The following is a 57,671-nucleotide window of genomic DNA, read 5'->3' as shown; positions in this document are numbered from 1 at the left end:
AGCAGGACTTGCTGCCAGGTCACCGGCACGATGCCGGCCTGCACCATGCGGTCCATGGCGTACTTGTGGGCTTCGGCCGAGGTGCCGCCCGACGCGTCGGCCACCATGTAGATCTCGTAGCCGCCTTCCAGCGCCGCACACAGGGCGAAGGTGGTATTGCAGACCTCGGTCCACAGGCCCGAGACGATGACCTTCTTGCGCCCGTTGGCGGCCAGCGAGTCGCGCACGTTCTGGTCGTCCCAGGAGTTCATCGAGGTGCGTTCCAGGATCTTGTGATCGGGGAACACGGCCAGCAGTTCGGGATAGGTGTGACCGGAGAAACCCTCGGTCTCGACGGTGGTGATGGTCGCCGGGATGTTGAACACCTTCGCGGCCTTGGCCAGGCCGACGACGTTGTTCTTCAGGACCTGGCGGTCGATCGACTGCACGCCGAAGGCCATCTGCGGCTGCTGGTCGATGAAGATGATCTGGCTGTTCTGCGGCGTCAGGACTTCAAGGTACTTGCTCATGGGATTCTCCTTCATGGACGGAGTTGATTGAAACGCGGCGAAATGCAGCGCTGCGCGGTGCAGCATGCGGCCGGGTTCGGGACTCTCCGCGCCCGGGCCGGGTATCGGGGGATGTCGCCGTGATCCCCCGTACGTGTCGAACAGGCGGACCGGTCAGGCGGCGGAGTCCACCAGGACCAGTTCGGCATCCTCGATGGCGGTGACGCGGATGCTTTCCTCGCCGCGGATCGCCGCGCCGTCGCGGGCATCCAGGGCCACGCCATTGACCTCGACCGTGCCCTTGGCGGGCACCAGGTAGCCATAGCGGCCGGCGTCGGAGAAGCGGTATTCCACCGTATCGCCGGCCCTGACCGTGGCGCCCAGCACCCGTGCGTCGGTGCGGATCGGCAGCGCGTCCTCGTCGCCCTCGATGCCGCTGGCCAGCGTCACGAACCTGCCGGAGCGGTCGTCCTTCGGAAACGGCTTGGAGCCCCAGGACGGCGGTCCGCCGTGCCGGTCCGGGAAGATCCAGATCTGGAAGATGCGCGTGATCCCCGGTTCCAGGTTGTACTCGGCGTGGCGGATGCCCGTGCCGGCACTCATCACCTGCACGTCGCCCGCCACCGTGCGGCCCTTGTTGCCGAGGCTGTCCTGGTGGGTGATGGCGCCCTCCCGCACGTAGGTGATGATCTCCATGTTCGAGTGCGGATGCGGCGGAAAGCCCGTGCCCGGCTCGATCGTGTCGTCGTTCCAGACGCGCAGCGCACCCCAGTGCATGCGCTGCGGATCTTCATATTCGGCAAAGGAAAAATGGTGCTTGGCATCGAGCCAGCCGTGGTTGGCTCCGCCGAGGCGGTTGAAGGGGCGACGTTCGATCATGACTCCCTCCTGCGGGTAGCTGACTATGATGGCGTCAGTCTAGGTTTCGCCTTTGCCGATGAAAATACGGCGAACGGAATTCCATCCTTTCCGTTTTTTGCGTGGCATCCGACATATTCCTGTCATCGCCGGAGCGGAGGCCCATTCCCGCTGCATGGCGGGGCGAGCCCTCGACCGGTACGGGAAGCACCGGCGGATGCCGCAGCCTTCGTCCCGGAAACTTCCCGGGCTTCCAGCCTTCCGGGAGCCTGGCCCGGACGTTGAATCCAGCATGGTCAACATTGCCGGAAGCCGCTTCCATCACGGCGGGCTTGCAGGAAAGGCGATGCAGTGCATTGCATCCATTCCGTTCCGGCTCTTTCCCTCGCCGCGCTGTTGTGGCAGAAATACGGCACATTCATCATCGATCGGAACCGAGTGTTTCCAGAATTGCCATGAAAAAGCTACCAGACCTGGAAGCCTGGGCGATCTTCGCCAAGGTCGCGGAGACGGGCTCCTTCGCCCGGGCCGCCGCGGAGTTCTCCCTGTCGCAGGCTACGGTGTCCAAGGCCGTCACGCGCCTGGAAGCACGCATGAAGACCATGCTGTTCCACCGCACGTCCCGCCGCATGTCGCTGACCGAGAGCGGCTATGCCGCGCTGGAACGTGCTGCGCGCATCCTCGAAGATGGCGAGGCGGTGGAGGCCGAGGTCGCGGAGCAGTCCACCAGCCTGCGGGGGGTGATCCGGGTTTCTGCCCCGATGTCGTTCGGCATAGCGCGCCTGGCGCCGATACTGCCGGACTTCATGAAGGCCCATCCCGACGTGGAACTGGACGTGCAGTTCAACGACAAGCAGGTGGACCTGGTGGCCGACCGTTTCGACCTTGCGCTGCGCATAGCGAACCTCGTGGATTCCAGCCTGCTCGCCCGCCGCTTCTGCAAGGTGCGCATCCTGCTGGTCGGGTCGCCGGCCTATTTCGAGCGCCACGGGCGACCGCGGCATCCGCGCGACCTGATCAACCACAAGGCGCTGCAGTACACCTATGCGCGCGGCGGCACGAGCTGGCGTTTCCGGCACAAGCGGCATGGCGAATTCACCCAGGTGATGCCGGTTCACCTGCATGCCAACAATGCCGAGGCGCTGACGCCGGCCCTGCTGGCGGGGCTGGGCCTGGCGCTCCAGCCGGAGTTCCTGGCCTGGCAGGATCTGCAGTCGGGAGTGCTCGAAACCGTGATGGACGACTGGGAGGTGGAACCGATCGCGCTGCACGTCGTGACCCCGCCGGGCCGCAACCGGCCCGCGCGCGTCCAGGCTTTCATCGAATACCTGGCCGAGCGCTTCGCCAGCGAGCCGTGGGCACGCACCACCGACGGCTGATGGCGACGGCGGGCGGCTGCGCCGGCCGGCCAGCGGCGGTGGCTCCATGACGCAGGACTGCCTGCCGAGGCGGCGGACAAAGGAAATGTTGCATTGCAATATCGGATTGCCTAAGCTGGATTCATCCACCGCGTTCTCTCCTCCTCCCAATGCGTGTGGATTTTTTGCCCGGCCTCGCAAGAGGCCGGGCATTTTTTTGATACCTGCCCGGCGGCGCCGATGAATGCCCGGCGTCACGAATCCGTCATGGATCATGGATAGGGTCTGAGTACCGGCGCGCCTTGCCGTCCATCGCGCAGGCGCGCATGCAGGTCGAATGACGAAATCCCATCCGGAGGCCCGGCGATGACCACCAGCGGTTCATCCCACCAGAAGATAGAGACGGATCGCAAAGCACGGGAGCCGGATGTCCGGCCCGCGACGGCGGGCGGGGCGGACAAGGCCGGCTGGGATACCGCGGAGTGCCTGGACCTGATCGCCGCGCTGGACGCGCTGCGCGCGCGCATGCTCGACAACGAGGCGAGGCTTTCCGGACAGATCGGCCGGGTCGCGCCGGCTTACCAGGCCAGCGCACGAAACCTCGCCCACTACCTCGCGCTGCGCGAAGTCGACCTGCGCGCCGTGCAGGAGAGGCTCGCCCGGATGGGCACGTCCTCGCTCGGCCGGGCCGAATCGCACGTCCTCGCCAATCTCGACAAGGTGCTGGGCATCCTGCACCGGCTCATGGGAGAGGATTGGGAAGACCGATCGGCCGAGGAACCCGTGGGCATCGTCAGCAGCAGGCGCTTGCTCGACGAGCATACCGATGCGCTGCTCGGCGCGCCCGCCGGAGGCCGCGGCGTGCGCATCATGGTCACGCTGCCTTCCGAGGCGGCTGTCGACTACGGCCTCGTCCATCATCTCGTCGCCTCGGGCATGGATGTGGCGCGCATCAACTGCGCCCACGACGGCGCGGCGGAATGGGAGGCAATGGCCACCCACGTGCGCCGCGCGGCGAAGGCGGCCGGGCGCGGCGTGCGCATACTCATGGATCTCGGCGGGCCGAAGCTGCGGACGGGGCCGATCGCGCCCGGTCCGGCGCTCCTCAAGCTCAAGCCCAGGCGCGACCTCTACGGCCGGGTGCTCGCGCCGGCCCGCGTCGGGCTGCGTCCGGCGGGGTCGCTCGCCGCCGTGGCCGGCGCAATCGAGCATCTCGGCGTGCCGGCCGCATGGCTGGCGCGCATCAAGATCGGCGACACACTGGAACTGGTCGATGCCCGCGATGCCAAGCGCACGCTCCACGTCGTTGCGCAGGACGATGCGGGAATCCTGGCCGAATGCGAGCGGACGGCGTACGTCGTTCCGGAGACGACCATCGAGCATCGCCGCCGCGGCCGCAAGCCGCGCGAGGCGCTGCTGGTCGATTTCCCGCCGGGCGAGCCCGGAAGCATCTTCCTGCAGCGCGGCGACCGGCTGAAGGTGACGCGTTCCGGCATCGGCCGGCCGGTGATGCGGGATACGGCGGCACGCGGCCACATGCTGCTGCCGACGATCGCCTGTACCTTGCCGGAGGTCTTCGATCAGGTCTGCGTCGGCGAGCGGGTGCTGTTCGACGACGGCCGCATCGGCGGCAGGATCGGCGCCGTCGGGACGGACGGGCTGGAAGTCGAGATCACCCAGATCCGCGTGACCGGCGACCGGCTGCTGGCGGACAAGGGCATCAACCTGCCGGACAGCCGGCTGGACCTGCCCGCCCTGACGGAGAAGGACGTCGAGGACCTGCAGGCCGTGGCCCGGTGCGCGGATCTGGTCGGGCTCTCCTTCGTGCAGCGGGGCCAGGACATCGAAACGCTGCGCGAGCAGCTTGCGCGGCTCGGCGCGGCACACGTGGGCGTGGTCCTGAAGATCGAGACGCGCCGCGCCTTCGAGAACCTCCCCGAGCTGCTGTTCTCCGCCATGGCCTGCGACGCCGCCGGCGTCATGATCGCCCGCGGCGATCTCGCGGTGGAATGCGGCTACGAGCGGCTGGCCGAAGTCCAGGAGGAAATCCTGTGGGCGGCGGAGGCGGCCCACATGCCCGTCATCTGGGCCACCCAGGTACTGGAGACCCTGGCCAAGACGGGGCAGCCTTCGCGCGCGGAGATCACCGATGCCGCCATGGGCGAGCGGGCGGAATGCGTCATGCTCAACAAGGGGCCGCACATCCTCGAAGCCATCCGCATGCTCGACGACATCCTGAAGCGCATGCAGGCCCACCAGTCCAAGAAGCGCTCCCTGCTGCGGGCGCTGGGCGCGTGGTCGTCGCAGGCAGAATCCGCCAGGCAATAGGGATCGGGATCAGGTCGAGGCGTTGTCGACCTGATCCACGCAATCGCGCCACACCTCGTTCGCCACGAACAGATCGAAGAGATCGCCGTCGATCGCATCGCGGCTGCGCATGGTCTCCATGATGGCGAGCGCCTCGTCGACGCTGTGCGCGTTCTTGTAGGGCCGGTCGCTCGCCGTGAGCGCCTCGAAGATGTCGGCGATCGCCATGATGCGCGCGCTCACGCTCATCGCATCCCTCTTCAGGCCGCGCGGATAGCCGCGGCCGTCCATCGTCTCGTGGTGCCCGCCGGCGATCTCCGGCACGCTGGCGAGGTCGGGAGGCAGGGGCAGGCGGCCGAGCATGACGATGGTCTCGACGATGTGCTCGTTGATCTTGAAGCGTTCCTCGCTGGTGAGCGTGCCGCGCGCGACGCTTAGGTTGTACAGCTCGCCGCGGTTGTAGAGCGCATCGGGGGCCTGCATGACGAAGCCCCAGGGGTTGCCCGGCAGAAAGCGCGCGCTGTTCCGCCGCGGTATGACATGCTCGGGACGATCCGCCAGCAGCGTTTCCTCGGCCGGCGGCGCGGCGCGGGGCGAGCCGTCGCGGCGCTCCATCTCGGCATTCGACAGCCCCAGGGTGTCGTCCAGCGTCCTCGTCCAGCGGTGCTGCGCGATCCGGCCGAGCCGTTCGAGGTCGCCGGCCGCCATCGTTTCGCCGCCGCGGTTGCAGCGCGCGACGAAGGCGAATTCCTCGTCCAGCGTCCGCCACGCCAGGTCGCGCTCCGCCCGGAGCGCGACCTCGTCGCCGCCGCCCGCCACGCCCTTCCAGTACCCGATTTCGGCATCGCGCTTGAGCACCTCGAAACGCGTGCGGATCTCGTGGATGCGGTCGTACTGGGTTTCGAGCTTGGTGGCCTTGTCGATGACGTATTCCGGCGTGGTGAGCTTGCCGCAGTCGTGCATCCACGCGGCGATCTGCAGCGCCTCCCAGCCGGACGGGTCGAGCCGGTAACCGGCCAGGGGGCCGGTGCCGGCTTCGTGCGCCGCGCGCGCGAGGCTCAGCGCGATGCGGGGGACGCGGCGGCAATGTCCGCCGGTGTAGGGAGACTTCGCATCGATGGCTTCGGCGACGAGCCGCATCACGCCGTGCAGCAGGTCCTTGCGGCCGGCAAGCAGGCGCTGGTTTTCGAGCGCGATGGCGGCCGACCCTGCCAGCGCGCTCAGGAAGCCCACGACTTCGCTGCGCTGCAATCGGCAGTCGGGCGCGAACCGGTCGGCGAGCAGCAGGGTGCCGAGGATCTCGCCTTCGTGGTTCCGGAGCGGGATCAGCAGCACATGCCAGATCGTCCCCCCGGGCGCCGCGAGTTTCACGCTGAACGGCCCGTCGCCCTGTGCTCCCAGGTCGGAGAGGCCCTCCGCCTCGAAGTCGTCGGGGGGGCGTTCGTCCGTCCCGGTGCCGTCGGCCCCTTCCAGTTCATCCAAGCCTGCGATGAGGATGGAAGCACTGCACCAGGGGGCGCCGGTGACCTCCCGCGCGCCGGCGCGGACCTGACGCAGCAGGCCGTGCAGATCGCGCGCGGCGCCGAGGTCGCGGCCCAGTTCGAGAAAGCGCGCGATGGCCGAGCGCATCATGGCGATCGCGCCGGCGAGCTGATCGACCTCGAGGATGACGGAATGGGTTTGCGCCTCTTGCCGGAACTGCAGGGAGGAGACGGAATGCGCCACGCCGGACAGCCGGTGCAGCGGCTTGGTCAACAGGCGCGAAAGCGCCCAGGCCAGGGGAAAGCTGACGAGCACCGCCGCCACGGTGAAGAGCACGGCGCGCTGCCGCTGGCGATAGGCTTCGGCAAAGATCTCGTCGTCGGGCGCGGCCACCGCCAGCGTCCAGTCCTCGTCGCCGAAGCCGGGCATGGGCGCCAGTGACACATGCCACCCTCCGGTGGCCGGATCGAACATGCGCAGAGTCGGAGGGGCGCCGGCCGCAGGGGCGTCCAGCGCACGCGTGATCAGATCGTCGCCGAACGGCCCCGCCGCCGTGGCGCCGCCGGCCGCCGCGGCCGAGGCGAGCAGCGTCCGGTCGCCCGCGACGAGGCGCATCCGTGTCGACGGCGTCACCGAGTGGCGGCTCAGCAGCGAGGAAATCGCCGCGAAATTCACGTTGATGCCGAACACCGTCGAGCCGTTGCGCCGCGCGAAGGTGACGCCCCGTGCGTGCGAATGCTGGAAGTCGTACGGCGGGGTGACCACCAGCTTGTCGCTTGCCGCCGCGCGCCGGTACCAGTCGGACAGGCGCGGCTCGAAACCGGCGGACACCGCCGGCCCCGTACCGAGGAAGCGGAGCGCGTCGTCGAAATAGTAGGTGAGCAGCGGTCTGGCGTGCGGCTCGGCATCGTCGGAACCGGCGTCGAGTACCGTCCATGCCGCTTCGTTCCCTTCTCCGGCGGGCGGGTCGGCGCGCCGCAGCAGGAAGAAGGCGCCGTCGCCGTAGCCGACCATCACCGAGTCGATCAGCGGGTCTGCCGACAGCAGCCCCGCCAGTTCGGGCAGGAAGCGGAAGCGCTCGTCGCGCCCGGCCGCGTCGGCGAGCGAGGAGGCGGAAAGCAGGACGAACGACCGCCGCACCGCGCGTTCGCTTTCGGTGAGGGCCGTGCGCGCATCGTCGGCCAGTTTCTGGAAGAGCCGTTCGTTGGCCACCTCGAGCAGCAGGCGGGTTGCGTGATAGTGATACAGCGAGATCGTCGCGCCGACGCCCAGGATCAGCAGCGAAAACAGGACGGCGACCGGTATGTGGAGCGGCAGGCGCAGGGGGCGGGCAGAAGGGGGATTCGCCATTGTGGATGACGCCTCGTTTCCCGATGCTCAGGCCGGCGCGGCCGCAGGCGGGGCTTGGCGTGGCCCGGGCCGATGCGGGCCGCCCGCGATCCTCGGGGTCGTTCAGTGGTGATGCACGTCGCCGCCGGGCAGTTGCGCCTGCACCCGGAGGACGAAGGGGTCCCGCTCGCGATCGCCGATGTCGGCGAAATCGATCACTTCGTAGTCGGACTGGTCCGGCCGCGCCAGGGGCGAGGACGCCAGTGGATATACCGCCTTCAGGACCGAGCGCTCGCGGTAGTCGGCGCGGCTGCGTTCGAGCACCACCGGCAGGTTGAGGTCGAGCCGCCAGGTCACGTCCAGCCGTTCGCCGTTCGCCGTGCCGCCGTAGCGGCGGTAGGGATAGCCGTCCTGCCAGCCGGCGTCCTGGAGTTCCAGGCCCTGGAGCACCTGCGGATCGATCAGGAGGGCGTGCTGCTCCCAGGACAGCGTCGCGTTGATGAGCTTGAGGTCGTCGATGCGGTACTCGACGCTTCGCCGGTCGGCATGGAAAACCTTGAAGAAGAACTGGACCTTGCCGTCGCGCTGCCAGCGCTCGCCGGTGCGCGCCGCCACGTTCTCGATGTCGATGCGGTCGGGTTCGCGGAAGAAATGCCACTCCATCTCGCCGGCCGGAGGATGGTCGTGGCCGTGCGCATGGCCGGCCGCCTGGACGGTGCGGGTGGTGACGTAGGCCGCGGCCACTTCGGGCAAGGGGGCGGCGAGGTCCAGTGCGGGTACCGCGCGGTCGCCGTGATCCGCGAACCCGGTCGGCGGCGCCGGGCGCGCGCTGCGTTCATGCGCCTCGGCGGCGATGGGCAGCAGTGCCTGGGTGGCGAGCAGGAGGAGAAGAGGGGATTTCAGTCTCATGAGAGGCATCGTCACAAGAAATCGGGTTGAAGAAGGAAGGGGAGGCGCCGGCCCGGCGTCTCCCCGGGTCCGCCATTGGCCGCGACGCCGGCGGCGGACCCTCCCGCTTCGTGCTCAGCGGCGGCCGGGGCCCCGGCCGCGGTTGCGGTCCAGGCCGAGCGCATCCGCCATCACGTGGTAGATCACGTTCTGCTCCTGCGGGCCGCGGAAGAGGTAGGCGTTCGGGCCGCTGGCGTAGATCGCGACGTCCTCGCCCGCATGGGTTTCCGAGCCCATCGGCACGGTGGCTTCCTGCATGTAGCTGGGCGAGGTGGTGTCCACCGCCGAGAGGTCCGGACGCAATGCGCTGCCGTCGTACTGGACCGCCACCGCGCTTTCGTCCGCCGGGTTGAACTCGCGGCGCTGGAGGCCGCCCGTCCAGCCTGGACCGTTCGCATAGGACAGCGTGGTGTAGGTCAGGCCCAGCGCATCGGTGGAGGGAACGCCGTCGATCGAGGTCTTGCCGAGGATGGGATTGCCGCGCGACGGGTAGCCGGCGATCGTGAACACGTGGCTGTGGTCGGCGGTGACCACGATCAGGGTGTCCCTGTCGTCGGTCAGCTTCTTCGCCACGGCCACCGCTTCCGACAGTGCCACAGTGTCGGTCAGCGCGCGATACGCGTTGCCGGCATGGTGGGCATGGTCGATGCGGCCGGCTTCGACCATCAGGTAGAAGCCCTTGTCGTTCTGGCGCAGGATCCGGATCGCCTTCTCGGTCATGTCGGCGAGCGAAGGTTCTCCGGCGACGTCGTCCTTGCGATCGGCCTCGTAGCGCATGTGCGAGCGCTCGAAGAGACCCAGCAGATGCCGCGTCTGCCGCGGGTTCACCGCGTCGAACCCGGCCTTGTCCCAGACGTAGGCGGACTGCCGGTACTTGGTGGTCCATTCAGTGGTCAGGTCGCGCCCATCCTTGCGGCGGCCCTTCTGGGTGGGGTATTCGGGGTCGGACGCGGTGTTCGGCATGAAGTAGCTGCGGCCGCCGCCGAGCGCGACTTCGATCCCGTCGCCGTAGGGGAATTCGATGAGCTGGCGGGCGATGTCGGGCACGGTCGCGCCGGCCGGCAGGTTGCTGTCGGCTTCCCAGTCGCGGTTGCCGATGTGCGCGTAGTTCACCGCCGGGGTGGCGTGGGTGAGGCGGGCGGTGGTGACGATGCCGGTCGCCATGCCGCGCTCTTCGGCCTGCTCGAGGATGGTCTTCACGCTCTTCGCGCGGGTGACCGCCGCGCTGGGCTCGTTGCGGTCGATGGTCTGGGCGACCGAGATGGCGCCGTCGTTGGTCTTGATGCCGGTGACCATGGCGGTGGCGGTCGGTGCCGAATCCGATGTCTGCTGGTTGGCGCTGGCGGTGACCGACGTCCCCATGTGGTCGAGCCGCTCGAAGCTCAGCCGGTTGAACTCGCCGTCGGCGTTGCGCATCTGGCCTTCCAGGATGCGGGCGGCGGTGACGGTGGAGATGCCCATGCCGTCACCGACGAAGAGGATCACGTTCCTGGCGCGCGAACGGTTGGGGACGATGCGCTTGGAGGTCTCCACCGCGGCGCGGCCGGCGGCGAACCATTCGTCGGCGCTGGCGGGGACCGCGTCGGCGTTGCCGCCGGGTCCGGCGGCGCATGGCTGGGACGCCAGTAGTGCGAATGCGACGCTGACGGGCAGGGCCTTGAGTCGGAAGCTCATGTCGTTCTCCATGATCGGACCGGTTGCGCGGCGGGTGAACCTGCGATGAGGATGTCAGCGGAGCGTGACCGGAAGATGATGCTTTCTTTGCTTCCGGTCATGAACATGGGGTACGCGTGATGCTGCGTTGCGGGATCCTGCCGGGGCCGGGCACATGCAGCCCGCCCGCCACATCGCCAGGGCATTCGCATGATCGCCCGAATCCGGTCTGGCGGCGGGGGATGCGCTCCGCGTCCTGCGCAACTCGACCTCGCTGTCGCTCGGGACTCGGACAGTGCTCGTCCGCTCCACGCATCCCCCGCCGCCAGACCTGCCGCGACGCCAGACCAACGGCCGCAAGACTTCTTCATGCGAGTGCCCTGGTCACATTACCGACATCGATCTGTCGCCGAAGGGGTGTAGCGTCGGCTGCGGAGCATGGATACTTGCGCCGGACCCGCCGGCTTCCGGGGCGGTCCGTTTCCCCGGTGCGTGCCGGCGCGACGTTCGTGCCCGAACACCTTGTCCCGGTCGTTTCGAGGCCGTGCAGGCCGGAAACGACCCTTCGATCGGTACATGACATCATGACGGCACCTGGCGTCCCTTTCATCCCGTCCGTCCCCAGGAATCTCCGGGGGCGGCGCAACCACTCCCTGCCGGACGGGCAGCGCATCTACCGGCAGATGAACGAACTGCGGGATGGGCTGGCATCGGCCATCGATCCGCTCGGCATGGGCGCACCGATCGTGCATGCGCAACTGGCCTGGTTCCTGCATCCGCAGGAACTGGGCGAACGGGTGGCCCGCCTGACCACGGATCTGTGGGAACTGCAGTGGCATTCCTGGTACCGGCTGCTGGGGGTCAACGACGAAGATCCCGTCAAGCCCAATGCGGACGATCCGCGCTGGGCCGAGCCGGTGTGGTCCGAGTCGCCCACCTGGGATCTCATCAAGTCCTGGTATCTCGCCTTCACCCACCATTTCCAGGACATGCTCTACGACACGCCCGCCCTGTCGCACAAGGAGCGCCGGCGCGCGGCCTTCTGGTGGCGGAAGTGGCTCAATGCCGTGGCGCCCACCAATTTCTTCTGGACCAACCCGATCGCCATTCGCAAGGCGGTCGAGACGGGGGGCGAAAGCCTGGTGCGGGGGATGAACAATTTTCTCGAGGACATGCAGGCGGGCAGCGTCCGCATGGCCGATCCCGAGGATTTCAAGGTCGGCGAGAATCTCGCGACGACGCCCGGCGCGGTGGTCTTCCGGAATCGCCTGCTCGAGGTGATCCACTATGCGCCGACCCAGCCGCAGGTGCATGCCGAACCGGTGGTGATCGTCACGCCGTGGATCAACAAGTTCTACGTGCTCGACCTCACGCCGAAGAAGAGCATGATCCGCTACCTGCTCGACCACGGCTTCGACGTGTTCATCACGAGCTGGAAGAACCCGGACGCGTCGATGGCCGACGCGAGTTTCGACGACTATCTCGCCAGGGGCGTGCACGAGGCGATCGAAACCGCCCGCCGCTTCTGCGGCGTGTCCAGGGTCCATGCCGCGGGTTATTGCATCGGCGGTACCGCGCTGGCGATGTACGCGGCGTGGGCCAACCGGCACTTCCCCGCCGACGAGGTGCCCATCGCCGACCTGACGCTGTTTACCACCCTGGTCGACTTCCACAAGCCGGGCGACATCGAGGTCTTCATCGACGCGCGCAGCGTGGAATACCTGTGCAGGCAGATGCAGCGCAACGGCTACCTGGACGGCCAGGAGATGGCCTCGGCCTTCCGGCTGCTGCGTTCCAACAGCCTGATCTGGCACTACGTGGTGCATGGCTGGCTGTATGGCGAATCGCCGCAGCCCTTCGACGTGCTGTACTGGAACATGGACAGCACGCGCATGCCCCAGGCGATGCATGCGTGGTACCTGCGCGAGCTGTACCTCGACAACCGCCTGATCCAGCCCGACGCGCTGGTCGTGGCCGGCGAACCGCTCGACCTGGCCAAGATCCGGCAGCCCCTGTATGCGGTGTCCGCGCAGGACGACCACATTGCGCCGTGGGCGCAGACCTTTCGCATCAACAATCATGCCGTCGGGGAAAAGCGCTTCGTGCTGTCGAGTTCCGGCCACATCCTCGGCATCGTCAATCCGCCGGTGAGGCCCGCCAAACGCAAGTACTGGGCGGACACCGCGCACCGGTCGGACCGCGCCGAAACCTGGCGCGCGCGCGCGCAGGAACATGCCGGCAGTTGGTGGGACGACTGGATCGAGTGGCTCAGACCCAAGGCGGGCCCTCTCGTCGCCGCCCGCCCGGCGGCGACGGAAGCGTTTCCCGCGCTGGCGGACGCTCCGGGCACCTACGTGTTCGAATCCTGACCGCCCGGTGGCGGCGGCGTCGCCGGCGTGCCGCGCCGGCCTCTGGCGGCCGCCTCGCGGCGTTCAGGCGACCTGTCGGCGCAGGCGCTCCAGGCGATCGAGCAGGGCCTGGGGAACGGTCGTGACCACGCGCGCCCGGCCCGCGTAGATCACGCCCTCGTTGCCGTCCAGCGTGAGGTAGTCGCCCTCGCGGAAGGTCCGGTCGTGCAGCCTGATCGAGTGGCTCGGCGCATCGATCTGCAGGGCCTCGCAACCGACCAGGCAGACCTTGCCCAGATGGCGGGCGACCACCGCCGCGTGCGAGGTGCGCGCGCCGCGCTGGGTCAGCAGGCCCTCCGCCAGGTCCAGGGCGGTGATGTCCCGGGTTTCCGCGTCCTGGCGCACGAGGATGCAGGGCGTTCCCGCAGCGTGGCGCGCGTTCGCCGCCGCTTCGTCGAGGACGATCTCGCCACACGCCACGCCGCTGGCCGCGGTCGGCGCGCGCCCGAGCAGCACCAGTCCGGCGTCGTCGTCGGCGGCGATGCCGTGCTGCGCCAGCGCCTGCGCGTCGAGATCGCGGGTGCGCTCGACGGCCTCTTCCGCGGTGATCAGCCCTTCGTCGTGCAAGTCGAGCGCGATCCGCGCCGTGGCCAGCGGGGTCCGCTTGCCGTCGCGTGTCTGGAGCAGGAAGAGCTGGCCGTCCTGCACGGTGAATTCGAAGTCCTGCATGTCGCCGAAGGCGCGTTCGAGCGTCCCGATCGCATGCAGCAGGGACTGCCAGACCTGCGGGGCGACGGCCGCGAGCTGATCGTGCCCGAGCACGCTGCGCCGCCCGCTGACCACATCCTCGCCCTGCGCGTTGAACAGGAAGTCGACCCAAGGGTGCGGCTCGCCGCTGCTCGGGTCGCGGCTGAAGCCCACGCCCGCCCCCGACAGGCCGCCGCCGTTGCCGAACACCATGCGCTGCACGGTCACCGCCGTGCCCATGCGATCGGACAGCCCGTGCAGGCTGCGGTACTTGCGGGCCTTGTCGGCGTGCCACGAGGCGAAGACGGCCTTGATCGCCTGTTCGAGCTGGACGCCTGCGTCCTGAGGAAAGGCTTCGCCGGCCTCGCGGCGATAGGTCTCGAGATGGCGCGCGGCAAGCGTGCGCAGGGCGGCGAAATCCAGCGAGCGCTCGTCCTGGCCGCCACGCACCTCGTCCAGGTCCGCCTCGAAATGCCGCGCATCGATTCCCGCGACGACTTCGCCGTAGCCGCCGATCAGGCGCCGGTAGGCGTCCCAGGCCAGGCGCGGGTGGCCGCTCACGCGGATGAAGCCGGGGAGGGTCGAATCGGTCAGGCCGATGTTGAGCAGCGTCTCCATCATCCCCGGCATCGATACCGGCGCTCCCGAGCGCACCGATACCAGCAGAGGATGCCTGGGGTCGCCCAGGCGCAGGGCGGTCAGGCGCTCCAGCCGGGCCAGCGCCGGCTGCCAGTGGGCGGTGGCGAGTTCCGCGGCCCGTTCGCACCAGCCGGTGCCCAGGACGAAGGCCGGCGGTACCGGCAGGTCGAGGCTCGCCATGCGGGCGAGGTTCCATGCCTTGACGCCGAGGATGTCCGCGCCGACCCCTTCGGGAAGGGGGCTGCCGGGGTGGATCAGACAGGTCGTGCAGCGTTCCTCGAGGCCGGGTTCCGGCGCATGCCGGGATGCGAGGCCGCTCATGAACCCACCCCCACGCGGCTGAAGGCGAGCCGGCGCAGGCCATAGCCGGTGGCAAGCAGCCAGTCGGTCGCCGCCTCCAGCGCCTGGGCGAAATCGGTGCTCAGATTGAGCGTCGCAGCGTCGGAGACGTTGGCGGCCAGTGCGCGCCGGACGTCCCGCAGCAGCACGTCGCATTCCCGCTCGGCGTTGAGCACGCGCCAGAGCGCGGCGACGAATTCCTCGTGATCCTCCGCGCTGCTGTCCTCGCCGAAATCGCGCGCGATCGCCAGCGCCTTGACATGGTCCTGCACGGCGCCGAGCACCGAATCCGCGAGCAACTGCATCGACTGGCGCACGTCGCCACGCCAGCCCTGGTGGTGGTCGGCGGCGATGAGCGACAGCAGGAAGGCCGCTTCCTCCAGCGCATCGGCGACGTCGTCGGCGGTCTCCAGCAGCCTTGCGAACGCGCTCCAGCGCGGGCGGGCCTCGGCGCGGGCCCGTGCGTCCATGACGAGCTGGTCGGCCTTGCGCTCCCAGTCCTTCGCGCGCTCGGAGAAGCTGCGGGCCGCCTTCTCGTCGCGTTCGTGTCCGTGCGCCAGCGCGTCGCGCAAGCCTTCGGCGATGGCGTGGCAGTAGGCGGCATGCTCGGAGAGAAGATCGAATTCGTCATGCCGCCGCATGTAGCGGGCCAGCAGCAACCGGGTTTCGTCGGCGATCAGCGCGAGCGGCTGGCGCTGGCTCAGCGAATTCGCCGCCAGCGCCATGACGTCGAGCAGGAAGGCCCGCGCCCGGTCCGCGCCCATGACTTCGCCCAGTTGATCGCCGAGGCGGAAGTAGTCGGGGCCCAGCGCCTGCATCGCGCCGAACACCAGCTTCTCGCCGCCTGCCGCCAGCCACGACATGTGCCCGACGCAGCGCTTCGCCGCCTCGCCGAGGATCGCCGCCGCATCGGCCTTGGCGACGAAGCGTTCGAGCCGCTTGCGGGCGCGGTTCCAGTCGATCAGGAAGACGATGCGGGCACCGATGCCCTCCAGCGCGGTGCAGAGCGCGTCTTCGTCGCCGCAATCGAAGTCGGCGATCCCGACATAGTAGGTGTCGCCCTGGTTGAGCCCCGCGGTCGTGCGCGCCTGGGGCGTGCTCCAGGATGCCCCCACTTCGGCCAGTTGCTGCTGGAAGAAGGCGAAGCGCTGGCGATGCAGGTCGGAATAGGTGAGGCTGATGCGCAGATCCTCGACCTGCAGCACCAGCACGTGCGCATCGTTGGTGCCGATGTCGTTCTGCAGCAGCAGGCGGTTGCCGTCGCGCGTGGCGGCGGTGTCGAGGCCGGGGTGATCGAGCTTGAGGCCGCGCGTGCGATTGAGCCCCCGCATGAACGCCGCCACCCGCGGGCGGTCGGCGTCGTCCAGTTGCCAGACGTGCGCGCCGTCGATGTTCTCGCTCGACAATTGCGCGGCAAGGCGGTTCAGCGCCTTGTGCAGGTCCATGATGAAGACGTGCAGGCTGTCTTCCTTGCCCCGCCTGCCGCTCGTCAGGGCTTCGAGCTGTCCGGCCGCCAGCGAGTCCGGCGGGAGCTGTTCCAGCCACGCATCCCAGTGCTGCAGCCGGGCGCCGACCTCGGCTTCGCTTTCGAGCGGCCGGGCCATGGTGTGGATGTCCTCGCGGAGCAGGGCCTTGAGCCGGGAAAACTCGGGCAGGTGCAAGGTCTTGCCTTCCCGGTATGCGTTGCCCGGCAGATCCGCCAGCCACGGCAGCGAGACGTTCGCCGCGGAGAACTCGCGCGACAGGTCGAGCGCCGGCGCGTCGATCTTTCCGGCGCGATCGTCGGCCCCCTGGAGGACGCTCAGATAGAGCTTGAGCCGGTCGTTCGCGGAAAGCGCCGCCCGCACGCGTGCGGGCTTGAGCAATTCTGCCTGCCCCAGGCTCGCCAAGGCGTCGATCTTTTCCATCCCCATCTCCCAGTTGATGGAACGGATTGTTGTTGCCGAATGTGACACCGATCCATGTTGTCCGGCCCGCATCCGTCCGCGCCGCGAGGCCGGCGGGGCCGGCAAGGTTGCGTGATCCGGGCGGGCAAGGCCGCAGGCGGTGCCGACCGCTTCGGGACGGGCTTCCCGCGAAGGGGCTGTGCCGGCCGCCGTGCGGGCAGGCCGGGGAGGGCGGGTGGCGGTTCAGTCTTTCGCGCCGCGAGAGGCAGCGATCGGCGGCTGCGTCAGAACTTCACCCTGTCGAGCAGACCCCGCTCGATGGCGACCGTCGTCGGAAGATTGAACCTCGCAGGCAGGCGGCACCGCTTGAACCAGCGGTAATTCGAATGTTCCCGATTGAGCCTCGGGGCGACTTCGCGCTCGACCTTCAGGAGGTAATAGTGCATGTCGCAATCGCCGCTGCCCCTGCGCCTGATGCCCGATACGCAGCCGAGCTTGATCAGTTGCTTCTGCTTGACCCGGAACCCGGCTTCTTCGGCCAGTTCGCGCACCAAGGCGCTGCACGGTTCTTCGCCGCGATCGATCCGCCCGCCGAAGAAGTTCCAGGCGCCACTGTTATTGACCGTCGAGGATCGCTTGCCCAGCAGAAACTTTCCCGTGTCGATGCAATGGATGATTGCCCATGCACCATTCCTGGAAAGAGAGGACTTCGAACGATCCTTTGCCATATATGGAGATCCGATCGGTACGGTCATCAAATGACCCGGGCCTCGGCAGGGAGGCCCGGCAGCATGAAACGCTTTATACCGTATTAACATTTCCGTTTCATGACGACCGCGTCCCGCCCCGGAGATCCGGGGCAGGCACGGCGGGAAACGTCGGGTTCGATCCTAGCTGGCGTGCTGTTGATACAGTTTTTCGATGTTGCTGCGCCACTCCTCGAGCACGTCATCCTCGAAGTGGAGCTGCAGGGCCGCCCTCTCCAGCATCGCCAGGTGGGACACACCCGGGTTCTTCTGGAAGCGCGCATCGAATTTCGCTGCGAGCGCCTGGGTTTCCTCGTTGTCGAGCGCCATTGCCCTATCGAGATACTGTTGATCCGGCTGTGTCGTTTCCATTTTCATTCCCTACTCAAGGCTCGTTTGATCCTGAAGATGATCCGCGTGCAGGGAGGCCGGTCCGTGGAGGGTGCAACCCCGACGGACCGGGCCATCCGGGCGATGTTTCGCCGTTCCTGCCAGCAAGATGAGACGGACCCTTGTCCGCCCCTGCGGCGATCCGGGCATGGGCCGTCCGGTTTCATCGTGTCGTGCAGGGGCGCGGAAACAAGTCTACTCATCCGGCCTGCCGTTATCAAAGGGGCCGGAAACGAGATGTCTCCTTTACTTGACGGAAGTGGCGATGGACTCTGATTGTCATTTCAAATTCATCAAATCGTAACGAAAGTGATGTATGTGAAAAGGCGTCGTGCGGGACACGAAGCGGCGGGCGGCTCCAAGCGCACAGGCTGCTTCGTGCTCCTGCAAACCGGCAGGATGACCATCCGCCGGCGTGACGTTCCTGAATGAGATATCGCGGCAACAGAGGCTTGCTAGCATCGCGCCCCTGGCGCGGCCGGCGGTCCGGCTGGATCGATCGCGTGCCGGGTGAATGGCGGCCCGAGCGGATGATTGGCCCCTTGGGCCGCTTCGAATCGCTTTCGGGCAAGGCCGCGATGTCTTACGCTGGCGTCCATGCGCATATTCCGGGGCCGTTGCCCGGTGCTGCGTGATTGCCCGACCGGCCGGCGTTCAAGGGCCGCCGATAAGGGAAGGATATCCCTGTAGCCGTCTCCCCTTCGTTTCCGTTTCCGGAGTCCATATGAACCAGCAGGAAATCAGCGAGTTGCACCGCCGCCTCGAACGCGAGTTGCTCGACAGCTACGACGAGGAACTCGAATTGGAACTGGACGACCTTCGACTCGACGAGGTCAATGCAGAAGAGCCCAGGGTGCCGACGGAGGCCGAAAGGGTCGTGCGCCAGCGCTATTTCAAGGAGCTGCTGCGCCTCCAGGGAGAACTGGTCAAGCTGCAGGACTGGGTCGCCACGACGGGCCACCGCGTCATCATCGTGTTCGAGGGGCGGGACGCCGCCGGCAAGGGGGGCGTCATCAAGCGGATCACCCAGCGGCTGAATCCCCGCGTCTGCCGGGTCGTCGCGCTTCCAGCGCCGAACGACCGCGAGCGCACGCAGTGGTATTTCCAGCGCTACGTGCCGCATCTGCCGGCCGCCGGCGAGATGGTCCTGTTCGATCGCAGTTGGTACAACCGGGCGGGCGTCGAGCGCGTCATGGGCTTTTGCAGCGACGACGAGTACGAGGAGTTCTTCCGCTCCGTGCCCGAGTTCGAGCGCATGCTGGTCCGGTCCGGCATCCAGTTGATCAAGTACTGGTTCTCCATCACCGACGAAGAGCAGCACTTCCGCTTCCTGTCGCGCATCCACGACCCGCTCAAGCAATGGAAGCTCAGCCCGATGGACCTCGAGTCGCGCGCCCGCTGGGAAGCCTATACCGAGGCCAAGGAGACCATGCTGGAGCGCACCCACATCGAGGAGGCGCCCTGGTGGATCGTCCACGCCGACGACAAGAAGGCGGCGCGGCTCAATTGCATCCACCATCTGCTGCGGCAGATTCCCTACGAGGAAATCCAGCGTCCCATCGTCGAACTGCCCGAGCGGGTGAGACATCCGGACTACCAGCGCCACCAGGTGCCGCCGGAGATGTTCGTGCCCGAGTACTGGCGCTGAAGGCGGACGTGCGCGCCACGGATGTCCGCTTGCGCCCGGCGCCGGCCGGCGCGGCACGGACGGCCGGCGATCTCCGCTTCCGGCGGCGCCCGCGGCATGGAGCCGGTCCCGTCATGAAGGAAATCCTGCATGCCATCCCGTCCTGAACCCGCCGAGGCATGCGGGCCCCTCGCGCCCGGGAAGGATCAGGAACGGGCGGCGCCCCTGGAAAGGGTCACCAAGCTGCTGCAGAAGCAGAAGCTCGTGGAAAGCATGGTCCACAGCCGCAGCGCGCCGCGCCAGGACCTGGTGGAAACGGTCGTGCATCGGCAGCACACGGCCGAGTTCCAGCACTTGCTCCGGCAGCTCGCCACGGCCGAGATCGCGGCGATTCTCGAAGCCCTGCCGATCGACGATGCACGGCTGTTGTGGCTGCAGATCGCGGCGGAACGCCAGAACGACATGCTCTGGGAACTCCCCGAGGAGCTGCGGGAGCAACTGGTGGGCCACGAGGAGCCCGGCTTCTCGGAACGGCAGATGAATGCCTTCGAGCTGGTCGAGGGACGACTGCAGCAGGTGACGATCCGCAGCCGCAAGGACCTGACCGGCGTGCGGCCGGTGTGGATCGATCTCGTCGACACGACGGCCGCCGAGCGCAATTACATCGGCACGTTCTATGGCGTCGAACTGCCCGATCCCGGCAAGGTCACCGACCTCGAAGTCAGTTCGCGCTTTCACATCGAAGAGAACGAGGACATCCATCTGCAGTCGAATTTCCTGCTCGACCGGGCGGGAAATTCGCGCAGCGTCCCCGTCGCCTTCGTGCTGCACGGCGGCATCCTGTTTTCGCTCCGCAACGAGGAACTCCCGGTCTTCCGTCTGCAGCGCCGCAGGGCGCGCACCCAGCCGGGCTACGTCTCCGACTGCAAGGACCTGATGCTGGATCTCTACGGCGCCGACGTCGAGCACGCCGCCGACTCGCTGGGAGGCATCTATTCCACGCTGGGGAAGGTCGGGCGCAAGGTCTTGAGCGAGAAGATGAGCGACGAGGAGGCGGCGGCCATCCTCGCGGAAATCGCCGAGGAGGAGGACATCAACGGCCGCATTCGCAGCAACATCCTCGACACGCAGCGTGCGATCTCCTTCCTGATGCGCTGCCGCATCCTGTCCCCGTCGCAGTCCGACGATGCGAAGCAGATCCTGCGCGACATCGAGTCGTTGAACAGCCATACCGCCTTCCTGTTCGACAAGATCAACTTCCTGATGGACGCGACGATCGGTTTCATCAACATCAACCAGAACCGCCGGGTCAATCAGCTCACCGTGCTTGGCGTCGTGTTCATGCCCATCAACGTGCTTGCCGGGATCGGCGGCATGTCCGAATTCTCGCTAATGACCCAGGGAATCCCCTTGCCCGTGGCCTACGGCGGCTTCATCGTCGGCGCGGGCCTCGTCGGCTGGAGCACCTATGTCGCGGTGAAGCACTTCGAGAACCGGAAGCTGAAGAACCCGGGACGGTCCGGCGGGCGCTGAGGCCGCGCGATGGATGCATCCGCGCCCTGCCGCAAAGGCGCAGCCGCCGGTCGTCACGAATCCGTATCACTATTGCTCTAGTTTCGTGGCATGACCTCGTATCCGAACCGCGACCGCCTGGTGATCTTCGACGCAGATGGCACGACCATCGATGCGTTCCATGCAGTCGAGCAGAGCTTCCTGCGGCATGGCATGGCGATCGGCGATCTCGAGCGCTTCCAGAAGCGGCGGAAGATGTTCAAGTACCTGGGCGGGTTGCGCGAATTTCCCAACAACCTCCGGCGCCAGTTCGGCAAGCAGAGGCGCAAGCTGCTGCTGGCGACGCTCACCGAGTTCTATCGCGAGGAAGCCAGGCTCTATCCGGGTATCGCCGGGCTCCTGCAGGCGCTGCTCGCCGCGCCGCACGTCCGCGTCGGGCTGGTGACGCGGAACGTGACGATGGAGCCGGAAGAGACGCTGAACCGCCTGTTCGGCCGGCACGGCATCGACATGGCCGCCTTCGACCATTTCGCCTGCATTCCGCTCGGCGAGGACAAGACGTTCCAGTTCCGCCGCGCGCGCGAGCGCCTGGGAATCAATCCGGCGCGCTGCTACGCCTGCGGCGACGAGTATGGCGACTATGCGGCGGCCATCCGGGCCGCCATGTATCCGTTCATCGTCGCCTACGGAGCGGAGGACCGGCTGCGCCTGAGAGAGTCCTTCGGCGTGCCCGACGAGTTCATCCACTCTTCCCCCGGCGAATTCGCCGGGCGCCTGCTGCATGCGCTCGATCTGGCGGTCGACGGCGCTCCCGATGAAGTCCGGCCGCCGTCCGGCGTCAGTACGCCTTGCGATCGCGCAGTACCACCAGTGCCGTCTTGATGATGATCCACAGGTCGAGGCTGAGCGACCAGTTGCGCAGGTACTCCAGGTCGTAGTCGATCCGCCTTTCCATCTTGTCGACCGTTTCGGTCTCGCCGCGGTAGCCATTGACCTGCGCCCATCCGGTGATGCCGGGCTTCACCTTGTGGCGCACCATGTAGCCCTTGATCAGCTTGCGGTAGGTCTCGTTGTGCGCGACCGCGTGCGGACGCGGACCGACGATGCTCATGCGGCCCTGCAGCACGTTCACGAACTGCGGCAGTTCGTCGAGCGAGGTCTTGCGCAGGAAGGCGCCGAAGGGCGTCACCCGCTTGTCGTTCTTCGTCGCCTGCATGACCACGTCGCCATTGTCGGTCGTCGTCATCGAGCGGAACTTGTAGACGAGGATCTCCTTGCCATCGAGGCCGTAGCGGCGCTGCTTGAAGATCACCGGCCCGGGCGACGACAGCTTCACGCCCACGGCCAGGAGCAGCATCACCGGCGACAGCGCGAGCAGGATCACGATGGACAGCAATACGTCCGACACCCGCTTCAGCACCCCGCGGAAGCCGGTGAAGGGCGTGTCGCACACCGCCACCACCGGCATTCCGCCGACGTGGTCCACACGCCCCTGGATGAGGTCGGTGACGAAGATGTCCGGCACGAAGTAGATCGACGCGGTGGTGTCCTTCAGATCGTCGAGCAGGCCGAGGATGCGCGGCTGGGTTGCCATCGGCAGCGCCAGGTAGATCGCATCCACATGGTGGCGCTTCACGTAGTCGGCCAGTTGGCCGATCCGCCCCAGCATCGGCAGCTTGCCGGTCGACGGCAGGCGTTCGCGGCTGCGGTCGTCGAAGTAGCCCTCCACCCGCGTTCCCAGATAGGGGTTGTTGCCGAACTGGTGCGCCAACTGGAGCCCGATGTCGTTGACGCCGGCAATCACGATGCGGCGCTGGTTCTCGCCCATGGCGATGACGCAGGGCAGGGCGTAGCGCGCCGCCATCTGGCCCGCGATCACCGCCACCGGCGTGGCCAGCGCCCAGTCGATCAGCAGGGACTGCGGAAAGTACTGGATGTACCCACTGGCGTAACCAAAGCCGCCCAGAATGGCCACGAACAGCAACCAGTTCGTAACCAGCTTGCGCGCCGCGCGCCGAGGACTCTCATGAAAGCCGATATCGCCCGGGAAGGTCAGCGAGAAGCTCAGGATCGCCAGGATCACGTACGGCGGGCCGATCCGCTCGTTGTGCAGTGCCATGCACGCAAACAGCGCGCCGACGACGATCGCCGGGTCCAGGAACGCCTCGCAAAAACCGGTGAGGGTGAAGCTTGAACGCAAGAAACTTCTTGGTTTGTCCACCGCGGAAAACATTGATTCTTCCATTTTTGGTTGCGCTGCAATCTTTGTTCAAATATTGCAGTCCCTGCCAGCCCAGAGTCTTCGCATGATCACAGGTCCGGATTGCATCTCCGTGACCGGCGCCAAGGGTCGGGCCGCCGCTTCGGCGGCCGCGCGCCGCCCTTCGCGCCGCATCTCTTCCGCAGCCCCGTCCAGAGAACCCGCCGTTTACATGTACGCGAACGCATCCAGAAAACCGCGCATCCTCCGTCTCGTGCCGCTCCTCGCCGTGCTCGCTTCCGCCTTCGGCACCGCCCGTGCGGACGAGGCCGACGCACTCAACTTCGAGCTGTCGCAGACCTTCTACTACGACAGCAACCTCTACCGCCTGCCCGACGGCTTTGCCGCTCCGAAGGGCGAGCGCCACGACACCGTCAGCATCACCACCGCCGGCATCGTCTTCGACCGCGCCTACAGCCGGCAGCGCCTGCGCGCCAGCCTGGCGATGAGCAGCAACCGCTACGCCGTCCACGACGATCTCGACTACGACAGCCCCGCCGCGCAGCTCTCGTGGAACTGGCAGCTCGGCAACCGCTGGAGCGGGCTGTTCAGCTACCAGTACAGCGAGACGCTGGGCGGCTTCGAGGATTACGGCACTACCAACCGCAGCCTCAGCAGGTACAGCCGCGGTTCCGCCAGCGCCGACTACTGGCTGCATCCGGACTGGGCCGTCGGCGCCGGCGCCAGCAAGACGGCCAACAATTACGACGAAGGTCTCAGCGTGCGCGACGAAAGCGAGACGAACGCCTACGACCTCAACGTCACCTACCGCCCCAGCACCGGCAACCGCGTGGTCCTCACTCTGCGCAACACCGACGGCCTCTACCCCAACCGGCCCGACATCGCCGGCGCGCTGCGCCGCTACACCCAGCGCGAGGCGCGCGTCAATGCCGACTGGCGGCTCACCGGCGCGCTCAGGGTGTCCGGCTACATCGGCGAGACCCGCCGCAGCTACGAGCGCGAGGACAACCGCGGCTTCGAGGGCCTCACCGGCCGCCTCGCCTTCGACTGGCTGCCCACCGGCAAGACCTCCGTCAATCTCGGCTGGCGCCGCGAGATCGGCGCGGATGAAGACGTCTTCGCCAACTACGCTGTCACCGAGGTGCTCAGCCTCGCGCCAACCTGGCGGGCCACGAGCAAGCTCGTCGTCGGCGCCAACTGGGAAAGGCGCCAGCGCGACTACGGCGGCGACCCGCGCGTCCTGCCCGACAGCGTCCGGCGGCCCGACCGCAGCGAGACCACCTACCGCTACGGCGTGAATCTCTCCTACCAGGCCGCGCGCAACGTCGCCCTGTCGCTGTCGTATGCGCGCCAGGAGCGCGACGTGGAGCTGGCCACGCGCCGGTACAGCGCGGATACGGTCTTCCTCAGCGGCAGCCTGAGCTTCTGAGCGTGCCGGGGGCTTTATTGCAGTGCCGCACGCAGTCGTCAATTCTTAACGTTGGACTGCTACTTTCAGCGCCCGTACGTTGCACAGACAAGGTCCGATCCATGCTCCGATTCTCCCGCCCCGCCCCCCTCATCGCCCTGGCCGTCGCAGCAGTGCTTGCCGGCTGCGGAGGGGATTCCGACAAGAAGCCCGCCTCCCAGGTCGCGGCCAAGGTCAACAAGGGGGAGATCTCGGTGCATCAGATCAACGGCATGCTCGCCTCCGCCGGCAACATCCCGGCGGCGCAGGTCAAGCAGGCCGGCGCCGCCGCGCTCGAGCGCCTCATCGACCAGGAACTGCTGGTGCAGAAGGCGAACGACCGCAAGCTCGACCGCGATCCCAAGGTCATGCAGTCCATCGAGGCCGCGCGCCGCGAGATCCTCGCCCGCGCCTACCTCGAGCAGGTCACCGGGCAGAGCCTGCGCCCGACCGACAACGAGATTTCCACCTTCTACGCGGAAAACCCGGCGCTGTTCTCGCAGCGCCGCATCTACAACCTGCAGGAAATGAGCATCCGCATCCCGGCCGAGCGCTTCGACGAACTGCAGAACAAGCTGCGCGAAACCGGCAATGCGCAGCAGCTCGTCGCCTGGCTCAACGAGCAGAAGCTGCCCTTCAACGTGAATAACGCGGTGCGCCCCGCCGAGCAGTTGCCGATGGAAGGTCTCAAGGGCTTCGCGCAGATGAAGGATGGCCAGGCCATGCTGACCCGCACCGCCACCGGCGCCTCGCTCGTCGTGCTGGCCGCCTCGCGCTCGCAGCCGCTGGACGAGGCGGCGGCCCGTCCCTTCATCGAGCAGTACCTCAGCAACCAGAAGAAGGCCGAACTGGCCCGCACGGAGCTGAAGCACCTGCGCGGGACGGCCGAGATCGAATACGTCGGCGAATTCGCCCAGACTGCGCCGAAGGTGGCCGAAGCGGCCGCCGGCCAGAAGGCCGCGGACGGCGCGCCGGCTGCCGCGACTCCACCGGAGGCTTCCGCACCGGCCGCGAACCCGCCGGCGGTCTCCGCACCGGCCGGCGAGGCAGCCGATCCGCTGCGTTCCGTGCTCGAAAAGGGCGCCGCGGGGCTCAAGTAAGCGCGACGCGACGGGCCCGCCGGCGCCGCGGAAGTGAGCCGTGACGTGGAACCTGCCGCAAGTGGCGAACCGTCGCGCAGCAGAGGCGCGCCGGCCGCCGCGGTTACATTTCCGGCCGTCGTCCTCGCCGGGATTCCGATTGCAAGACTCTGCAACGACAGAAGGTAAGGTTGTTCATGATCCAACGATTGTTCCGTCGCGCGGCGCGCCTGCCTGCCGCCTTCCTCGCTGCACTCATCGCCGTGCTCGGTTTCGCTGGCGCGGCGCATGCCGCCGATGAGCGCGAATACGTGCTCGGCGAGGGCGACATCGTCCGCATCACCGTCTTCCAGAACCCGGACCTCACCACCGAAACGCGCGTGTCCGAAAGCGGCACGCTCACCTTCCCGCTGATCGGCTCGGTGTCCGTCGGCGGCCAGACGACGGGCGCGGCGGAAAAGACCATCGCCACCCGCCTGCGCGAAGGCGGCTTCGTGCTGCAGCCCCAGGTCAACGTCGTGCCGCTGCAGATCCGCGGCAACCAGGTCGCGGTGCTGGGGCAGGTGAACCGCCCCGGCCGCTTCCCGCTGGAAACGGCCAACCTGCGCCTCACCGACATGCTCGCCATCGCCGGCGGCATCTCCCCGGCGGGCGCCGACACCGTGATTCACATCGGCAACCGAGACGGCAAGCAGATGCGGCGCGAGATCGACATCCCCACCATGTTCGCTGGGGGCGACCTCTCCGAGGACCTGCGCGTGGCAGGCGGCGACCTCATCTACGTGCAGCGCGCCCCGATGTTCTACATCTACGGCGAAGTGCAGCGCCCCGGCTTCTTCCGCCTCGAACGCAACATGAGCGTCATGCAGGGCCTGGCGGTCGGCGGCGGCACCACGATGCGCGGTACCGTGAAGGGCCTGCGCATCCATCGTCGCGATGCCGACGGCAGACCCGAGGTCATCGAGCCGGGCCTGGACGACCTGCTGCAGACCGATGACGTCATCTACGTCAAGGAAAGCCTCTTCTGATCCCGGGAACCGCTCAATGACCTTCCAACAATTCCTGTTGATCCTGCGCGCCCGCTTCTGGGTGATCGCCGGCGTGCTGGCGGGCGTCGTGTTCGCCGCGCTCGTGGTCAGCCTGCTGCTGCCGAAGAAATACACGGCCGAGACCTCGCTCGTCATCGACGGCAAGTCGGACCCGATCTTGGGCGCGATGCTGCCGGCGCAGATGGCGCCCGGCTACCTGGCCACCCAGGTCGACATCATCACATCGGACCGCGTCGCCCAGCGCGTTGTCGCGCTGACGAAGATGGACCAGGTGCCCACCGTCCAGGAACAGTGGCGCGAGGCGACCGACGGCGTGGGCAGCGTCCAGGTCTGGCTGGCCGATTCGCTGAAGAAGAGCTTGGACGTCAAGCCGTCGCGCGAGAGCAGCGTCATCAACCTCAGCTACAGCGGCTCCGACCCGCAATTCGTGGCGGCCATGGCCAACGCCTTCGCCCGTGCCTACATCGATACCACGCTGGAGCTCAAGGTCGAGCCGGCGCGCCAGTACGCGCAATGGTTCAACGACCGCACCGGGGGCCTGCGCACCGAACTCGCGGCCGCGCAGAAGCGCCTGTCCGATTACGAGCAGGAACACCGCATCATCGCCAGCGACGGCCGGCTCGACGTCGAGACGGCCCGTCTCGCGGAACTCAACAGCCAGCTCGTCGCCGTACAGGGGCAGCGCGCCGACAGCCGTTCGCGCCAGAGCCAGGCGGGCTCGGCCGAGTCGCTGCCCGAGGTGATGGGCAATCCGCTGATCTCCGGCCTCAAGGCCGACATCGCGCGGCTGGACGCGCAGCGCGGCCAGATGCTCGGCCGCTACGGCACCAACCACCCCGAGATCGCCCGCGTCGATGCCGAACTGTCGTCGCTGCGCCAGCGCGTCGCCAGCGAGACCCAGCGCGTGGTCAGTTCGCTCGGCACCACGACCCGCATCAGCGCGGCGCGCGAAGCCGAGATCGCGGCCTCCGTGGAGGAGCAGAAGGCCCGCGTGCTCGAACTGAAGGCGCACCGCGACCAGATCGCCGTGCTGCAGCGCGATGTCGAAAATGCCCAGCGCGCCTACGACCTCGTCACCCAGCGACTCGCCCAGACCAACCTGGAAAGCCAGACGCAGCAGACCAACGTCGCTGTGCTCACACCCGCTACGCCGCCGCTGGTCCACTCCAGTCCGAAGATGCGCCTGAACCTGCTGCTGGCAGTCTTCGTCGGCACGCTGCTGGGCGTGGGTATCGCTCTGGCGCTTGAGTTGTTCGACCAGCGCGTCCGCGGCGAAGACGACCTCGCCGGGCTGGCCGGCGTGCCGGTGCTCGGTGCCGTCCCCACCCTCGCTTCCGCACGGGGCCCGGGCCTGTTCCGCCGCCGCGCCGCTGCCTGAGGCCAGATCATGAATGCACCCGCTACCTCCGAACTGATCGCCAACGAACGCTCGATCGGCGCCATCCTGGTCGATGCCGGCCGGCTCTCCACCGAGGACGCCGAGCGCATCTTTCGCGTGCAGCGCGAAGAGGGGCTGCGCTTCGGCGACGCCGCAATCAAGCTCGGCCTGGTTACCGAGGCCGACATCCAGCGCGCGCTGTCGCGGCAGTTCGACTATCCCTACCTGCAACGGGGCGACGGCAAGGTCACGGAGGCGGTCATCGCCGCCTACGAGCCGTTCTCGCCGCAGGTGGAATCCCTGCGCGCCTTGCGCAGCCAGCTCATGCTGCGCTGGTTCGACACCGAACCCGAGCGCCGCACGCTGGCGATCACCAGCCCGGCGCGCGGGGAGGGCCGCTCCTGGCTCACCGCGAACATGGGCGTGGTCTTTTCGCAACTGGGCGAACGCACGCTGATCATCGACGCCGACCTGCGCAACCCCCGCCAGCACGAACTGTTCGGGGTCGACAACCGCGCGGGCCTGTCGGCCGCGCTGGCGGGCCGCGGCACGCCCGACCTCGTCGAGCGTATTCCCGCGCTGCGCGACCTGTCGGTGCTGCCGGCGGGTGCCGTGCCGCCCAACCCGCAGGAACTGCTCGCCCGGCCGATCTTCGCCCGGCTGCTGCAGGAGTTCGCGCGCGAGTTCGACGTCATCCTCATCGACACGCCGGCCGGCGGGCTGTATGCCGACAGCCAGACGCTGGCGGTGCGCGCCAGCGCCGCGCTGGTGGTGGCGCAGCGCAATCTCAGCCGCATGCGGCAGGTGCGCCGCCATGCCGACATGCTGCGCCACGCCAGTGTCGCGGTCGTCGGCACGGTGCTGAACGACCACTAGCCGCCACGGCCACAGACCATTCGCACCCGGAGCACCAGGCCTATGTCCGCATCCCACGCCGCCGTCACGACCCAGCCGCCGGGCGCCCGGACCGGTGGCAGAGAGTACCTGCCGTGGCTGATCATCGCCGCCGGGCTGATCTTCATGTACGTCGGCAGCTTCGTCGACCTGTTCCGCACCATCTGGTCGTCGGACGACCAGGCCCATGGGCCGATCGTGCTCGGCCTGTCGATCTGGCTGCTCTGGCGCAAGTGGCCGCAGATCTCGGCCCTGCCCGCGGAGGGGGCCCGTCCCGCGCTGGCCTGGCCGGTGCTGGTGATCGGCCTACTCGCCTACATCATCGGCCGGTCGCAGGGCATCCTGCTGTTCGAGGTCGGCTCGCTTGTGTGGATGGTGGCCGGCATCCTGTTGCTGCTGCGCGGCATCGCGGCGGTGAAGCTCGCCGCCTTCGCGCTGTTCTTCATGCTGTTCATGATTCCGCTGCCCGGCGTCATCGTCGACACGCTCACCGCGCCGATGAAGATGGCGGTGAGCTACGTCGCCGAACAGGTGCTGTATGCGGTGGGCTATCCCATCGCGCGCACCGGCGTCATCCTGCAGATCGGCCAGTACCAGTTGCTGGTGGCTGACGCCTGCGCCGGCCTGCACACGCTGTTCACGCTCGAGGCGCTCGGGCTGCTGTATCTCAACGTGGTGCGCCACGCTTCGGCGCTGCGCAACGTCGCGCTCGCCATCCTCATCGTCCCGATCAGCTTCACCGCCAACGTCATCCGCGTCATGGCGCTCACGCTGATCACCTACCACTTCGGCGACGAGGCGGGGCAGGGCTTCCTGCACGGCTTCTCCGGAATGGTGCTGTTCATGAGCGCACTGCTGCTCATCATCGGCGCGGACTCGCTGCTCCGTGCCGGCGTGCGCGGCGGGAGGGCTGCCGCATGATCATCAGTTCCCTCGGCCGGCACGGCCTCCAGGCGCTTCTCGCCGCATTCCTGATGGTGGTGTCGGTGTTCGTGACCGCCGCCATCACGCCGACCACCCGCCTGTCGGAGATCCTCGGTCCGGTAGACCTCGAGGGTGCCGTCCCGAAATCCTTCGGCAAGTGGCAGCTCGATCCGCACCAGTTCACCGCAATGGTCAATCCGCAGCAGGAAGCACTGCTCGGCAAGCTGTACAGCCAGACGCTGTCGCGCACTTACGTGGACGATCGCGGCCGGCGGGTGATGCTGTCGATCGCGTACGGCGAGGATCAGCGGGATTCGATGCAGGTGCATAAGCCGGAGATCTGCTATCCGGCCCAGGGTTTCATGATCCTCAAGAAGTCGTCCGAGGGGATTCCCATCGCCGGCAGCGATCTTCAGGTGACGCGTCTCGAAACCGTTCTTGCCGAGCGCCGCTACGAGCCCGTCACGTACTGGACGGTGCTGGCGAGCGAGGTTTCGGTCGGCGGCACGGCGAAGAAGCTGGAGGAAATGAAGTACGGTCTGCGCGGCGTGATCCCCGACGGCCTGATCTTCCGCGTATCCACCATCGGCCGCGACACCGAAGCCGGATTCAAGACGCAGGACGAGTTCCTGCGCGAGTTGCTGTCGAGCATGGCGCCGGAAGCCCGCAAGCGCATCGCCGGCATTTGACAGGCACACAGCCCCAACAGGAACCGACATGACCAAGAAAGCCTTGATCACCGGCGTCACCGGACAGGACGGCGCCTACCTCGCCGAATTTCTGCTCAAGAAGGGCTACGAGGTGCATGGCATCAAGCGGCGGACGTCGCTGTTTAACACCGACCGCATCGACCATCTGTACCAGGACCCGCACGTCTCCAACCGCAACTTCATCCTGCACTATGGCGACCTGACGGACTCGACCAGCCTGATCCGCATCGTGCAGAAGGTGCAGCCCGACGAGATCTACAATCTCGCCGCGCAGTCGCACGTCGCGGTGAGCTTCGAGGAGCCGGAATACACCGCCAACGCCGACGGCGTGGGAGCGCTGCGCCTGCTCGAAGCCATCCGCATCCTCGGCCTAGAGAAGAAGACCCGCTTCTACCAAGCTTCCACCTCGGAACTCTACGGCCTGGTGCAGGAGATCCCGCAGAAGGAGACGACTCCCTTCTACCCGCGCAGCCCGTACGCGGTGGCCAAGCTCTATGCCTACTGGATCACGGTGAACTACCGCGAAGCCTACGGCATGTATGCCTGCAACGGCATCCTGTTCAACCATGAATCCCCGCAGCGCGGCGAAACCTTCGTCACGCGCAAGATCACCCGCGCCATCGCCCGCATCGCACTGGGCCTGCAGGACTGCCTGTACCTGGGCAACATGAGCGCGCTGCGCGACTGGGGCCACGCCCGCGACTACGTCGAAATGCAGTGGCTGATGCTGCAGCAGGACACGGCGGAGGACTTCGTCATCGCCACTGGCGTGCAGTACAGCGTGCGCCAGTTCGTGCAGTTCGCCGCCGAGGAACTGGGCATCAGGATCCGCTTCGAGGGCGAGGGGGTGCAGGAAGTGGGTATCGTCGAGGCGGTCACCGGCGAGCAGGCGAAGTGCAAGGCAGGCGAGGTCATCGTGCGCGTCGATCCGCGCTACTTCCGCCCCACCGAAGTGGAAACCCTGCTCGGCGACCCGAGCAATGCCCACGCCAAGCTCGACTGGAAGCCCAAGACCTCGCTTCAGCAACTGGTGCGCGAGATGGTGCAGGCCGACTACACTGCCGCCAGGCGCGATTCGCTGGTCAAGCTGGCAGGCTTCCAAGCGTACGACTACCACGAGTGAGCCATGGACCGGAACGCCCGCATCTACGTCGCCGGCCATCGCGGCCTGGTCGGCTCGGCCATCGTGCGCAATCTGCAGGGCAGGGGCTGCCGTAACCTCCTGCTGCGCACCCATGCCGAGCTGGACCTGACCGACGCCGCCGCTACCGACGCCTTCTTCGCACAGGAAAAGCCGGAATACGTCTTCCTCGCCGCGGCCAAGGTGGGCGGCATCGTCGCCAACGACACCTATCCGGCCGAATTCATCCACGACAACCTCGCCATCCAGTCCAGTATCATCCATTCGGCCTGGAAGCACGGTGTGACGCGGCTGCTGTTCCTCGGCTCGAGCTGCATCTATCCCAGACTGGCGCCGCAGCCGATGAAGGAAGAGCATCTGCTCACTGGCCCGCTGGAGCCCACGAACCGGCCCTATGCGCTCGCCAAGATCGCCGGCATCGAGATGTGCTGGAGCTACAACCGCCAGTACGGAACCCGCTTCCTCGCGGCGATGCCCACCAACCTCTACGGTCCGGGCGACAACTACCACCCGCAGAACAGCCACGTCATCCCGGCGCTGATCCGCAAGTTCCACGAAGCGAAGGTGGCCGGCTCGCCGTCGGTGACGGTGTGGGGCACCGGCACGCCGCGGCGCGAGTTCCTCTACTCCGACGACATGGCCGATGCCTGCGTCTTCCTGATGGAGCTGCCCGGCGCGCAGTTCGAGCCGCTGCTGGCGGGGGACCGCAACGACGGCCTGCCGCCGCTGGTGAACATCGGCGTGGGCGAGGACCTGACCATCCGCGAGCTGGCGGAAACCGTGCGCAAGGTCGTCGGCTACGAGGGCGACATCGTGTTCGACGCCACCAGGCCGGATGGAACGCCGCGCAAGCTGATGGACGTCGGCCGGCTCTACGGCATGGGCTGGAGACCGCAAGTGCCCCTGGAAGAAGGGCTGCGCCGCGCCTATCTGGACTTCGGCCTGCGATAGGCTGCGGATGGTGCGCCGTGAACCGTCGAACTGCATCGCTTTCCCCTCGCCGGTTGGTTAGGATCGGGTGCCATGTCTAGGCTTGCGCGTCTGGGCAGTGGCCTCGGCTGGGGAGGGGCATCGACGGTCATCGTCGCTGCCTTTCAACTCGTGTTCATGGCCGTCATGGCGCGGCTGCTGGAGCCGGCGGACTTCGGGCTAGTGGCGGTCGCCAACGTGGCGTTGCGCTTTCTCAACTACTTCGCCCAGATGGGTGTCGGCTCCGCCCTGGTCCAGAAACCGGAACTCGAACGAGGCGATATTGCTGCGGCGTTCTCGGTTTCGATAGCCGTCTCCCTGTTTTGTACGCTGCTCGCGATGCTGCTGGCTGGGTTCGCAGGTCGCTTCTTTTCGATGCCGGATTTGCCTGCGGTCATTCGCTGGCTGTCGCTCGGCTTCGTTCTGAGCGGTATGGGTACGGTAGCCAATGGGCTTCTCCGTCGCGATATGCATTTCAAGCGACTGGCCATCAATGATGCCGTTGCCTATGTTTTCGGTTACGGTGGAATTGGTATCGCCATGGCTGTCTCTGGCATGGGGGTATGGGCATTGGTCGGAGCCTCGCTGTCCCAGACGCTGCTCACTGCAGGCTTGGGTTACCTCGGCGCGCAACATCCCATTGCGTTCGTACATGGCAGAGCGCAGCGCAATCACTTTCTGGCGTTTGGCGGCAAGTATTCGCTGATCGGTTTCCTCGAATTCCTCGGCTCCAATTTCGATGCCATGCTGATCGGCAAGACGCTCGGCGATTCTGCGGCCGGTCTTTACAACCGGGCGCTGTTGCTGGCCAATCTGCCTGTCGAGAAGCCCGCCAATGTGCTTTCGCGCGCGCTGTTTCCGGTTCTCAGTTCCCTGGGCAGTCAGCAGCGCGACAAGTATGCGATCGGCTTGCAGATCAGCGTGATCGTCACCGGAAGCTATGCATTTGCGGTTGCAGGCGGAATCAGTGCTGCGGCACCGGAACTGGTTGCCGTGCTGTTGGGCGAGAAATGGGCGGCATCGGCTGCCGTGACGCAGATCCTGGCGCTGTCGGTCGGGCCGCTGTTCGTGTCGCATATATGTGGCGTGACCTTCGATGCCCTGGGGGCGCTCGGCGTAAAGCTGAAGATTCAAGGCGGCGCCTTGCTCGGGTTGATCTGCGGCTTGATGTTTGCCTTGCCCTATGGGCTGACGGGTATCGCTACGGTGATCATGATCGTGGAGAGCTTCAAGATGCTGGCCTCTCTTGTCGCGGCGGCGAGTTTGCTGTCGATCGGCAGGGCCGTCATGCTGAGAATCGTTGCAACGGTGCTGGTATTCGGTGGCTCGTCGTGGGGTGCTGTACAACTGGCTGCGCAACTCGTGCATGGTTTCGAGCATGACATCGTCCGGCTCGCGTTCGAGGTTGCTGCCGGCGCATCGGGCCTGATCCTCTCCTTTGGCCTCTGCCGATATCTGCTCGCAAGCCTGCAATCCGTGCAATGGCTGCTGTCTCGTTTCCCGAGGCTGTCACGAGTTTTTCAATCTACATGACGAGTGGTCTCATGCGCTGGTTTTACGTGCCTAACGAGGGTGTCGAGGGCGATCAGATCGGACCGCGGAGAGCTTTTGAAAAGCTGTTGGCCGAGGGGGCCATTTCCCACTACGACGTCTACTCTTACCTGGTTCGGGGGCGCGAACTGGGAAATCATGAGGCCGCATTGCGGGATTTCCTCGACCGTGCGAACAGCTTCAAGCCGGACGTTATCTTTGTTCAGCACATGAACGACAGCTATCCGCTGAGCCGTGATTTTCTGCGTGAATTGAAGCGCATTCCAAGCCAGCCTAAGCTGGTGCTTCATGAAGGTGATGCTTACGGTCACTTCATCAAGCCGCTGGATCGGACATTGAGGGCAGTGATTGCCGAAGCGGATATGTCCTTTCTCGTGGGGCTCGGATCGCTGGCCGAACTCGCGATCAAGGCTGGAGGTCGGAACATTCGTTATGCTCCGCATTCCTACGACGGCATGCGTTTCGGAACGCCATGGACGCCGTCGCGCGTCCGGCGGTTCGACGCAGTGATGATCGCGAACCTGCCATGCATCAAACGCATTCCATGGCTATACATGCCGGGCGGCCGTTCCCGGAAACTGACCGCTCGTGCCATGCACAAGGCGCTCGGTGACCGATTCGCGCTATTTGGCCGAGGGCAGGGATGGAAAGGGGAGCCGTACTGCCGCGGGCCTTTGCCCTTCGACGAGCAGGGCGCAACCATCCGCGATGCCTGGATGAGCGTCAATTGGCATCAATTCGACGAGATCGCGATGTATTCGTCGGACCGCCTGCCGATCGGTCTCGCGAGCGGCATCCCGCACATCACCAACCGGCAGCCATCCTACCGCTTCGTATTCGACAACATCCCCGGCCTCTTCGTCGTCGAGACGCCGCGGGAAGCCGCCGACGTCGCGCTTTACATGATGAGTCTCACGGCAGACCGCCGCATCGAACTCGGCATCGAGGCGGCGCGTTACGCGGCAGAGCATCTGTGCGCCGACAGGGTATATGCGGATATCGTTGCCGTCGTACGCGAACAACTGTTCGCCCATCAAAGTCTGGCGGAATAGGACATGCACGTCGCAATCGCGGGCCCGATCGCCGTCGCCGACCTGAAATCGATGCTGGGCTCCAGGATCGATGGTCTACCCGCCGGCTATGATGGCGCCCCTTTCATGGGCAGTCTCGTACAGGAGTTGATCGAGCGTGGCCATACCGTTACCGGAATCACGCTGGACGCGTCGTTGCCACTGCGGACGGACGGAGTCGTACGCTACTCGCAAGGGCCGCTGTCACTGAGCATCTGCCCTTGCCGTCCTCGCGCGTGGATGCCGAATGGGCGCCGGCCCGGTCGTATCGTCGATTTCTTTGCATATGAACGCCGGCTCATCGAAGCCGAATTGCGCCGCGTGATGCCCGACATAGTGCATGCGCACTGGGCTTACGAGTTTGCCTTGGCCGGCTTGGCTGCGGATCTGCCCATGCTCGTGACCCTGCACGATGATCCGGGCGTAGTGCTCAAACATACCCGCAGTCCTTACCGGGCCTTCCGCCTGCTGATGGCGCATAGGGCGATGCGAAAGGCGCGGCATATCACTGCCCCATCCGACTATCTGGCGACCGCGCTGGGTACGCATTGCGGCTCGCCGATCGCCATCGTGCCTAATCCGTTGGCCGCTTACGTGATGGATCGCGCAAAGGTCAAGCCGGCACCGCAATCGCGGCGCCTGGCAATGATCTGTAACGGCTGGGCGAGGTTGAAGAATCCCGAACTGGGAATTGCCGGCTTTCAGCGTTTCCGGGCAACCGCACCTGAAGCGGAACTGCACCTGTACGGTCACGGATTCGGTCCCGGCGGAGAGGCAAATCAGTGGGCGCAGTCTCACGGATTGGCGGACGGATGTGTGTTCCATGGTCCGACGCCGCACCGGGAACTGATGGATCAGTTGGCCTCCATGGACGTTCTGCTCCACCCCTCGCGTGAGGAGTCCTTCGGCGTCGTCGTCGCCGAAGCAATGTGTCTGGGTTTGAACGTGGTGGCTGGACGTTCCAGTGGCGCTGTGCCCTGGGTTCTTTCATGCGCGGAAGAAGGTGGCTCGACTCCGGGACAGGCATCAAGTGCGGGGATTCTCGTCGACGTCGAAAGTTCCGAGTCGATAGCGAATGGCATCGCCTCGGTATTTTCGGATGGTCGATATGCCGCGAGATCCAAGGCAGGGATGCAGAAGGCACTGCGTCGGTTTTCACCGAAGGCCGTCGCTGATGCCTATCAGGTACGGTACGAGTCCGTGTTGCGCGAAACGCGTGGAGGGCGACGATGATCGCCGTTCATAGACGAGGCGATGTATTCATCGGCGAGGGCGCAATGGCGCCCAAGGGCGTCACGATCGAGTCCGGAAGTGTGATCGCAGCCGGGCCGGTGGTGACATGTGACATGCCTGCCATGTTCATCGCAGCCGGTGTGCTGGGGCGGTTGATTGGCTCGGTCACGGTTCGGAGAGCTTCGGATGCCCGAAACGGGGCCAGTGGCATGAAGGCTGGGAATACTGACGAATCCCTGTTCGGGGGAAGGCTGCATGAGCATACTGCACATTGTCTTCACTTCTATCCCTTATCTTTTCGCCATGTCGATGGGTGTGCTGCTGCCCTTTCTGGCGGTCATGTTCTATTCGCATTTCTCGCTGGGCGTCTGGGCGATCGCTTCCCTCTTCTTGCTCGAGACGCTGTTTCGTGTCTTGCCCGGTCTGCCCCTGGGGATCGTGTTATATCCGGCCGATTTCGTCTTTATCCTGGTCGGTGGTGCAGCGATCTTGCGCTTGTTGCTGATTGGCTGCCGGATGGAAGGAGCGCGGTTCTGGCTGGGATTCGGTGTCGTTCTGCTGCTGAGCTTCGCAATGGGTATCGTGCGAAACGGTACCGCCGCGGGCGTGGATTTTCGCGTCTATTTCTACTTCTGGGCTGCGACGTTGTACGCCATGACGTTCCCGATGACTGGCGAACAGGTGTCCAGGGTCATCGGCATTTTTGCGAAAATCGGTCTGGTGATTGCAGGGATCGTCGTGTATCGATGGATCGTCGAGGGTTTCGATATCACTGAATTGATGCCCGAATTTGGTTCATGGTCCGATGCCGGCTTCCGAGTCGTAATTGCTGATCAAACATTGATCTTGGCGCAGTTGTTCCTGTTCATCACGTTCTTTGCCTTCCTTCATCCCTCGTTGGCTTCGATCCGATGGCTGGCGGGACCGTTGCTGCTGATGGTCGTCGTGCTGCAGCACCGTACGGTCTGGCTGGTCCTGATTGTGGGAGTATGGGCTGCGCTGTTCATTCCCTCGATCGCCAAGGTCCGAAGCAAGAATGCCATGGTCGGCGTTCTGCTGTTTGGCCTCCTTATGGTGCCGGTCGCCCTGTCGGGCAAGTTCGGCGCGGTATCGGAATCGGTCGGTGCGTCTGCCTACCGTGCCGCGACCTTGTCTGATACCGCGGGTGAGCGTCTTTATAGCTGGCAGTCGCTCATCGGCAAGGTTTTCGGTGGCGGCCCCCTGACGATTGCGATTGGAGAGCCGTTCGGATCGGACAACACGCGTTATTCCGGCGATGAGTTCTCGGCGAAGAAGATCAGTTATCAAGCGCACAATTTCTACGTTCAGACTCTGTTGCGAACCGGGGTTCTGGGGCTGGGCCTGTGCGTTGTTAGCTTCATCTGGTTGCTGAGAAACCTGAACCGATTGAGACGGGACGTCGAGCATGGGGAACTTGCACGTGCGTTGATGGTGCTTGTGGTGACACAAGTGGTCTTCTACATCCCGTATGGTGCCAACTACCTGCAGGCTCTGCTTTTTGGTATCAGTTTTGCATATGTCAATCATATCGCATCGCGCGGCAGGAGTGCAGACATAGAGCCGGAAGTTTCGTTTTCGCGCGGCTGACGGATGCTGTCGGGAGAGGACATATGATTCGAATTGCAGTGGTGATCACCTGTTTCAACAGGCGTGAGAAGACGCTGAACTGTCTGAAGGCGTTGTTTGAACAGCAAAGGATCGATCAGGTCGAACTCGGCGTGTTCCTCGTCGATGACGGCAGTGCCGACGGCACGGCAGACGCAGTGCGTCAGGCGTTTCCCACCGTGACGCTCATTGGCGGGGATGGAAATCTTTTCTGGAACGGCGGGATGCGTGTCGCCATGGCTGCGGCAATGTGTCATGAGTTCGATTTCTACCTGTGGTTGAACGACGACACCTATCTGTTTCCAGATGCGCTGGCAGGTTTGCTTCGAACGCACGAATCCATCGTGCGTCCGTCTGGCCGGGAAACCATCGTTGCCGGTACGACCTGCGATCCAGCCAGCGGAAAGACGAGCTACGGCGGCTTGGTCAAGACCAACTGGTGGCAGCCGCTGCACTATTCCCGCCTCGAGCCGGGGAGCGAGCCGAGGCCGTGCGATACGATGAACGGCAATTGCGTATTGATTCCGGCCGCAGTTGCACGGAGGGTGGGTAATCTCGAATCCGCTTTCGTGCATTCCATGGGCGATTGGGATTACGGCTATCGCGCCAAGGCACTTGGTTTTGACATCCACATTGCGCCTGGCCACCAGGGTGCTTGCAGAAATGACGCGGCAGATCGAGAAGTCGATACACGGCGGCTTTCCGTCAGGGAGCGCTGGAAGAAGGTCACTTCCCCGAAAGGGCTGCCGATACGAGCGTGGCGTGTCTACACGCGGCGGCATGCCGGGCCTCTGTGGCCGTTGTACTGGCTTCGTCCCTATGTGTTTGCGGTTGCGGCTGGACTTTTTCGTGGGGGGGACGGCGATGAAGGTGATCATGCCAAGGCCCCGGGCAATGTTCTGCCTGGGTACTGTACTCGCGCTTGCGCTGACCACGGCTGCTCATGCGCAGACCCTGGTGCCCGAACAGAAGCCGGTTCCGAAAGAGTATTTCGGAATGCACATACACAAGCTCGTGCGGCCGCACAGGGACGGCACACGGACCGTGATTCCTCAGATCGGCCTTGGCGCGTGGCGGCTGTCGGATGGCGCAAAGTGGTCGGACTTCAATCCATCGCAGAGCCTCTGGAATTTCGGCCTGCTCGACCTCTACGCCAATATCGCCGCGCAGCATGGCTGGAGTGTCCATCTGAATATTGGTGTGACGCCGCGGTGGGCGTCGTCGCGGCCGTCCGAATTGGGTGAGTGGGGGTACGGGACGGCTGCCGAGCCGGCTGACATGGAGACCTGGAAGAGCTACGTGCGCGAGTTGGCAACGCGCTTCAAGGGACGTATCCACGCCTACGAAATCTGGAACGAGCCAAAGTATTCCGATTTGGAACGTACCGTCGCCAACGATGGACGCGCATTGGGTTCATACACCGGCACGTCGGCGAAGATGGTCGAGATGACAAAGCTGGCATATCTCATCATCAAGTCAGCCTCGCCTGGGGCAATCGTGGTTTCGCCGTCTCCGACCGGTTACACGGATGATCGTGTCAATCTCTTTCTCGCGCGGGGTGGCGGGAAGTTCGTCGACGCGATGGCTTTCCATTTCTATCCGAGAAGCCCGGAGCGGGATTTGTTGCCAAGGGTGGCAATGATCCGCAAGGCGATGAAGGATTATGGCGTAGGCAACCTTCCGCTGTGGAATACCGAGTCCGGGTTCATCATCAGCGGACTTGAACCGATCGACCCCGCGCAGTTTCCAGATACCCGGATCTTCACGCCGGCCGAAGCCGCTCCCGTTGTTGCGCGCTCGCTGATTCTGGGATGGGCGGCGGGCTTGTCTCGCTACTATTTCTACGCGTGGGATGACGGCAAATATGGCCTTACCTCCGACTGGACGACCGGCGAGCCGAATCTGGCAGGGCAGGCGTTCGAGCAGACGCGCCGTTGGCTGCAGGGCTCGGTCCTGAAGAGCTGCGTCGGTAAATCCGACATTTGGAACTGCGAGATCCAGCGTGCGGAGCCCTTTTTGCAAGGGCGAATTGTCTGGACCACAGACGCCAGTGCCAACCTGGTTCTGCGTCCGGAATGGGAGATCACGAAAGTGGAGACGCTGGCGGGCGACGTGATGCCGCGGGTTCGTCCGTGAAGCTTACCGAGAGTCCGATGCTTCTGATTCGCGCCGGCGAATAGGCGAGGATAGCGATGAGAATTCTTCTTTCGGCGTATGCGTGCAAACCCGGTGTCGGATCGGAGCCTGGCGTAGGCTGGAGATGGGCCATGCACCTGGCCAAAACGCATGATGTGATCGTGTTGACTCACGAGCGCTTTCGAAATGATATTGAGCCGGCGCTGAACAATTTCCCAGGGCCGCGCCCCCGGTTCGTTTTTCACGAAACCAGGCTTCTGCGACGTGTTCCATTCAATTCAATCACGGCGCTTCCAAAATACATCATCTGGCAGCTTTCGGTATTGCCGACGGCGATTCGATTGATCGGAGAAGCAAGGTACGACGTGATCATGCATCTCACGATGGGTACTTTCCGATACCCGTCATGGTTGGGCTTTCTCGGCGTGCCTTTCGTCTTTGGGCCTGCCGGGGGAGGAGAACGGGCGCCGATGCGGTTCTTCCACGGACTTCCGGTGAGGGAGCGTCTGGTCGAATTTGCTAGAACCGCACTCATCGTGTCCGGCAAGTTTGATCCGCTGCTATGGATAGCTCATTCGCGAGCGCGCTTGATTTTCGCGCGTACCGAGCAGACCAGACAGGCACTGCCTTTCTTTCTTAGAAATAGGGTCGTAATTCGTCAGGAAATTGGCAGCGACCCGACTGCGGACAAGCGGGAGCCGGCGGCACGTCTTCCGGAGGAGCCCTTGCGCCTTGTGATGGGGGCCCGGCTGCTAGGGTGGAAAGGCGTGCACATCGCGATCGAGACCATGGCCGTACTCCGGACGCGTGGCGTTTGCGCGACGCTGGATGTGTTCGGCCAAGGGCACTTGCAGGAATGGTTGACCGGCAAGTTGCGTGGTCTCGGCTTGGATGACTGCGTCCGGCTGAGAGGGTATGTCCCGTTCGAGGAAATGCAGCAGCACATGCGAAGCGCGCATTGTTTTCTCTTCCCGAGTCTTCACGACTCGGGAGGAACTGTCGTGCTCGAAGCGTTCGGGAATGGTCTTCCTGTCGTCTGTCTCGACCTCGGAGGCCCAAAGGATTTCGTGACACGTGAATCGGGCAGGGTTGTCGGCACCGCAGGCAGGGGGATCGGCGAGGTCGCCCGGGCCTTGGCGGATGAGATCGAGGATCTGAACAGGGACGACGCGCTTCGACGGAAGCTTGCTGCCGGGGCCTTGGCGCGAGGGCGGGAATTGTCGTGGGTAAATCAAATGGACGGCGCCATGCGGTTGATCAATGGCGTGCTGGATACTTCTACGGGTTCCGACGTGGTGGAAATGGAGCGTTAGATGTCTGATGTGAGTGTGCCACGGTTGGTGGTATTCGATCATTCCGTTGCGAAGAACAGCCCGGCCGGGAGCTGCGTTCTCGCACAATTGGATGGTTTGGCGGCTTCGATTCCAGTCACCGTCTTTTCTGATTGCTGCGACTTAACGGATCGGGCGGATGTCGAGTGGCGCCGGGTGCCGCTGCCGGCAAAACCGATTTTCTTGCGATATTGGGTGTTTCAATTTATTGCGCCGTTCAGGTTTGTTCTATGGCGCCTGAAAAACCTTCGGACGCCAATCCGTATTCAGACGACACAGGGACAGTTCATCTGGTCCGACGTATCGTACGCGCATTTCTGCCATCGCGCGTACCTCAGAAATGCCTGGACGCAATCGAGTGTGACCGGATTGAGACGGGTTGCACGAAAGTTGAATCACCTTTTCAATTCTGCAACGGAGGGGCTGGCGTTCAGGTGCGCCCGGAAGATCGTCGTTCCTTCCGAGGGGCTGGCAAGAGAGCTTGGCGAAACATATCCGGACTGTGGCCATAAGCTTGAAGTTCTGGCCAATCCGGTCGATCTCGATCGATTTGCCCGACCTGACGCGCCGAGTACTGCTTCGCTGCGTACGCAGTATGGAATTGGCGACGATGAGATTGTCTGCACCTTCATGGCGCTCGGTGATTTTGCACGTAAGGGCCTCGGGCTGATCATCGAGGCACTTTCGACGATGGAGGAGAATCAAGGGTCAAGGATCAGGGTTCTCGTCGTCGGTGGTAATGAAGGAGAGATAAGGGAATTTGCCAATCTCGCCTCCAGGAATGGGGTTGAGTCTCGGCTGAATTTTGTCGGTTTGCAGAAGGACGTTCGCCCGTTCTTGTGGGATTCTGATGTCTTCGTTTTCCCGTCAGCATACGAGATCTTTTCGCTTGCCATTCTACAGGCGGCGGCCGCGGGCCTTCCTGCTCTCGTTCCGCGCGGCCTCTATGGAGCGGAAGAGTTCATTGTGGATGGCGAGAATGGTTGGCTGGTCGAGCGTTCGGTTGACGGGGTGGCGGCCGGGCTCGCTCGTATCTTGAGCGACCATGCCCAGCTTGCGCGAATGTCCACAAATGCGAGGACAGCCGTCGGGCGCTATTCCAAGAATGATTTCGTGTCGCGATGGCAACGCGTCTATGAAGGTCTGCAATGAGTTCCGCCGGCCGAAATGTGTTCATCGTCCAGCGTCGGCTTACCCACTACCGCACGCCGCTGTTCGAGTCGATGCGCGAACTGCTGGCAGGTCATGGTTTACAGTTGCGTCTGCTGATAGGACGGGGCACGCCGGAAGAGGATAAGAAGGGGGATGCGGGCGAGTTGTCCTGGGCCCAGACGATTCCTACGACGTACTTTGTGGGCGGACGCCTTTGCTGGCAGCCCATTTCCCGGCACATCGGCAAACCTGCGCTCGTAGTCGTGACCCAGGAAAACAAGCTGTTGCAGAACCATCTGCTCATGCTAGCTCCACGCCGGTTCAGGCTGGCCTTCTGGGGGCACGGTGCCAACCTGCAAAGTGACAACCCGGGCGGATTGAAGGAGCGCTTCAAGCGGTGGACGACGAACCGGGTGGACTGGTGGTTCGCCTACACGGCGATGAGCGCGGATCTGGTCGGTCGGGCGGGATTCCCCGCCGAACGCATCACCGTGCTGAACAACGCGGTCGATACCTCGGAACTGCTGCAGCAACGGCGCTCGGTGACGCCGGCGGAAACGTCGGCCCTGCGTGAATCGCTGGGTTTTGGCGCCGGACCGGTGGGCGTGTATGTCGGTTCGCTTTATGCCGACAAGCGCCTGGACTTCCTGTTCTCGGCCGCCGAGTCGATCCGCGCGGTGGTGCCGGATTTCAACTTGCTGCTGGTCGGCGATGGTCCGGAGCGGGACAAGGTGCAGTCCTGGTGTGCGGCGCATCCGTGGGCTCGCTGGGTCGGTGCGCGCTTCGGACGCGAGAAGGCGGCGCATATCTCGGTCGCGCAGGTGATGCTGAATCCCGGCGGCGTCGGCCTGGGAATTCTGGATGCCTTTGCCTGCGGCGTGCCGATGGTGACGACCGAATGCGGCCGCCATGGGCCGGAGATCGCCTACCTGCGCAATGGGACGAATGGCGTGATGACCGCCGACAGGCAGGATGACTACGTCGACGCCAGCCTGGAGCTTCTGCTCGACGGCGCGCGGCAGGAGCGCTTGCGCGAGGCATGTGCAGCCGACGCCGGGGAATACACGATCGAGAACATGGCGCTGCGCTTTTCGGACGGCATCCGGCAGGCACTCGCCTTTTGACCGGATATGGATTTCAGGAGAGGGAGATGGCTTCAGACGTGCGTGCCGATGTGATGCCCTCCTGCTTCCCGGGTGAGAGGCTGTACGACGACGACTTCATGCCGGAGCAGAACGACGCCTGGTTTGCCGGAGTGGCGGAAGACCATCTCGACCCGAACCACATCGGCGGGGGCCGGTACGCCTCCCACGTGCTGAACCGGATGCACGGCTATTCCGGCTTGCCGGCCCGCCGGTTCGGCCATATGCCGGACATTAGTTCGGCATATGGCGGCGGGCTCGAACCGGTCATCGGCCAGAGCGGTCGCATCATCGTCCGAGCGCGCTGTTTTTCGTGCTGCAGAAGTCTGGGATCGATACAGCGGCGTGAGGCGGTATGCGCATCCTGATCGTCCACAACGCGTATCGGCTCCGGGGCGGGGAGGACTCGGTCATGGAGGCCGAGGCTGCGCTGCTCACCAGCCGCGGGCAGACGGTGGAGATGTTCTTGCGGCATAACGACGCAATAGAGGGGATGTCGCGGATCGGCGCGGCGCTGAACACCACCTGGTCGGCGTCGGTCGCGCGTGACTTCGATCTGGCGCTGCGCAGCTTCCGGCCCGACGTGGTGCACGTGCACAATACCTTTCCGCTGATTTCACCGGCGATCTATTGGGTGGCGTATCGGTTGCGGGTGCCGGTGGTGCAGACGCTGCACAACTTCCGCCTGCTGTGCCCCGGGGCACTTTTTTTGCGCGAAGGCAAGGTGTGCGAGGACTGCATCGGGCGCCTGCCGTGGCGCGGGGTGGTGCGCGCCTGCTATCGCGGCTCGCGGCCGGCGTCGGCGGCGCTGGCGGGAATGCTCGCCGTGCACCGGGCAGCCGGCACCTGGCGGAACAAAGTCAGCCGCTATATCGCGCTCAACGAGTTCTGCCGGGCGAAGTTCGTGGCCGGCGGATTGCCGGCCGAACGCATCGTGGTCAAGCCGAATTTCGTGGACTTTCCGGTGTCGGCGGACGGGGAGCGCGCGGGCCTGCTCTTCGTCGGCCGGCTGTCGGCCGAAAAGGGGGTCACCACGCTGGCCGAGGCGGCGCGGCGCGTGCCCGATGTGGCGCTGCGCGTGGCGGGCAGCGGACCGGAGGCGTCCTGCCTGGACGGCATCGCGGGTGTCGCCGCGCTTGGCGCGCTGGATGGCGACAGCGTGCGTGCCGAGATGAACCGGGCGCTGGCGCTGGTGCTGCCCAGCATCTGGTACGAGAACTTCCCGCGCACCCTGGTCGAAGCCTATGCCTGCGGCCTGCCGGTGATCGCGAGCCGGCTCGGGGCGTTGGCCGAACTCGTCGAGGATGGCGAGACCGGCTTGCTGTTCGAGCCCGGCAATGCGCGCGAACTGGCGGAGCGGATGACGTGGGCACAGGCACATCCGCAGCAGATGGCGGAGATGGGCCGCAAGGCCCGAGCGCTGTATGAGGCCAAATTCACCGCGGACCGGAACTACGCCCAGTTGATGGGGATTTACCGGGACGCAATCGACGAAAACAACAAATCGAGGTTGGCAGCATGAGCGGGCAATTACGGGCGGACATTGGGCGCGTCATGGCGCCGGTGCTGGCAGCCCCGATCGACGTGGTGTCGTGGGAGGACGCGTTGTTGCGCATCCAGCGCTGGGCGGACGCGCGCGAGAGCCGCTACGTGTGCATCATCAACGTTCATTCGGTGGTGACGGCCGGACAGGATGCCGCCTTCGGCAAGGTGGTGCGCGAGGCCGACATGGCCACGCCTGACGGGGCGCCAGTGGCGTGGATGCTGCGCCGTCAGGGCCATGCCCAGCAGCGCATCAACGGGCCGGACCTGATGCTGCGTTACTGCAGGCTGGCGGCCGGACGCAACGAATCCGTCTATCTGTATGGCAGCACGCCCGAAACCCTGGAGGTGCTGCGCACCGTGCTGGTCGAGCACTTTCCCGGCCTGCGCATCGCGGGCGCATATTCGCCGCCGTTCCGGGCGCTGACCGCCGAGGAGGACGAGGCGGTGGTCGAGGCGATCAATGCCTCGGGTGCCGGCACGGTGTGGGTCGGGCTGGGTTGCCCGAAGCAGGAAATGTGGATGGCGGCGCATCGCGGCCGCATCCACGCAGTGATGATCGGCGTCGGCGCGGCCTTCGACTACCATGCCGGCGTGGTCGTGCGTGCGCCGCTGTGGATGCAGAAGAACGGGCTGGAGTGGCTGCACCGGCTGGCGAGCGAGCCGCGCCGGCTGTGGAGGCGCTACCTGGTGACGAACACGCTGTTCGTGCTGGGCGCAGTGCGGCAACTGATCTTGCGGAGGGCGTGATGCAGTTCGACAGCAAGCGTTTCGTCGGGCTGGTGGATGCGATGCCGCTGGTGTCCATCGATCTGCTGCTGCACGACCCGGAGGGGCGGGTTCTGCTCGGGCGCAGGTTGAACCGGCCGGCGGCGGGTTTCTGGTTCGTGCCGGGCGGGCGGGTGTTGAAGGGCGAACGCCTTGCCGATGCGCTGGCGCGCATCGTGCGGCGCGAGCTGGGGCCGGCGGTGCCGCTGCAGGGCTGGACGCCGGCGGGTGCATACGAGCATTTCTACGACGACAACTTTGCCGGCGTCGCGGATGTGAGCACGCACTACGTGGTGCTGCCGCACGTGCTTCACCTGGAGTGGGGCACGCCGGAGATCGTGCCCGACGACCAGCACGACGACATGATGTGGCTGAGCGTGCCCGAGCTGTTGGCACGGGATGACGTGCATGCCTATTCGAAGGCTTACTTCCTTGGGCGATAGTTTTGTTGGCACGCAAAGATCTCAAAGATTCATGATGATTGACGCAGAAAATTGGCGTTTGACTGATATCAAATGAAGCATCGCATAGCCTTCCTGGATGGCCTCCGCGGCGTGGCAATATTAATGGTGGTTCTATTCCATGCATACGCACGGTGGCCAGATATCGTTCCTTATGGGAATCAATATGAATTCTTGCTCTTTAAGTTCGGTTTTTTGGGAGTGCAGCTTTTTTTCCTGATTTCCGGATTTGTCATATTGCTGACCCTCGAGAATTGCAAGGATATCAAGGAGTTCGTTTTCAAGCGGTGGCTGCGGCTTTTTCCTGCAATGTTTTTTTGCTCGCTGACCATTTTTCTAACGGCCAATCTGTTTCATGAGCGGCCTGCTGGAAATCCAACCCTGGTGAGTCTGCTGCCGGGGATGCTTTTTATCGAACCGTCATGGATAAATAATTTGGTCGGAATTTCGATTAACCCATTAGAGGGTGCGTTCTGGTCCCTTTATGTGGAGTTCAAGTTCTATATCGTAGCCGGATCGATATATTTCCTGCTCGGGCGAACGAGGCTGGTGATCGCGCTTTTTGGGTTGTCGTTAATTGGTATTCTCTCCCATGGTCTTAGTTCGATAACTCAATGGCCCGCTGCAAATCTGTTGTCAAAAATATCCCAGGTCACATCCATTGATCATTTTGGATGGTTCGCGGCCGGTGCTTCTGTATATGTTTTTACCAGGACGGGCAATACTAAATGGATTGTTGTAGCATGTTGTTTTGCTGTATGTAGCTCCGTCTTGTTGAGGTTTGGGAATGCCGAAATAACAATCGCGGCGCTGGCCGTGTCGGCTCTTTTTGTGTTCTCTTTCGGTTGTCAATGGTTGCAGGGAATACTGAATGGCAAGGTTGTCCAGTTTTTCGGATTTATAAGTTATCCACTCTATCTCTTGCATGAGAATGCAATGATTGCCTCTATTGTCAAGCTTGGCGGCATTATTGGCGATATTCCGCGATTTATTCTGCCCCTCATTCCAATTGCCGGGCTGGCGATTTTTTCATATTTATGCGCCAAATATGTCGAGCCAACGATACGAAGTCTGATAAGGACCTGTCTGTCGGGGGTTAATTACTATGTGAATAAGCTCAAAGGAGCATGACAATCTGAAGCCTTGTCAGGCCGTCCGGTGCGATATCGCTTTGCCTGTTGAGGCATGCGACCGATCACCGTGTGTTTTCAGCATCAATATGGTCGAGGATGACGGCATCGCGTCCCGGGTCGAGGGTGACTGCGCCGGCGGGTGTCCAGCCGCCGCTTACTCCCCGAACTGCTGCAAGAGGCCGCTCCCGGCCTTGCAGCGGACGTGCCATCCATTTATTTCTCGTTTTGAGGTTTGAGCAATGAACGTTGTCGCGGTGATTGGCCTTGGATACGTGGGCCTTCCGTTGGTGGTCGAGTTCTCGAAAACGGTTCGAACCATCGGTTTCGACATTTCAGCGCCGAAGGTCGAGTCCTGCCGCCGCGGCATCGACCCGTCGCGCGAGCTTTCGGATGCCGAGATGGCTGCGGCGAAGTTCGCCGAGTACACGGCCGATCCTTCGAAGCTGGCCGAGGCGGACGTGATCGTCGTGGCGGTGCCGACGCCGGTGGATGACGCGCACCAGCCGGACTTCACGCCGCTGGTCGGCGCCAGCCGGAGTGCCGGGCGGCACATGAAGCGCGGCGCCATCGTCGTGTACGAGTCGACGGTGTACCCGGGGGCGACGGAGGATATCTGCATCCCCGTGCTCGAGCAGGAGTCGGGCATGAAGTGGAAAGAGGACTTCTTCGTGGGCTATTCGCCCGAGCGGATCAACCCGGGCGACCGGGAACACACCCTGACGAAGATCCTGAAGGTGGTCTCCGGCGACACGCCCGAGACCCTGGAAAAGGTGGCGGCGCTCTACGAGCGCATCATCGAGCCCGGCGTCTATCGCGCCTCGTCGATCAAGGCTGCCGAGGCGGCCAAGGTGATCGAGAACACCCAGCGGGACCTCAACATTGCGCTGATGAACGAGCTGGCGATCCTCTTCGACCGGATCGGGATCGACACCAGCGAAGTGCTGCAGGCGGCCGGCACCAAGTGGAACTTCCTGAAGTTCAGCCCGGGTCTGGTGGGTGGGCATTGCATCGGCGTCGATCCCTACTACCTCACGCACAAGGCGGAGATGCTGGGCTATCACCCGCAGGTGATTCTCGCCGGGCGCCGCATCAACGACGGCATGGCGAAATACGTGGCCGAGCAGACGGTGAAGAACATGATCGCCGCGGGGAGCTACGTGAAGGGCGCGCGGGTGAATGTGCTCGGCCTGACCTTCAAGGAGAATTGCGCCGACCTTCGCAACAGCAAGGTCGCCGATGTGATCCGGGAGCTCGAGAGTTTCGGGGTCGAGGTGTTCGTACACGACCCCTATGCCGATCCGGAGGAGGCCATGCACGAGTACGGCGTCCGGCTTCTTGGCTGGGAGGATCTTCCCCGTGCCGACGCGATCGTCGCCGCGGTGTCGCATCGTCACTTCCTCGAACTGGATGCCGAAGAGTTCGGCCGCAAGTTGATCAAGGGTGGCTGCTTCGTCGATGTGAAGGCCACTTTCGACCGGCGGGCGCTGGAGTCGGCCGGCATCAGGGTCTGGAGGCTCTGATGGTGACGGCCCCGGTTTTCGGGCCGGAGGGGGCAGGGCTTTCCACCAATTCGGCCAGGAGGCATCCATGGCAAAGGGAATGATCCTGGCCGCGGGCCAGGGAACGCGGGTTCGGCCGCTGACGAAGAACATGCCCAAGCCGATGGTGCCCATCCTGGGCAAGCCGGTGCTGGCGTACCTGATCGAGCACCTGGCGCGGCACGGCATCCGCCAGATCATGATCAACCTCGCCTACAACCACGGCCGCATCGAGCACTACTTCGGCGACGGCCGCCGCTGGGGCGTGGAGATCGGCTACTCGTACGAGGGGGTGCGCGACCACGGCGACATCGTGCCGCGGCCGCTGGGTTCGGCCGGCGGGATGCGCAAGATCCAGGATTTCGGCGGCTTCTTCGACGAGACGACGCTGGTGATGTGTGGCGACGCGCTGGTGGATCTCGACATCGGCGCGGCGCTGGGCGAGCACCGCGCCAAGGGCGCCATCGCCACGGTGGTGACGCTGGAGGTGCCGCGCGAGCAGGTGCAGAGCTACGGCGTGGTGGTGACCGACGAGATCGGCCGGGTGCGCTCCTTCCAGGAGAAGCCCAGGCCGGAGGAGGCGAAGTCCACGCTCGCCAGCACCGGCATCTACCTGTTCGAGCCGGAGGTGATCGACCTGATTCCGTCGGGGCGCGAATTCGACATCGGCAGCGAACTCTTCCCGATGCTGGTGGAGCGCGCGGCACCCTTCTTCGCGCAGAGCCATCACTTCAACTGGATCGACATCGGCCGCCTGACCGACTACTGGGCGGTGCTGCAGCGGGTGATGCGCGGCGAGGTGGCGCAGATGTCGATGCCCGGCACGCAGGTGAAGCCCGGCGTGTGGGTGGGGCTGAACACGTCGGTCGCGTGGGACAGCGTGCACGTCGTGGGGCCGGCGTACATCGGCTCGGGGGTGAGGATCGAGCCCGGCGTGTCGGTGATCGGTCCCACCTGGATCGGCCACGGCAGCCATCTGCGCGCGGGCTCGCGCGTGGAGCGCAGCGTGCTGTTCGAGTACACGCGGGTGGCGGAGGGCCAGATGTTCAGCGAAAAGATCCTGTCGCCGCAGTACTGCGTGGACCGCAGCGGCGAAACCCTCTACGTGGGCGACGATACGAGCGACCTGCGCTGGGGCGATGCGCGTGCCTGACGCGAGCATGCCGGCCGCGTCCCGTGCCTGGCGCTGGGCGCTCTTTCTCGGCTGCGGTGCGGCGCTGGCCTATGGCCTGTTCCGCCCCGAACCGCCGCCGCAGCTCTATGCGGGGGCGGCGGTCGAGTCCGACAAGCTGCTGCATGTGGTCGCCTTCGCCGCCTTCTGCGTGTCGGCCCGCGTTGCGCTGACGCGGGTGGGCGGCGTCTGGCTGTGGGGCGCGCTGCTCGCGCTGGCCCCGCTCACGGAATGGCTCCAGCATTTCCTGCAGCCGGCGCGGACGTTCAGCCTCGCCGACATCCAGGCGAACGTGGCCGGCGTCGCCCTTGCGTTCGTGCTGGCCGCGGCCTGCGAGCGGATGGGGTGGGGCGCCAGGCTCCTGGCACGCCGCGGCTGACGATGTCGGCAGCGCTGCGGGCCGCCGTAAAGGCGGGGGCTTCGGTGCCGGTCGTTTCGCCGTCCATCGAAGCGTGGCCGCTGCCTCCCCGGCCGCAGCCGTCAGCGTCGGCGACGGGGCCGTCGGGACAGCGCGAACAGGAGCAGCGGCAGCACGGCCGCCGCGGCGCCGGCGAGCCAGGTCCAGCCGCCCGGCGATTGCGGGAACAGCGGAACGTCGCGGGGGATCGGTGTGGCGAGCGGAGCGGGTGCGGCAGGCGGCAAGGCCGGCGGGACGGGCACCGGCAGGCCCTGCCCGGCGAGGGGTGCGGCCGGTGCGGTGGCCGTGCCGTAGTCCGCCTTGACCATCTTGCCGAATTCCGGCTCGAAGACGACCGGCGGGTTGCCAGTATAGAAGCGGAACGGCAGCGAGACCATCTCGAAGCCCGCGGCGGTGCGCCGGACGGCCTGCACGACGAGGTGCAGATGGGGGCCGGAGGAGTAGCCGGTCGAGCCCGAGAGGCCGATGGGCTGGCCCTCGGCCACGCGCTGGCCGGGGCTGACGAGGACGCCTCCCGGGGCGAGGTGGGCGTAGGTGGCGATGGTGGCGTCGTCGTGCAGGATGCGGACGGCGTTGGCCTTGTCGAGCATGTCCGCGCGCTGCCCGCCGGTGAAGTGGCCGGCTTCGGTGTGGATCACGATGCCGCTGCGTGCGGCGACGATGGTGGTGCCCTCCGGCATGGGGATGTCCACCGCATGGCGGCTGTCCGCCCCATGATGGGTGGTGATCGGACCGCCCGGCGCCTGGCCGATGCGGAACGACAGGCCATGCCGGAAGGGGAGCCGGTAACGGGCTCCGGGTGCATGGACGGCGTTGAAGTCGCCCGGTATCCAGGCGTACTCGGTGCGCAGGGTCTGCCGTACGCCGCGGCCTGCCGGCCGGATCCGGGCGAGGGGCAGGGTCCCGCTGCCTGGCGGAACGACGACGTGGAGCGGAAAGGGGCGATCGGTGTCGAGTTGCGCCGCGCCGGTCAGCGTGATCCTGGCCGAGACGGGCACGGGGCCGAGGTTGCGGGCCACGAGGCGGAAACCCTCGCCGGTGCGTTCGGTTTCGATCGAGAACGGGTAGGCGTCGGCGGCGACGCAATGGCCGTGCGCGGCAAGGGCGGTGCCGGCCGCGAGGACGGCGAGACGGGCTTTCAAGGGAAGGGCGTCGTGATGGGATGAACCTGTTTGTAACAACGATTTATTACCTTTGCCTTAAGGCAAAGCGTTGACGCGGTTTCTCCGCTGGCGGCGGCCGGCTGACGTCCCTGTGCAGGCTCTTCGACGATGGAAAGACTGACCGAATACAGATTGAGCCTGGGTGCCGACGGGCAATGGCTGGAGCCTGCCACGATGCGGCACCTGCTGCGCACGATAGAGCCGGTGCGGATGCGCGAGAAGTGCGCCACGATACTCGAGCGCTTCCTGGCCGACGTCGAACTCTATGCGCTGCCCATCATCGAGGACGATGGACGCCCCGCCGCGCTGATCGAGCGGACCTCCTTCGTCGAGTTCTTCACCAAGCCGTTCGGCTCCGACGTGTTCGGGCGCCGCAGCGTGGCCGATCTGCTCGCCTACGGGCACTACCGGCGCAGCCCGCCGCTGGTGGTGGAAGAAGACTGCACGGTCGAGGACGGCGCGCAGATGATCATCTCCGCCGGCATGCAGCACATGGTCGCCGGCTTCATCGTGTGCCGCGCCGGGCGTTACCGGGGCGTCGCCAACGGCCGCGACCTGCTGAACGTCATCACCCAGCGCAAGCAGGAACAGCTCTACCGCCTCGCGCACTACGACGCGCTGACGGGGATACCGAACCGCGCGCTGCTTGCGGACCGCCTGGAGCTGGCATGCCGGATGGCCGACCGCACCGGCCTGCAGGTGGGGCTGCTGTTCATCGATGTCGACCGCTTCAAGCACATCAACGATTCGATGGGCCACAGCGCGGGCGACGAGGTGCTGCGCCTCATCGTCGGCCGCCTGCGGGGGTGCGTCCGCCAGATGGACACGCTGGCCCGGCTCGCGGGCGACGAGTTCGTGATCGTGATGGAGCGCCTGAGCGACCCGATGCAGGTCGACGTGCTCGCACACCGCATCCTCGGCTCGATGCGCGAGCCCTTCGAGGTCGGCGGGCATTCGCTGTTCGTGACCGTCAGCATCGGCAGCGCGATCTATCCGCGCGACGACGGCCAGTTGCGCTCGCTGATGGTGAAGGCCGATGCGGCGATGTACGAATCGAAGGCTTCGGGGCGCAACAGCTTCCGCAGCTACACGCCGAAGATGCTGACCTTCAACCCGGAGAGCATCTCGCTGGAGAACGACATGCGGCGCGCCCTCGAGCGCGACGAGTTCGTCCTCCACTTCCAGCCGCAGGTGGATCTGGCGACGGGACAGCTCCGCGGCGCGGAGGCCCTGGTGCGCTGGCGCCATCCGGAGCGCGGCCTGGTGTCGCCGATGCACTTCATCCCGGTGGCGGAGGAAAGCGGCCTGATCGTGCAGATCGGCGAGTGCGTGCTGCGCAAGGCGCTGGCGCAGGTGCGCGAATGGCACGACCAGGGACTGCCGCTGTTCCGGGTGTCGGTGAACATCTCGGCGCTGCAGTTCCGGCAGGCGAACTTCGCGCGCTTCATCGAGACGCTGCTGGCCGAGCACGGCGTGTCCGGCGAGTTCCTCGAACTCGAGCTGACCGAGAGCATCCTGATGCGCGATGTCGAGGACGTGCTCGACACGCTCAATGCGATCAAGTCGCTCGGCGTGCGCCTGGCCATCGACGACTTCGGCACCGGCTTCTCCTGCCTGAGCTACCTGCGCCGTTTCCCGATCGACTGCCTGAAGATCGACCAGTCCTTCGTGCGCAACATCGAGCGCACGCCGATCAACCAGTCGATCGCGCAGGCGATCGTGGCCCTGGGCGAGAGCCTGGCGCTGGGCGTCATCGCCGAGGGGGTGGAAACGCTCTCGGAGGCCGCGGTGCTGAAGGGCATGCGCTGCTCGCAGGCGCAGGGCTACCTGTATTCGACGCCGCTGGAGCCCCGCAGCTTCGCCAGATGGCTGGCGAACCGCAACGTGGGCAGGGCCGTCGCGCCCGCCGCATGAGCGTGCCGTGCGGCCTGAATCGCACCCGCTCCGCCAACGCCGATCCAGATTCTTCCCAGGGTTGAACCGAACATGACGATCAGGACCGTGATCCTTTCCGGCGGCTCGGGCACGCGGCTGTGGCCCGCGTCGCGCGAGACCTATCCCAAGCAGTTGCTGCCGCTGACGAGCGAACGCTCGCTGCTGCAGGAGACGGCGGTGCGCCTCGACGGCTTCGCTGCGGGTGCGGTCGATCCGGAACCGCTGGTGGTGAGCAACGAGGAATACCGCTTCATCATCGCCGAGCAACTGCGCCAGGCCGGCGTGCGGTCGGCGCGCATCGTGCTCGAGCCGGTGGGGCGCAACACCGCGCCCGCGCTCGCGCTCGCGGCGCTGGCGGCGACCGCGGAGGGCGACGACCCGGTGCTGCTGGTGATGCCGGCCGACCACGTGATCGCCGACCTGCCGGCCTTCCAGCGCGCGATCGCCGAGGGCGCGGCGCTGGCCGGGCGCGGCAGCCTGGTGACCTTCGGCATCGTGCCCGACAGGCCGGAGACCGGCTACGGCTACATCCGCACCGGCGCCGAAGTGGCGGGGGCAACGACGGCGCGCGGGCTGGCGCAGTTCGTCGAGAAGCCGGACGCCGAATTCGCCGAGCGCTACGTGAAAAGCGGCGAGTATTTCTGGAACAGCGGCATCTTCATGATGAAAGGGTCGGTCTGGCTGCGCGCGCTGGCGCACTTCCGGCCCGACATCGCCGCCGCCTGCCGGGCGGCGTTCGATGCGCGCAGGGCCGACGCGGACTTCACCCGCGTCGGCGGCGCCGCGTTCGAGGACTGCCCGGCGGATTCGATCGATTACGCGGTGATGGAAAAGCTGGGCTCGGCGCCCGAACTGGGGCAGGGCGTGGTGGTGCCGCTGTCGGCCGGCTGGTCCGACGTGGGCGCCTGGGATGCGCTGTGGGCGGTGTCCGGCAAGGACGAGGACGGCAACGTCGGCCGCGGCGAGGCGCTCTTCGAAGGCAGCCGCAACACCCTGGTGTACGCCAACCACCGGCTGGTGGCGGCGGTGGGCTGCGAGAACATGGTCGTGGTCGAGACGTCCGATGCGGTGATGGTGGCGCACGGCAGCCGCACGCAGGACGTGAAGAAGGTGGTGGCGCGGCTCAAGGCCGAGGGCCGCAGCCTGACCCGGAGCCATCGCAAGGTGTACCGGCCGTGGGGCTGGTACGACTCGATCGACCACGGCGAGCGCTTCCAGGTCAAGCGCATCGTGGTGAACCCGGGCGCGACGCTGAGCCTGCAGATGCACCACCATCGCGCCGAGCACTGGATCGTCGTGAAGGGCACGGCCGAGGTCACCAACGGCGACAGCGTGTTCCTGCTGGCCGAGAACGAATCCACCTACATCCCGCTGGGCCACACCCACCGCCTGGCCAATCCCGGCAAGGTGCCGCTCGAGATCATCGAGGTGCAGTCGGGCGCCTACCTCGGAGAGGACGACATCGTGCGCTTCGAGGATACCTACGGGCGGGCGCCGGCCGCGCCGCACGGGAACCGCACCGCCTGATGCCCGCAGCCCGGCCCCTCGTCCGGAACGGCAGACCGCGCCGTGCCGGAAGGTGCCTGTCGCGGCCGCTGCTCCGCGTCCTGCTGCTGCTCGCGCTGGCTGCCGGGCCGGTCCGTTCGGCGCCCGCCGCGCCACACCTGAGCTTTTCGCAGGGCGCGCTGGGCGCGGGTGAGCTCGCGCTGGTGATCAACCAGCAGGACCCGTATTCGGTCGAGGTCGGGCGCTACTACGCCGCCGTGCGGAAGATTCCGGAGCGGAACATCGTCCGCGTCGCCTTCGAGCCCGGCCCCAACCTGCCGCGTGCCGAATTCGAACGCATCCGCGCGCAGGTCGAGGCGGCGCTGCCGGCGTCGGTGCAAGCCTACGCGCTGGCGTGGACGCGGCCGTGGCGGGTCGATTGCATGTCGGTGACGAGCGCCTTCGCGTTCGGCTTCGATCCGGCTTTCTGTTCGTCCTCGCAATGCGCGCCGACACGGCCGAATCCGCTGTTCGACCGGTGGACGGCGACGCCCTACGACGACACCGGCGTGCGGCCCGCGATGCTGCTGGCGGCCTCCTCGCCGGGCGAGGCGCGGCGCATGATCGACCGTGGCGCGGCGGCGGAGGGTGCCCACCCGGTCGGCACCGCCTACCTCGTGCGCACCGGGGATCCGGCGCGGAACACGCGCGCCGTGTACTTCGGTGCCACCGCCGAGGCGCTGGGCGAACGCCTGCCGGTGCGCGTGATCGAAGGCGAAGGCATTGGCCGGCGCCGCGACGCGATGTTCTATTTCACCGGCACGCCGCGCGTCGCCGAGATCGACGGCGCGGCGGGCGAGGACAGGCGCCCGCGGCTGCTGCCCGGGGCGCTGGCCGACCACCTGACCTCTTTCGGCGGCGTGCTGGAAGGGAGCAGCCAGATGAGCGCGCTCGCCTGGCTGGCCGCCGGCGCCTCGGCAAGCTACGGGACGGTGGTGGAACCCTGCTCGCATCCGCAGAAGTTTCCCGCGCCGGCCGTCGCCATGTCGCACTACCTGGCGGGCGCGACCGCGCTGGAAGCCTACTGGCGCAGCGTGGCCTGGCCGGGGGAAGGCGTGTTCATCGGCGACCCCCTCGCGCGGCCGTTCGCGCCCATCGCCACCGCGCTCGGCGACGACGCCTTGCGGGTGACGCTGAACGCTCCCTCCAAGGGGCATCTGGTGCTCTTCGGGGCGCCGTCGGCGGTCGGTCCGTACCGCCCCGCGAGCCCCGTCATCCCCCTCAAACCCGGTCGCAACCAGGTCGTGTTGCGGCATCTCGGGGACGCATTCTACCGCGCGGCGCTGGTCGCCGATTCCATGCCGCGGTGATGCTCATCGTCGCTGTTTCGTGAAATTTTTCCCGTGAAGGGCAATGTGTCGTCGCGCGCATGCCACGGCCCGGATTACCGTGCCGCACCTGGGAATTAGTCCTTTGTTGATGCATTCGGAATACATGTTGTGGTCCGATCGGACTAAGTTCGTGCGGTAATGCCGTAGGGAGGAAGACATGATGCGCCCGTATAAGGGGGGTCCGCGGCAACGCCGGATGGAACCTGTCCGGGATATTCGCGGTGCATGAACGAGTTCAAAGGAGATCCGATGTCCATCCCCTTCCACCCCGACAACGACGAAACGATCAACCCGTCGGCCAATGCGTCGATCAACGACCTGATCGAGCAGCGCAAACTTTCGCGCCGCGGCTTCCTGAAGGGTTCCTTCGGCGCCACCACGATCGCCGCGCTCGGTGGCTCGGCGATCGCCGACGGTCTCACCAATTTCGCGCAGGCCGCGCCTTCGCCGATCGGCGGCATCGGCTTCAGTCCCGTCGCCGCCAACATCGCGCCGATGACCGACGCCATCACCGTGCCGCCGGGCTACGCCGCGCGCGTGCTGGTCTCGTGGGGCGACTCGCTGACCGGCGCCCCGCACTGGGACCCGGCCCTGCCGATGACGGAGGCGGTGCAACTGCACACCTACGGCGCGCACACCGACGGCATGCACTACTTCCCCTTCCCGAGCACGGGCGTGGGCGGAGTGGGCAACACCCGCGGCCTGCTGGTGGCCAACCACGAGTACGTCGATCCGGGCCTGGTGCACGCGACCACCACCTACGGCACCGATGCGATGACCCCCGATCGCGTCGACACCCAGCTCGCCGCGCACGGCATCAGCGTGGTGGAGGTGCAGGACAGCAACGGCGCGTTCCAGGTGCGCCGTCCGTCGGCCTTCAACCGCCGCATCACCGGCAAGACGCCGTGCGAGGTCGGCGGCCCGGCCGCCGGCCACGTGCTGCTGCGCACCGCCGC

Annotated in this window: 46 protein-coding genes and 1 pseudogene (2 of these 47 running past the window's edge); 36 read left to right on the top strand and 11 right to left on the bottom strand. The window is 65.7% G+C overall.

What is annotated here, in order from left to right; genetic code table 11:
• Both CCZ27_RS11905 and CCZ27_RS11900 read right to left on the bottom strand, forming a co-directional pair.
• Positions 1–509 carry the 5' portion of a hydrolase gene (locus CCZ27_RS11905; protein ID WP_096452489.1) on the bottom strand. 172 nt of this gene lie to the left of the window's left edge, so the window shows 509 of its 681 coding nt (coding positions 1–509); it begins with the start codon at positions 507–509; the stop codon falls past the left edge of the window.
• Positions 510–662: 153 nt separating this feature from the next.
• A complete protein-coding gene (locus CCZ27_RS11900; RefSeq protein WP_096448437.1) occupies positions 663–1,367 on the bottom strand; it encodes a pirin family protein in 705 nt (234 codons plus the stop codon).
• A gap of 434 nt (positions 1,368–1,801) precedes the next feature.
• On the opposite strand from CCZ27_RS11900, the gene CCZ27_RS11895 reads away from it, so the two are divergent.
• Together CCZ27_RS11895 and CCZ27_RS11890 are read left to right on the top strand one after the other, a co-directional pair.
• The gene (locus CCZ27_RS11895; protein WP_096448435.1) at positions 1,802–2,725 is read left to right on the top strand and encodes a LysR family transcriptional regulator; all 924 of its coding nucleotides are present in this window, start codon (positions 1,802–1,804) and stop codon (positions 2,723–2,725) included.
• 345 nt (positions 2,726–3,070) lie between these two features.
• Positions 3,071–5,032 (top strand): pyruvate kinase, encoded by a 1,962-nt coding sequence (locus CCZ27_RS11890; RefSeq protein ID WP_096448433.1) that lies wholly within the window; start codon positions 3,071–3,073, stop codon positions 5,030–5,032.
• A gap of 9 nt (positions 5,033–5,041) precedes the next feature.
• Here CCZ27_RS11890 and CCZ27_RS11885 read toward each other — a convergent pair whose 3' ends face one another.
• The 3 genes from CCZ27_RS11885 to CCZ27_RS11875 all read right to left on the bottom strand — a co-directional run bounded on the left by CCZ27_RS11885 (position 5,042) and on the right by CCZ27_RS11875 (position 10,444).
• Complete coding sequence (locus tag CCZ27_RS11885) at positions 5,042–7,843, bottom strand: HD domain-containing phosphohydrolase (protein ID WP_096448431.1); 2,802 nt, start codon at positions 7,841–7,843, stop codon at positions 5,042–5,044.
• Positions 7,844–7,945: 102 nt separating this feature from the next.
• Complete coding sequence (locus tag CCZ27_RS11880) at positions 7,946–8,731, bottom strand: hypothetical protein (RefSeq protein WP_096448429.1); 786 nt, start codon at positions 8,729–8,731, stop codon at positions 7,946–7,948.
• Positions 8,732–8,845: 114 nt separating this feature from the next.
• On the bottom strand, positions 8,846–10,444 hold the full coding sequence (locus tag CCZ27_RS11875; RefSeq protein WP_096452487.1) for an alkaline phosphatase: 1,599 nt from the start codon (positions 10,442–10,444) through the stop codon (positions 8,846–8,848).
• 662 nt (positions 10,445–11,106) lie between these two features.
• On the opposite strand from CCZ27_RS11875, the gene CCZ27_RS11870 reads away from it, so the two are divergent.
• The gene (locus tag CCZ27_RS11870; protein ID WP_232516664.1) at positions 11,107–12,792 is read left to right on the top strand and encodes a PHA/PHB synthase family protein; all 1,686 of its coding nucleotides are present in this window, start codon (positions 11,107–11,109) and stop codon (positions 12,790–12,792) included.
• 63 nt (positions 12,793–12,855) lie between these two features.
• On the opposite strand, the gene CCZ27_RS11865 is transcribed toward CCZ27_RS11870, so the two are convergent.
• The 4 genes from CCZ27_RS11865 to CCZ27_RS11850 form a co-directional block, all read right to left on the bottom strand.
• Positions 12,856–14,478 carry a PEP/pyruvate-binding domain-containing protein gene (locus tag CCZ27_RS11865; protein ID WP_096448427.1) on the bottom strand — a complete coding sequence of 541 codons (1,623 nt, stop codon included), beginning with the start codon at positions 14,476–14,478 and terminating at the stop codon, positions 12,856–12,858.
• A complete protein-coding gene (locus tag CCZ27_RS11860; protein ID WP_096448425.1) occupies positions 14,475–16,403 on the bottom strand; it encodes a DUF47 family protein in 1,929 nt (642 codons plus the stop codon). Before CCZ27_RS11860 ends, CCZ27_RS11865 begins: the two co-directional genes overlap by 4 nt.
• A gap of 263 nt (positions 16,404–16,666) precedes the next feature.
• Positions 16,667–17,110, bottom strand: a complete 444-nt coding sequence (locus CCZ27_RS11855) for an NUDIX hydrolase (protein WP_096448423.1) — start codon at positions 17,108–17,110, stop codon at positions 16,667–16,669.
• 162 nt (positions 17,111–17,272) lie between these two features.
• Positions 17,273–17,500 (bottom strand): hypothetical protein, encoded by a 228-nt coding sequence (locus CCZ27_RS11850; protein ID WP_157748559.1) that lies wholly within the window; start codon positions 17,498–17,500, stop codon positions 17,273–17,275.
• A gap of 742 nt (positions 17,501–18,242) precedes the next feature.
• On the opposite strand from CCZ27_RS11850, the gene ppk2 reads away from it, so the two are divergent.
• From ppk2 to CCZ27_RS11835, 3 genes are all read left to right on the top strand, one after another.
• A complete protein-coding gene (ppk2, locus tag CCZ27_RS11845; RefSeq protein ID WP_096448419.1) occupies positions 18,243–19,166 on the top strand; it encodes a polyphosphate kinase 2 in 924 nt (307 codons plus the stop codon).
• Positions 19,167–19,295: 129 nt separating this feature from the next.
• Complete coding sequence (locus CCZ27_RS11840) at positions 19,296–20,678, top strand: CorA family divalent cation transporter (protein ID WP_096448417.1); 1,383 nt, start codon at positions 19,296–19,298, stop codon at positions 20,676–20,678.
• A gap of 90 nt (positions 20,679–20,768) precedes the next feature.
• Entirely contained in the window at positions 20,769–21,539 is a 771-nt protein-coding gene (locus CCZ27_RS11835) for an HAD family hydrolase (protein ID WP_096448415.1), read from the top strand.
• On the opposite strand, the gene CCZ27_RS11830 is transcribed toward CCZ27_RS11835, so the two are convergent.
• Positions 21,496–22,857, bottom strand: coding sequence for an undecaprenyl-phosphate glucose phosphotransferase (locus tag CCZ27_RS11830; RefSeq protein WP_232516355.1), 1,362 nt, complete (start codon positions 22,855–22,857; stop codon positions 21,496–21,498). The genes CCZ27_RS11835 and CCZ27_RS11830 overlap by 44 nt on opposite strands.
• 274 nt (positions 22,858–23,131) lie before the next feature.
• On the opposite strand from CCZ27_RS11830, the gene epsL reads away from it, so the two are divergent.
• From epsL to CCZ27_RS11700, 26 genes and pseudogenes are all read left to right on the top strand, one after another.
• A complete protein-coding gene (epsL, locus tag CCZ27_RS11825) occupies positions 23,132–24,307 on the top strand; it encodes an XrtB/PEP-CTERM-associated polysaccharide biosynthesis outer membrane protein EpsL (RefSeq protein WP_157748558.1) in 1,176 nt (391 codons plus the stop codon).
• Positions 24,308–24,408: 101 nt separating this feature from the next.
• Complete coding sequence (locus CCZ27_RS11820; RefSeq protein WP_096448409.1) at positions 24,409–25,425, top strand: EpsD family peptidyl-prolyl cis-trans isomerase; 1,017 nt, start codon at positions 24,409–24,411, stop codon at positions 25,423–25,425.
• Between the two features lie 176 nt (positions 25,426–25,601).
• Entirely contained in the window at positions 25,602–26,432 is an 831-nt protein-coding gene (gene epsE, locus CCZ27_RS11815; protein WP_096452483.1) for a polysaccharide export protein EpsE, read from the top strand.
• A gap of 16 nt (positions 26,433–26,448) precedes the next feature.
• On the top strand, positions 26,449–27,831 hold the full coding sequence (gene epsF, locus CCZ27_RS11810) for a chain length determinant protein EpsF (RefSeq protein ID WP_096448407.1): 1,383 nt from the start codon (positions 26,449–26,451) through the stop codon (positions 27,829–27,831).
• A 9-nt stretch (positions 27,832–27,840) separates the two neighbouring features.
• On the top strand, positions 27,841–28,707 hold the full coding sequence (gene epsG, locus CCZ27_RS11805) for a chain length determinant protein tyrosine kinase EpsG (protein ID WP_096448405.1): 867 nt from the start codon (positions 27,841–27,843) through the stop codon (positions 28,705–28,707).
• A 42-nt stretch (positions 28,708–28,749) separates the two neighbouring features.
• Positions 28,750–29,646 carry an exosortase B gene (xrtB, locus tag CCZ27_RS11800; RefSeq protein ID WP_096448403.1) on the top strand — a complete coding sequence of 299 codons (897 nt, stop codon included), beginning with the start codon at positions 28,750–28,752 and terminating at the stop codon, positions 29,644–29,646.
• Entirely contained in the window at positions 29,643–30,338 is a 696-nt protein-coding gene (epsI, locus tag CCZ27_RS11795; protein ID WP_096448401.1) for an exosortase-associated protein EpsI, B-type, read from the top strand. Before xrtB ends, epsI begins: the two co-directional genes overlap by 4 nt.
• A 28-nt stretch (positions 30,339–30,366) precedes the next feature.
• On the top strand, positions 30,367–31,482 hold the full coding sequence (gene gmd, locus CCZ27_RS11790; RefSeq protein ID WP_096448399.1) for a GDP-mannose 4,6-dehydratase: 1,116 nt from the start codon (positions 30,367–30,369) through the stop codon (positions 31,480–31,482).
• A gap of 3 nt (positions 31,483–31,485) precedes the next feature.
• Entirely contained in the window at positions 31,486–32,451 is a 966-nt protein-coding gene (locus CCZ27_RS11785) for a GDP-L-fucose synthase family protein (protein WP_096448397.1), read from the top strand.
• Positions 32,452–32,523: 72 nt separating this feature from the next.
• Positions 32,524–34,002, top strand: coding sequence for a lipopolysaccharide biosynthesis protein (locus tag CCZ27_RS11780; protein ID WP_096448395.1), 1,479 nt, complete (start codon positions 32,524–32,526; stop codon positions 34,000–34,002).
• A gap of 11 nt (positions 34,003–34,013) precedes the next feature.
• Positions 34,014–35,072, top strand: a complete 1,059-nt coding sequence (locus tag CCZ27_RS11775) for a glycosyltransferase family protein (protein ID WP_157748557.1) — start codon at positions 34,014–34,016, stop codon at positions 35,070–35,072.
• A 3-nt stretch (positions 35,073–35,075) separates the two neighbouring features.
• A complete protein-coding gene (locus CCZ27_RS11770; RefSeq protein ID WP_096448391.1) occupies positions 35,076–36,323 on the top strand; it encodes a glycosyltransferase family 4 protein in 1,248 nt (415 codons plus the stop codon).
• Positions 36,324–36,578: 255 nt separating this feature from the next.
• Positions 36,579–37,931, top strand: a complete 1,353-nt coding sequence (locus CCZ27_RS11765; protein WP_096448389.1) for an O-antigen ligase family protein — start codon at positions 36,579–36,581, stop codon at positions 37,929–37,931.
• Positions 37,932–37,954: 23 nt separating this feature from the next.
• Positions 37,955–38,539, top strand: a pseudogene (locus tag CCZ27_RS24740) (glycosyltransferase family 2 protein); the annotation flags it as partial.
• A gap of 274 nt (positions 38,540–38,813) precedes the next feature.
• Positions 38,814–40,085, top strand: coding sequence for an endo-1,4-beta-xylanase (locus CCZ27_RS23995; RefSeq protein ID WP_232516341.1), 1,272 nt, complete (start codon positions 38,814–38,816; stop codon positions 40,083–40,085).
• Positions 40,086–40,216: 131 nt separating this feature from the next.
• Complete coding sequence (locus CCZ27_RS11750; protein ID WP_157748556.1) at positions 40,217–41,398, top strand: glycosyltransferase family 4 protein; 1,182 nt, start codon at positions 40,217–40,219, stop codon at positions 41,396–41,398.
• Positions 41,399–42,568, top strand: coding sequence for a glycosyltransferase family 4 protein (locus CCZ27_RS11745; protein ID WP_096448381.1), 1,170 nt, complete (start codon positions 41,399–41,401; stop codon positions 42,566–42,568).
• Complete coding sequence (locus CCZ27_RS11740) at positions 42,565–43,692, top strand: glycosyltransferase family 4 protein (protein ID WP_198363108.1); 1,128 nt, start codon at positions 42,565–42,567, stop codon at positions 43,690–43,692. Before CCZ27_RS11745 ends, CCZ27_RS11740 begins: the two co-directional genes overlap by 4 nt.
• Positions 43,693–43,718: 26 nt before the next feature.
• Positions 43,719–44,078 carry a hypothetical protein gene (locus CCZ27_RS11735; RefSeq protein WP_096448379.1) on the top strand — a complete coding sequence of 120 codons (360 nt, stop codon included), beginning with the start codon at positions 43,719–43,721 and terminating at the stop codon, positions 44,076–44,078.
• Positions 44,066–45,232, top strand: a complete 1,167-nt coding sequence (locus CCZ27_RS11730; protein WP_096448377.1) for a glycosyltransferase — start codon at positions 44,066–44,068, stop codon at positions 45,230–45,232. The genes CCZ27_RS11735 and CCZ27_RS11730 overlap by 13 nt, the downstream gene beginning before the upstream one ends.
• Entirely contained in the window at positions 45,229–46,002 is a 774-nt protein-coding gene (locus CCZ27_RS11725; RefSeq protein WP_096448375.1) for a WecB/TagA/CpsF family glycosyltransferase, read from the top strand. Before CCZ27_RS11730 ends, CCZ27_RS11725 begins: the two co-directional genes overlap by 4 nt.
• Entirely contained in the window at positions 46,002–46,463 is a 462-nt protein-coding gene (locus tag CCZ27_RS11720; RefSeq protein WP_096448373.1) for a GDP-mannose mannosyl hydrolase, read from the top strand. The genes CCZ27_RS11725 and CCZ27_RS11720 overlap by 1 nt, the downstream gene beginning before the upstream one ends.
• Positions 46,464–46,535: 72 nt before the next feature.
• Positions 46,536–47,612 (top strand): acyltransferase family protein, encoded by a 1,077-nt coding sequence (locus CCZ27_RS11715; RefSeq protein ID WP_096448371.1) that lies wholly within the window; start codon positions 46,536–46,538, stop codon positions 47,610–47,612.
• Between the two features lie 241 nt (positions 47,613–47,853).
• Complete coding sequence (locus CCZ27_RS11710; RefSeq protein ID WP_096448369.1) at positions 47,854–49,134, top strand: nucleotide sugar dehydrogenase; 1,281 nt, start codon at positions 47,854–47,856, stop codon at positions 49,132–49,134.
• 67 nt (positions 49,135–49,201) lie between these two features.
• The gene (locus CCZ27_RS11705) at positions 49,202–50,305 is read left to right on the top strand and encodes a nucleotidyltransferase family protein (protein ID WP_096448367.1); all 1,104 of its coding nucleotides are present in this window, start codon (positions 49,202–49,204) and stop codon (positions 50,303–50,305) included.
• Entirely contained in the window at positions 50,298–50,702 is a 405-nt protein-coding gene (locus CCZ27_RS11700) for a VanZ family protein (protein WP_157748555.1), read from the top strand. The genes CCZ27_RS11705 and CCZ27_RS11700 overlap by 8 nt, the downstream gene beginning before the upstream one ends.
• Before the next feature lie 101 nt (positions 50,703–50,803).
• Here CCZ27_RS11700 and CCZ27_RS11695 read toward each other — a convergent pair whose 3' ends face one another.
• On the bottom strand, positions 50,804–51,883 hold the full coding sequence (locus tag CCZ27_RS11695) for a M23 family metallopeptidase (RefSeq protein ID WP_096448363.1): 1,080 nt from the start codon (positions 51,881–51,883) through the stop codon (positions 50,804–50,806).
• Between the two features lie 129 nt (positions 51,884–52,012).
• Between CCZ27_RS11695 and CCZ27_RS11690 the strand changes: the two genes are divergently transcribed.
• From CCZ27_RS11690 to CCZ27_RS11675, 4 genes are all read left to right on the top strand, one after another.
• Entirely contained in the window at positions 52,013–53,818 is a 1,806-nt protein-coding gene (locus CCZ27_RS11690; RefSeq protein WP_096448361.1) for a putative bifunctional diguanylate cyclase/phosphodiesterase, read from the top strand.
• 72 nt (positions 53,819–53,890) lie between these two features.
• A complete protein-coding gene (locus tag CCZ27_RS11685) occupies positions 53,891–55,366 on the top strand; it encodes a mannose-1-phosphate guanylyltransferase/mannose-6-phosphate isomerase (RefSeq protein WP_096448359.1) in 1,476 nt (491 codons plus the stop codon).
• Positions 55,366–56,694, top strand: a complete 1,329-nt coding sequence (locus tag CCZ27_RS11680) for a TIGR03790 family protein (RefSeq protein ID WP_096448357.1) — start codon at positions 55,366–55,368, stop codon at positions 56,692–56,694. Before CCZ27_RS11685 ends, CCZ27_RS11680 begins: the two co-directional genes overlap by 1 nt.
• Before the next feature lie 270 nt (positions 56,695–56,964).
• Positions 56,965–57,671: the start of a PhoX family protein gene (locus CCZ27_RS11675; protein WP_096452479.1), read on the top strand. Its footprint extends 1,336 nt past the window's final position; 707 of the gene's 2,043 nt are visible here — the first part of the coding sequence; its start codon is at positions 56,965–56,967; its stop codon lies off the right edge, out of view.

It is taken from the genome of Thauera sp. K11 (assembly GCF_002354895.1).
In the GTDB taxonomy this organism is placed as follows: domain Bacteria; phylum Pseudomonadota; class Gammaproteobacteria; order Burkholderiales; family Rhodocyclaceae; genus Thauera; species Thauera sinica.
Note: the sequence above shows the minus strand (reverse complement) of the source record. Positions and strands in the feature narration are given on the sequence as shown.

Coding starts and splice junctions, on each gene's coding strand:
- CCZ27_RS11900 (WP_096448437.1), bottom strand. CDS start 1,367: ATGATCGAACGTCGCCCCTTCAACCGCCTCGGCGGAGCCAACCACGGC.
- CCZ27_RS11895 (WP_096448435.1), top strand. CDS start 1,802: ATGAAAAAGCTACCAGACCTGGAAGCCTGGGCGATCTTCGCCAAGGTC.
- CCZ27_RS11890 (WP_096448433.1), top strand. CDS start 3,071: ATGACCACCAGCGGTTCATCCCACCAGAAGATAGAGACGGATCGCAAA.
- CCZ27_RS11885 (WP_096448431.1), bottom strand. CDS start 7,843: ATGGCGAATCCCCCTTCTGCCCGCCCCCTGCGCCTGCCGCTCCACATA.
- CCZ27_RS11880 (WP_096448429.1), bottom strand. CDS start 8,731: ATGAGACTGAAATCCCCTCTTCTCCTCCTGCTCGCCACCCAGGCACTG.
- CCZ27_RS11875 (WP_096452487.1), bottom strand. CDS start 10,444: ATGAGCTTCCGACTCAAGGCCCTGCCCGTCAGCGTCGCATTCGCACTA.
- CCZ27_RS11870 (WP_232516664.1), top strand. CDS start 11,107: ATGAACGAACTGCGGGATGGGCTGGCATCGGCCATCGATCCGCTCGGC.
- CCZ27_RS11865 (WP_096448427.1), bottom strand. CDS start 14,478: ATGAGCGGCCTCGCATCCCGGCATGCGCCGGAACCCGGCCTCGAGGAA.
- CCZ27_RS11860 (WP_096448425.1), bottom strand. CDS start 16,403: ATGGAAAAGATCGACGCCTTGGCGAGCCTGGGGCAGGCAGAATTGCTC.
- CCZ27_RS11855 (WP_096448423.1), bottom strand. CDS start 17,110: ATGGCAAAGGATCGTTCGAAGTCCTCTCTTTCCAGGAATGGTGCATGG.
- CCZ27_RS11850 (WP_157748559.1), bottom strand. CDS start 17,500: ATGGAAACGACACAGCCGGATCAACAGTATCTCGATAGGGCAATGGCG.
- ppk2 (WP_096448419.1), top strand. CDS start 18,243: ATGAACCAGCAGGAAATCAGCGAGTTGCACCGCCGCCTCGAACGCGAG.
- CCZ27_RS11840 (WP_096448417.1), top strand. CDS start 19,296: ATGCCATCCCGTCCTGAACCCGCCGAGGCATGCGGGCCCCTCGCGCCC.
- CCZ27_RS11835 (WP_096448415.1), top strand. CDS start 20,769: ATGACCTCGTATCCGAACCGCGACCGCCTGGTGATCTTCGACGCAGAT.
- CCZ27_RS11820 (WP_096448409.1), top strand. CDS start 24,409: ATGCTCCGATTCTCCCGCCCCGCCCCCCTCATCGCCCTGGCCGTCGCA.
- epsE (WP_096452483.1), top strand. CDS start 25,602: ATGATCCAACGATTGTTCCGTCGCGCGGCGCGCCTGCCTGCCGCCTTC.
- epsF (WP_096448407.1), top strand. CDS start 26,449: ATGACCTTCCAACAATTCCTGTTGATCCTGCGCGCCCGCTTCTGGGTG.
- epsG (WP_096448405.1), top strand. CDS start 27,841: ATGAATGCACCCGCTACCTCCGAACTGATCGCCAACGAACGCTCGATC.
- xrtB (WP_096448403.1), top strand. CDS start 28,750: ATGTCCGCATCCCACGCCGCCGTCACGACCCAGCCGCCGGGCGCCCGG.
- epsI (WP_096448401.1), top strand. CDS start 29,643: ATGATCATCAGTTCCCTCGGCCGGCACGGCCTCCAGGCGCTTCTCGCC.
- gmd (WP_096448399.1), top strand. CDS start 30,367: ATGACCAAGAAAGCCTTGATCACCGGCGTCACCGGACAGGACGGCGCC.
- CCZ27_RS11785 (WP_096448397.1), top strand. CDS start 31,486: ATGGACCGGAACGCCCGCATCTACGTCGCCGGCCATCGCGGCCTGGTC.
- CCZ27_RS11780 (WP_096448395.1), top strand. CDS start 32,524: ATGTCTAGGCTTGCGCGTCTGGGCAGTGGCCTCGGCTGGGGAGGGGCA.
- CCZ27_RS11775 (WP_157748557.1), top strand. CDS start 34,014: ATGCGCTGGTTTTACGTGCCTAACGAGGGTGTCGAGGGCGATCAGATC.
- CCZ27_RS11770 (WP_096448391.1), top strand. CDS start 35,076: ATGCACGTCGCAATCGCGGGCCCGATCGCCGTCGCCGACCTGAAATCG.
- CCZ27_RS11765 (WP_096448389.1), top strand. CDS start 36,579: ATGAGCATACTGCACATTGTCTTCACTTCTATCCCTTATCTTTTCGCC.
- CCZ27_RS23995 (WP_232516341.1), top strand. CDS start 38,814: ATGAAGGTGATCATGCCAAGGCCCCGGGCAATGTTCTGCCTGGGTACT.
- CCZ27_RS11750 (WP_157748556.1), top strand. CDS start 40,217: ATGCACCTGGCCAAAACGCATGATGTGATCGTGTTGACTCACGAGCGC.
- CCZ27_RS11745 (WP_096448381.1), top strand. CDS start 41,399: ATGTCTGATGTGAGTGTGCCACGGTTGGTGGTATTCGATCATTCCGTT.
- CCZ27_RS11740 (WP_198363108.1), top strand. CDS start 42,565: ATGAGTTCCGCCGGCCGAAATGTGTTCATCGTCCAGCGTCGGCTTACC.
- CCZ27_RS11735 (WP_096448379.1), top strand. CDS start 43,719: ATGGCTTCAGACGTGCGTGCCGATGTGATGCCCTCCTGCTTCCCGGGT.
- CCZ27_RS11730 (WP_096448377.1), top strand. CDS start 44,066: ATGCGCATCCTGATCGTCCACAACGCGTATCGGCTCCGGGGCGGGGAG.
- CCZ27_RS11725 (WP_096448375.1), top strand. CDS start 45,229: ATGAGCGGGCAATTACGGGCGGACATTGGGCGCGTCATGGCGCCGGTG.
- CCZ27_RS11720 (WP_096448373.1), top strand. CDS start 46,002: ATGCAGTTCGACAGCAAGCGTTTCGTCGGGCTGGTGGATGCGATGCCG.
- CCZ27_RS11715 (WP_096448371.1), top strand. CDS start 46,536: ATGAAGCATCGCATAGCCTTCCTGGATGGCCTCCGCGGCGTGGCAATA.
- CCZ27_RS11710 (WP_096448369.1), top strand. CDS start 47,854: ATGAACGTTGTCGCGGTGATTGGCCTTGGATACGTGGGCCTTCCGTTG.
- CCZ27_RS11705 (WP_096448367.1), top strand. CDS start 49,202: ATGGCAAAGGGAATGATCCTGGCCGCGGGCCAGGGAACGCGGGTTCGG.
- CCZ27_RS11690 (WP_096448361.1), top strand. CDS start 52,013: ATGGAAAGACTGACCGAATACAGATTGAGCCTGGGTGCCGACGGGCAA.
- CCZ27_RS11685 (WP_096448359.1), top strand. CDS start 53,891: ATGACGATCAGGACCGTGATCCTTTCCGGCGGCTCGGGCACGCGGCTG.
- CCZ27_RS11680 (WP_096448357.1), top strand. CDS start 55,366: ATGCCCGCAGCCCGGCCCCTCGTCCGGAACGGCAGACCGCGCCGTGCC.